At 48.9% G+C, this 57,671-nt stretch carries 44 protein-coding genes and 1 riboswitch (2 of these 45 cut by a window edge); of the genes, 29 read left to right on the forward strand and 15 right to left on the reverse strand.

What is annotated here, in order from left to right; all coding sequences use genetic code 11:
- Both B9Y93_RS12545 and B9Y93_RS12550 read right to left on the reverse strand, forming a co-directional pair.
- Positions 1-3, reverse strand: partial view of a nitrous oxide-stimulated promoter family protein gene (locus B9Y93_RS12545; protein WP_085494762.1) — the 5' portion only. 351 nt of this gene lie to the left of the window's left edge; 3 of the gene's 354 nt are visible here — the first part of the coding sequence; the start codon lies at positions 1-3; its stop codon lies off the left edge, out of view.
- 102 nt (positions 4-105) lie between these two features.
- Entirely contained in the window at positions 106-1,317 is a 1,212-nt protein-coding gene (locus B9Y93_RS12550; protein ID WP_085494763.1) for an MGDG synthase family glycosyltransferase, read from the reverse strand.
- Positions 1,318-2,033: 716 nt separating this feature from the next.
- On the opposite strand from B9Y93_RS12550, the gene B9Y93_RS12555 reads away from it, so the two are divergent.
- Genes B9Y93_RS12555 through B9Y93_RS12570 form a run of 4 tightly spaced genes read left to right on the forward strand, consistent with a single transcriptional unit; the run spans position 2,034 to position 8,317 of the window.
- On the forward strand, positions 2,034-3,434 hold the full coding sequence (locus tag B9Y93_RS12555) for a cytochrome ubiquinol oxidase subunit I (protein WP_085494764.1): 1,401 nt from the start codon (positions 2,034-2,036) through the stop codon (positions 3,432-3,434).
- Complete coding sequence (cydB, locus tag B9Y93_RS12560) at positions 3,427-4,443, forward strand: cytochrome d ubiquinol oxidase subunit II (protein ID WP_085494765.1); 1,017 nt, start codon at positions 3,427-3,429, stop codon at positions 4,441-4,443. Before B9Y93_RS12555 ends, cydB begins: the two co-directional genes overlap by 8 nt.
- Positions 4,443-6,332 (forward strand): thiol reductant ABC exporter subunit CydD, encoded by a 1,890-nt coding sequence (gene cydD, locus B9Y93_RS12565; protein ID WP_085494766.1) that lies wholly within the window; start codon positions 4,443-4,445, stop codon positions 6,330-6,332. The genes cydB and cydD overlap by 1 nt, the downstream gene beginning before the upstream one ends.
- Entirely contained in the window at positions 6,329-8,317 is a 1,989-nt protein-coding gene (locus B9Y93_RS12570; RefSeq protein ID WP_085494767.1) for an amino acid ABC transporter ATP-binding/permease protein, read from the forward strand. Before cydD ends, B9Y93_RS12570 begins: the two co-directional genes overlap by 4 nt.
- Positions 8,318-8,442: 125 nt before the next feature.
- On the opposite strand, the gene B9Y93_RS12575 is transcribed toward B9Y93_RS12570, so the two are convergent.
- The gene (locus tag B9Y93_RS12575) at positions 8,443-9,423 is read right to left on the reverse strand and encodes a hypothetical protein (protein ID WP_085494768.1); all 981 of its coding nucleotides are present in this window, start codon (positions 9,421-9,423) and stop codon (positions 8,443-8,445) included.
- Between the two features lie 172 nt (positions 9,424-9,595).
- On the opposite strand from B9Y93_RS12575, the gene B9Y93_RS25130 reads away from it, so the two are divergent.
- From B9Y93_RS25130 to B9Y93_RS12610, 7 genes are all read left to right on the forward strand, one after another.
- Positions 9,596-9,799: a DUF6199 family natural product biosynthesis protein gene (locus B9Y93_RS25130; RefSeq protein ID WP_085494769.1), complete on the forward strand. Its 204-nt coding sequence runs from the start codon at positions 9,596-9,598 to the stop codon at positions 9,797-9,799.
- Positions 9,800-10,013: 214 nt separating this feature from the next.
- A complete protein-coding gene (locus B9Y93_RS12585) occupies positions 10,014-11,258 on the forward strand; it encodes a multidrug effflux MFS transporter (protein ID WP_085494770.1) in 1,245 nt (414 codons plus the stop codon).
- A gap of 392 nt (positions 11,259-11,650) precedes the next feature.
- Positions 11,651-12,217 (forward strand): RNA polymerase sigma factor, encoded by a 567-nt coding sequence (locus B9Y93_RS12590; RefSeq protein WP_085495132.1) that lies wholly within the window; start codon positions 11,651-11,653, stop codon positions 12,215-12,217.
- Positions 12,214-12,867: a hypothetical protein gene (locus B9Y93_RS12595; protein WP_085494771.1), complete on the forward strand. Its 654-nt coding sequence runs from the start codon at positions 12,214-12,216 to the stop codon at positions 12,865-12,867. The genes B9Y93_RS12590 and B9Y93_RS12595 overlap by 4 nt, the downstream gene beginning before the upstream one ends.
- Before the next feature lie 72 nt (positions 12,868-12,939).
- Positions 12,940-14,481: a hypothetical protein gene (locus B9Y93_RS12600; RefSeq protein ID WP_342351860.1), complete on the forward strand. Its 1,542-nt coding sequence runs from the start codon at positions 12,940-12,942 to the stop codon at positions 14,479-14,481.
- Positions 14,482-15,646: 1,165 nt separating this feature from the next.
- The gene (locus tag B9Y93_RS12605; protein WP_085494772.1) at positions 15,647-17,380 is read left to right on the forward strand and encodes an ABC transporter ATP-binding protein; all 1,734 of its coding nucleotides are present in this window, start codon (positions 15,647-15,649) and stop codon (positions 17,378-17,380) included.
- Positions 17,381-17,489: 109 nt separating this feature from the next.
- A complete protein-coding gene (locus B9Y93_RS12610) occupies positions 17,490-19,220 on the forward strand; it encodes an ABC transporter ATP-binding protein (protein WP_085495134.1) in 1,731 nt (576 codons plus the stop codon).
- Between the two features lie 284 nt (positions 19,221-19,504).
- On the opposite strand, the gene B9Y93_RS12615 is transcribed toward B9Y93_RS12610, so the two are convergent.
- Complete coding sequence (locus B9Y93_RS12615) at positions 19,505-20,071, reverse strand: GNAT family N-acetyltransferase (protein ID WP_085494773.1); 567 nt, start codon at positions 20,069-20,071, stop codon at positions 19,505-19,507.
- A gap of 341 nt (positions 20,072-20,412) precedes the next feature.
- Here B9Y93_RS12615 and B9Y93_RS12620 point away from each other — a divergent pair, with 341 nt between their 5' ends.
- Positions 20,413-21,192 carry an alpha/beta hydrolase gene (locus B9Y93_RS12620; RefSeq protein WP_085494774.1) on the forward strand — a complete coding sequence of 260 codons (780 nt, stop codon included), beginning with the start codon at positions 20,413-20,415 and terminating at the stop codon, positions 21,190-21,192.
- 280 nt (positions 21,193-21,472) lie between these two features.
- Here the strand turns inward: B9Y93_RS12620 and B9Y93_RS12625 are convergent, their stop codons facing one another.
- Entirely contained in the window at positions 21,473-22,528 is a 1,056-nt protein-coding gene (locus tag B9Y93_RS12625; protein WP_085494775.1) for a LacI family DNA-binding transcriptional regulator, read from the reverse strand.
- Between the two features lie 382 nt (positions 22,529-22,910).
- Here B9Y93_RS12625 and B9Y93_RS12630 point away from each other — a divergent pair, with 382 nt between their 5' ends.
- The 3 genes from B9Y93_RS12630 to B9Y93_RS12640 all read left to right on the forward strand — a co-directional run bounded on the left by B9Y93_RS12630 (position 22,911) and on the right by B9Y93_RS12640 (position 27,007).
- Complete coding sequence (locus tag B9Y93_RS12630) at positions 22,911-24,701, forward strand: L-fucose isomerase (RefSeq protein WP_085494776.1); 1,791 nt, start codon at positions 22,911-22,913, stop codon at positions 24,699-24,701.
- Positions 24,702-24,780: 79 nt separating this feature from the next.
- A complete protein-coding gene (locus B9Y93_RS12635) occupies positions 24,781-25,440 on the forward strand; it encodes a class II aldolase/adducin family protein (protein WP_085494777.1) in 660 nt (219 codons plus the stop codon).
- Between the two features lie 40 nt (positions 25,441-25,480).
- The gene (locus tag B9Y93_RS12640) at positions 25,481-27,007 is read left to right on the forward strand and encodes a rhamnulokinase (protein WP_085494778.1); all 1,527 of its coding nucleotides are present in this window, start codon (positions 25,481-25,483) and stop codon (positions 27,005-27,007) included.
- A gap of 480 nt (positions 27,008-27,487) precedes the next feature.
- On the opposite strand, the gene B9Y93_RS12645 is transcribed toward B9Y93_RS12640, so the two are convergent.
- On the reverse strand, positions 27,488-28,222 hold the full coding sequence (locus B9Y93_RS12645) for a polymer-forming cytoskeletal protein (protein WP_085494779.1): 735 nt from the start codon (positions 28,220-28,222) through the stop codon (positions 27,488-27,490).
- A 431-nt stretch (positions 28,223-28,653) separates the two neighbouring features.
- Here B9Y93_RS12645 and B9Y93_RS12650 point away from each other — a divergent pair, with 431 nt between their 5' ends.
- Together B9Y93_RS12650 and B9Y93_RS12655 are read left to right on the forward strand one after the other, a co-directional pair.
- Positions 28,654-29,604: a ring-cleaving dioxygenase gene (locus B9Y93_RS12650; protein WP_085494780.1), complete on the forward strand. Its 951-nt coding sequence runs from the start codon at positions 28,654-28,656 to the stop codon at positions 29,602-29,604.
- A complete protein-coding gene (locus B9Y93_RS12655; RefSeq protein WP_085494781.1) occupies positions 29,601-30,209 on the forward strand; it encodes an alpha/beta hydrolase in 609 nt (202 codons plus the stop codon). The genes B9Y93_RS12650 and B9Y93_RS12655 overlap by 4 nt, the downstream gene beginning before the upstream one ends.
- Positions 30,210-30,405: 196 nt before the next feature.
- Here the strand turns inward: B9Y93_RS12655 and B9Y93_RS12660 are convergent, their stop codons facing one another.
- Positions 30,406-31,272 carry an SDR family oxidoreductase gene (locus B9Y93_RS12660; protein ID WP_085494782.1) on the reverse strand — a complete coding sequence of 289 codons (867 nt, stop codon included), beginning with the start codon at positions 31,270-31,272 and terminating at the stop codon, positions 30,406-30,408.
- A 174-nt stretch (positions 31,273-31,446) separates the two neighbouring features.
- Here B9Y93_RS12660 and B9Y93_RS12665 point away from each other — a divergent pair, with 174 nt between their 5' ends.
- On the forward strand, positions 31,447-31,905 hold the full coding sequence (locus B9Y93_RS12665; protein WP_085494783.1) for a MarR family winged helix-turn-helix transcriptional regulator: 459 nt from the start codon (positions 31,447-31,449) through the stop codon (positions 31,903-31,905).
- 48 nt (positions 31,906-31,953) lie between these two features.
- Here B9Y93_RS12665 and B9Y93_RS12670 read toward each other — a convergent pair whose 3' ends face one another.
- From B9Y93_RS12670 to B9Y93_RS12680, 3 genes are all read right to left on the reverse strand, one after another.
- A complete protein-coding gene (locus B9Y93_RS12670; RefSeq protein WP_240967997.1) occupies positions 31,954-32,982 on the reverse strand; it encodes a substrate-binding domain-containing protein in 1,029 nt (342 codons plus the stop codon).
- 254 nt (positions 32,983-33,236) lie between these two features.
- Positions 33,237-34,433, reverse strand: coding sequence for a glycoside hydrolase family 130 protein (locus tag B9Y93_RS12675; protein WP_085494784.1), 1,197 nt, complete (start codon positions 34,431-34,433; stop codon positions 33,237-33,239).
- The gene (locus tag B9Y93_RS12680; RefSeq protein ID WP_085494785.1) at positions 34,430-35,605 is read right to left on the reverse strand and encodes an AGE family epimerase/isomerase; all 1,176 of its coding nucleotides are present in this window, start codon (positions 35,603-35,605) and stop codon (positions 34,430-34,432) included. Before B9Y93_RS12680 ends, B9Y93_RS12675 begins: the two co-directional genes overlap by 4 nt.
- A 515-nt stretch (positions 35,606-36,120) precedes the next feature.
- Here B9Y93_RS12680 and B9Y93_RS12685 point away from each other — a divergent pair.
- The 4 genes from B9Y93_RS12685 to B9Y93_RS12700 all read left to right on the forward strand — a co-directional run bounded on the left by B9Y93_RS12685 (position 36,121) and on the right by B9Y93_RS12700 (position 38,910).
- Complete coding sequence (locus B9Y93_RS12685; RefSeq protein ID WP_085494786.1) at positions 36,121-36,447, forward strand: antibiotic biosynthesis monooxygenase family protein; 327 nt, start codon at positions 36,121-36,123, stop codon at positions 36,445-36,447.
- Positions 36,448-36,745: 298 nt separating this feature from the next.
- On the forward strand, positions 36,746-37,240 hold the full coding sequence (locus B9Y93_RS12690; RefSeq protein ID WP_085494787.1) for a cation:proton antiporter regulatory subunit: 495 nt from the start codon (positions 36,746-36,748) through the stop codon (positions 37,238-37,240).
- Positions 37,241-37,246: 6 nt separating this feature from the next.
- On the forward strand, positions 37,247-38,476 hold the full coding sequence (locus B9Y93_RS12695) for a cation:proton antiporter (RefSeq protein ID WP_085494788.1): 1,230 nt from the start codon (positions 37,247-37,249) through the stop codon (positions 38,474-38,476).
- A gap of 86 nt (positions 38,477-38,562) precedes the next feature.
- Positions 38,563-38,910: a hypothetical protein gene (locus B9Y93_RS12700; protein WP_139829169.1), complete on the forward strand. Its 348-nt coding sequence runs from the start codon at positions 38,563-38,565 to the stop codon at positions 38,908-38,910.
- A gap of 387 nt (positions 38,911-39,297) precedes the next feature.
- Here the strand turns inward: B9Y93_RS12700 and B9Y93_RS12705 are convergent, their stop codons facing one another.
- Positions 39,298-40,635: a TrkH family potassium uptake protein gene (locus B9Y93_RS12705; protein WP_085495137.1), complete on the reverse strand. Its 1,338-nt coding sequence runs from the start codon at positions 40,633-40,635 to the stop codon at positions 39,298-39,300.
- Between the two features lie 79 nt (positions 40,636-40,714).
- A complete protein-coding gene (locus B9Y93_RS12710) occupies positions 40,715-42,043 on the reverse strand; it encodes an MFS transporter (protein WP_085494790.1) in 1,329 nt (442 codons plus the stop codon).
- 232 nt (positions 42,044-42,275) lie between these two features.
- Between B9Y93_RS12710 and B9Y93_RS12715 the strand changes: the two genes are divergently transcribed.
- The 5 genes from B9Y93_RS12715 (at position 42,276) to B9Y93_RS12735 (ending at position 50,224) form a co-directional block, all read left to right on the forward strand.
- The gene (locus B9Y93_RS12715) at positions 42,276-45,014 is read left to right on the forward strand and encodes a CHASE3 domain-containing protein (RefSeq protein ID WP_176228918.1); all 2,739 of its coding nucleotides are present in this window, start codon (positions 42,276-42,278) and stop codon (positions 45,012-45,014) included.
- A gap of 14 nt (positions 45,015-45,028) precedes the next feature.
- Positions 45,029-45,898 (forward strand): CheR family methyltransferase, encoded by an 870-nt coding sequence (locus tag B9Y93_RS12720; protein ID WP_244903392.1) that lies wholly within the window; start codon positions 45,029-45,031, stop codon positions 45,896-45,898.
- A gap of 245 nt (positions 45,899-46,143) precedes the next feature.
- On the forward strand, positions 46,144-46,632 hold the full coding sequence (locus B9Y93_RS12725; protein WP_085494792.1) for a MarR family winged helix-turn-helix transcriptional regulator: 489 nt from the start codon (positions 46,144-46,146) through the stop codon (positions 46,630-46,632).
- On the forward strand, positions 46,626-48,353 hold the full coding sequence (locus B9Y93_RS12730) for an ABC transporter ATP-binding protein (RefSeq protein WP_085494793.1): 1,728 nt from the start codon (positions 46,626-46,628) through the stop codon (positions 48,351-48,353). The genes B9Y93_RS12725 and B9Y93_RS12730 overlap by 7 nt, the downstream gene beginning before the upstream one ends.
- The gene (locus tag B9Y93_RS12735; RefSeq protein ID WP_085494794.1) at positions 48,350-50,224 is read left to right on the forward strand and encodes an ABC transporter ATP-binding protein; all 1,875 of its coding nucleotides are present in this window, start codon (positions 48,350-48,352) and stop codon (positions 50,222-50,224) included. The genes B9Y93_RS12730 and B9Y93_RS12735 overlap by 4 nt, the downstream gene beginning before the upstream one ends.
- 152 nt (positions 50,225-50,376) lie before the next feature.
- On the opposite strand, the gene B9Y93_RS12740 is transcribed toward B9Y93_RS12735, so the two are convergent.
- Positions 50,377-51,048 (reverse strand): hypothetical protein, encoded by a 672-nt coding sequence (locus tag B9Y93_RS12740; RefSeq protein ID WP_085494795.1) that lies wholly within the window; start codon positions 51,046-51,048, stop codon positions 50,377-50,379.
- Between the two features lie 632 nt (positions 51,049-51,680).
- On the opposite strand from B9Y93_RS12740, the gene B9Y93_RS12750 reads away from it, so the two are divergent.
- Complete coding sequence (locus B9Y93_RS12750; RefSeq protein WP_085494797.1) at positions 51,681-52,520, forward strand: polysaccharide deacetylase family protein; 840 nt, start codon at positions 51,681-51,683, stop codon at positions 52,518-52,520.
- Positions 52,521-52,736: 216 nt separating this feature from the next.
- Here the strand turns inward: B9Y93_RS12750 and B9Y93_RS12755 are convergent, their stop codons facing one another.
- Together B9Y93_RS12755 and ade are read right to left on the reverse strand one after the other, a co-directional pair.
- Complete coding sequence (locus B9Y93_RS12755) at positions 52,737-54,887, reverse strand: YhgE/Pip domain-containing protein (RefSeq protein ID WP_085494798.1); 2,151 nt, start codon at positions 54,885-54,887, stop codon at positions 52,737-52,739.
- Positions 54,888-55,391: 504 nt separating this feature from the next.
- Positions 55,392-57,176: an adenine deaminase gene (gene ade / locus B9Y93_RS12760; protein WP_085494799.1), complete on the reverse strand. Its 1,785-nt coding sequence runs from the start codon at positions 57,174-57,176 to the stop codon at positions 55,392-55,394.
- Between the two features lie 169 nt (positions 57,177-57,345).
- Positions 57,346-57,447: riboswitch (purine riboswitch) on the reverse strand.
- Between the two features lie 148 nt (positions 57,448-57,595).
- On the opposite strand from ade, the gene B9Y93_RS12765 reads away from it, so the two are divergent.
- Positions 57,596-57,671, forward strand: the 5' end (the start) of a protein-coding gene (locus tag B9Y93_RS12765; protein ID WP_085494800.1) for a sulfite exporter TauE/SafE family protein. The gene runs 764 nt beyond the window's last position; the window shows 76 of its 840 coding nt (coding positions 1-76); it begins with the start codon at positions 57,596-57,598; the stop codon falls past the right edge of the window.

The following is a 57,671-nucleotide window of genomic DNA, read 5'->3' on the forward strand; positions in this document are numbered from 1 at the left end:
CATCACACCGCCTCCTTCTCATCTTGGGATCTCTTCATTATACGAGATGATCAAGAAGACGAGAGTGAGCTTGTTAACAGAGCGGCTATTTGCTCAGAACCTTTATTACACGGTCCGGCGAAGCCACTTTTTAACCAATACTGGCGTATGCACAGGCTGCTTGCGAAGCTCCATCATCAATGACAGCGCGTCGCCCTTCATCTTGCTGTGTTCTTCGGCTGCGCGCACACTCATCTTGTGAAGCTGGGCTGGGTGATCAACGAGCTCAGACAGCACGTATGTGAGATGAGCTGCATTGTGTGCGCATTGGGCAAGCCCATTATTTACGAGATAGCGAATATTGTCCTGCTCTTGGCCGGGCAGCGGCTTATACACGATCAGCGGCAGATGAAGCGCCATGGCTTCCGCCGTTGTGACGCCTCCGGACTTTGTAATCATGACATCCGACAAGGCCATCAGCTCGTGAATTTCTTGCACATACCCTTTGACATGAACGGACAGTGATGTTGTAGCGGACCATGCCTCCAGCTGCTGCCGCAGCTTCTCATTGCTGCCGCACACGATGATGAACTGGATATGCTCGGTTAATTCGGGAGCGGATTGCTCCAATTTGTCGAGCATGGAAGGGTCCATTAGACCGCAGCCTCCGCCCATAAGGAGGACAGTCATCTTGGATGGAGATAAGCTGTGCTGTTCTCTAAGCGCAAGCTTATTGTAGTCCTCATAGAATTGAGGGCGCACCGGAATGCCAGTGACCTCAATGGATTTGGGATCGATGCCTTGTGCAATCAGCATGCGGCGGGCACTGTCTGACCCGACCATATACAAATCCGTATACGGATACAGCCAGAAGCTGTGGTCCGTATGATCAGTAATGACTGTAACGGAAGGAACCGATACGACACCTTTTTCCTTTAGCTTGGATACAGCCGCGCTGGCTGCCGGGAAGGTGCTTACGATAACGTCTGGTTTTGATTCTTGAATCAGCTTCGACAGCGGCTTCAAGCTCGTAAACCGAACGCGTTTTATCATTTGAGCGAGCATGCGGTCTTTTCGCGTCATTTCAAACGCCATTCCATACATGCTCGGCAGCATTTTCAAAAATTGAATGAAGCAGTACGAACCCACGCCGTGCAGATGAGGAGCCACTTGCTCCAAATAATCCACAATCTGCACTTCCACCTGACGGCCGAATCGACGAGCAGCAGTATCGCGAATCGCGTTTGCTGTCTGAATATGACCGTGCCCGATAGAGCCGGTTAGGACGAGCACCTTAACAGGCTCCTGTTTGGCTGGTGTCTCCATCCATGAGTACATCCTCAACACTCCTTTTAATCATAGGAACGTGCCCTCTGCACGTTATGACCCCGATATTGTCTATACTCTCATCGTACCCGATCGTACATATTGGATAAACAGTCCGCAGGTTAGTTCTGATCCTAGACCTGCGTCGGGTATAACCAACAGAAGAGGCCTGCAGCCTAGATTATCAGCTTGTGGATGCAAGTGCAATCTAGAAGCAGGCCTTCTCTTCCATTATAGGATGAACCATATGGGGTTAATCACTGATTAATAAATATTTCAAAAAAGGAAGCCGCTATTCCTAGCGATGTATGGATCGAAGGGAAAGCGAGAGCTAGCTGTCGCAGATTATTAGTGAAAGAATGGAATATCAATGCCATTATATCGCAGCTCGGGGAAAATTACAGGATAAATTTAGGTAAATAACCGTTATAGAAAATGCTGGAATGATGGATTATTCAATGCGATTTTGTGACTTTTGGGGAGGCAATTGTCACAATTGCGTGTCTCTTAACAGAAAGTTCAGGAAGTAACCCTTTTCATGAATGTTATTGTGATTTTTATCACACTATGCCAGTGATTTTTTTGACACAATAGCGTTGATTCAATGATAACCATGATAATAGTCAACAAACACAAGAGCATGGACAGCTCTCGGGTGTCAGGAATAGAGAGAGTCAACCCGTCAGTAGGAGCTGTATGATTAAAACGATGAGAAGGGTGGAACAAACATGGATACGGTCATGCTATCGCGGCTTCAATTTGCCTCGACAACGATCTTTCACTTTATTTTTGTCCCGTTGTCGATCGGATTGGCGTTAATCCTTGCTATCATGCAGACAATGTATGTGGTGAAGGGAGATGAGCGGTACAAGACGATGACGAAGTTCTGGGGAAAGCTGTTCCTCATTAACTTTGCAGTCGGTGTCGTTACAGGGATTATTCAGGAATTCCAATTCGGAATGAACTGGTCGGATTATTCGCGCTTCGTAGGTGATGTCTTCGGTGCACCGCTTGCGATTGAGGCGCTTGCTGCCTTCTTCTTGGAATCTACCTTTATCGGTCTTTGGATCTTCGGGTGGGATCGCTTGTCTAAGAAGGTTCATCTCGCTTGTATCTGGCTCGTCGCCTTCGGTACAACGCTGTCTGCCTTCTGGATTCTAGCAGCAAACTCCTTTATGCAGCGTCCTGTTGGATTCGAGGTTGTAAATGGCCGCGCGGAGATGAACGATTTCTTCGCTCTCATTACGAATGGACAGTTGTTGGTGGAATTCCCGCATACGATCTTCTCTGCATTCGCAACAGGCGCTTTCCTGATTGCAGGGATTAGCGCATGGAAGCTCTTGAAGAAGCAAGATACGGACTTTTTCAAAAAGTCGTTCCATGTGAGCATTATTGTGGCTTTGCTCTCCTCCGTTCTTGTTGCACTGTTTGGTCACCAGCAGGCTCAATACTTGGTGCACACACAGCCTATGAAGATGGCAGCAGCAGAAGGCTTGTGGGAGAATAGCGGCGATCCTGCGGCATGGACCGTATGGGCTGCGATTGATCCTGAGAAGCAAGAGAGCACGAAGGAATTCAAGATCCCTTATGCCCTTAGCTTCTTGTCTTATAGTAAGTTCTCAGGTGAAGTTGTCGGCATGAAGCAGCTGCAGTCTGAATATGAAGCAACCTACGGGGAAGGCAATTATATTCCTCCTGTACGTACGACCTTCTGGAGCTTCCGTATCATGGTTGCATGCGGCACGCTGATGATCGTGCTTGCGGCGTACGGATGGTACTTGTCAGCTCGCAAGAAGCTTGATCAGAAGCATACTTGGTTCTACCGTTTGATGGTTGCAGCTATTTTCATGCCGATTGTAGCAAATACAGCGGGCTGGATTATGACAGAGATTGGCCGTCAGCCTTGGACGGTATTTGGGTTGCTGAGAACGGAAGATAGTGTGTCTCCGTCGGTAACATCTGGTGAAGTGTTGTTCTCCTTGATCTCCTTTACAACGATCTATACCATTCTTGCGGTCGTCTTGGTGTACCTGTTCTTGAAGGTCATTAAGAGAGGGCCTAATGCAGTAGTGGAGAAGACGGAGAAGATTACGAGCGATCCGTTTGCGAAGGAGGGTCTCCATGTTTGAGTTAAGTGAACTGTGGTTTGTACTCGTTGGCGTGTTGTTCGTCGGCTTCTTCTTCCTTGAGGGATTTGACTTTGGTGTAGGGATGTCAACAGCGTTCTTGGCTAGATCAGACGGTGAGAGACGTGTCATGATCAACTCCATTGGACCGTTCTGGGACGCGAATGAGGTATGGCTGCTAACAGCCGGCGGCGCGATGTTTGCGGCGTTCCCGCATTGGTATGCTACGATGTTCAGCGGCTTCTACGTACCGCTTGTTGTCGTGCTGCTTGCGCTTATTGGACGCGGGGTGGCCTTTGAGTTCCGAGGCAAGGGCGAGACAGAGGCATGGAAGAAGACGTGGGATATCGTCATCTTGCTTGGCAGCCTGCTGCCGCCGTTCCTGTTCGGTGTCGTATTCGCCAATCTTATGCAGGGCTTGCCGATTGATCAGCAGATGGAGATGCACGCAGGCATCTTTGATGTGGTGAATGTGTATACGGTTCTTGGCGGGGTAGCTGTAACCGTGCTATGCTTAGTGCATGGTCTGATGTTCCTCTCGCTTCGTACGGTAGGAGAGCTTCGTGAACGCGCTCGCGCTCAAGCGAAGATGCTCTTGATTCCACTAGCGGTTCTGTTCGTGGCCTTCGCTGCGATGACCGTGTGGAAGACCGATATGTTCGAAGCTAGAGGCGTAGTGCTCAGCATTATGGGCTTGCTTGGCGTTGTTGCCTTCGTCTTGGCGGGTTACTTCATGTCCAAGAAGAAGGATGGCTGGGCGTTTGGCATGACAGGTACGGTCATCGCTCTTGCGATTGCCGGCGTATTCGTGGGCTTGTTCCCGAATATTATGATCAGTACGATCGACCAGACCTTCAACTTGACGGTATATAATGCCGCTTCTGGGACATACTCCTTGAAGGTTATGACGATTGTCGCCTTATCGCTACTGCCGTTCGTGCTGGCATATCAGATCTGGAGCTACTTTGTCTTCCATAAACGTGTTCATGAAAAGGAGCATTTGGAGTACTAATGGGAAAAGGACTTCGCTTTCACGGGATAAGACAAACACAATTGATTATTGCGCTCTTAACCGTTATTCAGAGCGGGTCGATTCTATATATGGCGATGGGGCTTGCGAAAGTCATTTCGCAGCTCTTCGCCGGATCAAGTCTACAGGAGCAGTCAGGATGGATCTCCATATTCCTGGCTGCTTTTGCTATACGTCAGCTGACGAATGTCCTGATCCAGCGTATTAGTTATCGGTATGCCGAGAAGACGGGCAAGGAGCTTCGCAGAACGCTTATGGAGAAGCTGTTTCGCTTCGGTCCAAGGCTTGCCAAGTCGGAAGGAACCGGCAACCTCGTGACGCTGGTGCTGGATGGCTTCTCGCAATTCCGCACCTTCTTGGAGCTGTTCTTGCCGCGCATGATGTCTACAGCCATCACGCCGATTATCGTGTGGGTGTATATTCTCATGCAGGACTGGATTGCAGCACTCATCCTTGCTGTGACGATGCCGATCCTTATTGCCTTCATGATCCTGCTTGGCTTGGCTGCCAAGAAGCAGATGGATCGGCAGTGGGAGAGCTATCGAGTGCTCTCGAATCACTTTGTCGATTCACTAAGGGGGCTGGAGACGCTCAAGATGCTTGGGCTCAGCAAGCGGCACAGCGAATCAATCGAGCGTGTCAGCGACAGCTATCGCTCGGCAACGATGAAGACACTTAGAGTCGCGTTCCTCTCTTCCTTTGCCCTCGACTTCTTCACGATGCTGTCAGTAGCATCGGTTGCCGTCAGCTTGGGGATTCGTCTGATCGAAGGCACCATGCTGTTGGAGCCGGCGCTCTTGGTGCTTATATTGGCACCTGAGTATTTCCTTCCTGTGCGCATGATGGGAGCTGACTATCATGCAACCTTAAAAGGGAAGGAAGCCGGCAAGGCGATTCAGGACCTGATCGACGAGGCGTCGAAGCAGGATCGTACAGAAGAAGCGGTGCTGGGTACGGGAGAGGAACTGCTCGCTTTGCATTCTGCAGGACGCGGTGCCGCAGGGCTGGCTGCAAGTCAGCAGGCAGCCACAGACGGGCAGTCTGGTATCAGTTCAGGTGCAGCAAAGAGCAATGCGGATCAGCATTGCTCGAATCGCCCTGTGCTCGCCTCAAGCTCATGGACGTGGCAAGAGGACAGTGTGCTGCGGCTGGCGCAGATTGGGGTGAAGCATCAAGAAGAGGGGCCTGCCTCTATTGAGGATATTACTCTCGAACTCACGGGCAAACGAAGAATTGGCGTGATTGGCTCAAGCGGCGCTGGCAAATCAACCTTGATTGATGTGCTGGGCGGCTTCCTTCACCCGACATCTGGCTCAGTAATGACAGCCGGCAGGAAGCTGTCGACGCTTGGGCTTGAAGGCTGGCGGGAGCAGATCACATATATCCCGCAGCAGCCGTATCTATTCAGCAGCACGCTGAGGGAGAACGTAGGATTCTATGATCCGAAGGCCTCCGAAGCGGAGATTAAGGCAGCCATTGCGAAGGCTGGATTGGCTGAAGTGGCGGCGGGCCTGCCAGAAGGGCTTGATACGCCGATCGGCAGCGGTGGACGGCGCTTAAGCGGCGGGCAGGAGCAGCGCGTTGCGCTCGCCAGAGCCTTTCTTGGCAATCGGCCGATCATGCTGCTTGATGAGCCGACGGCTCATCTCGACATTGAGACGGAATATGAGCTCAAGCAAACGATGCTTCCTTTGTTTGATGATAAGCTGGTCATCTTGGCTACCCATCGTCTTCATTGGATGCTTGATATGGATATGATTATCGTCATGGATCATGGCCGCATCGCCGAGATGGGCACTCATGAAGAGCTGCTGGCGAAGAACGGGGTATATACGGAGCTCATTCGTGCACAAGAGGAGGGGTGGACATGAAGCGAGAACAATGGTTCAAGCCTTATATTCGCGCCTATTATGGCCGCTTCGCCTTAACGGTGCTGCTTGGCGTGTTAACTGTCTGCATGGCGGGAGCGCTAATGTTCACCTCTGGCATGCTGATCTCGAAGTCCGCGCTTCGCCCAGAGAATATTCTCATGGTCTATGTGCCGACCGTATTGGTTCGAACATTCGGGATCGGGCGTGCCGTCTCGCACTATGTGGAGCGCCTCATTGGGCATGATGCCATTCTTCGGGTGCTGTCCGACATGCGGGTTAGACTATACCGCGTATTGGAACCGCAGGCGCTGTTTCTTCGTTCGCGCTATCGGACAGGTGATATTCTTGGCACACTCGCTGACGATATTGAATATTTGCAAAATGTTTATATGCGTACCGTATTTCCAAGCATTATCGCGCTGGTCACTTATGGCGCAATCATTGCAGCCCTCGGCTACTTTGACGGCGTATTTGCAGCGCTCATGGGCTTGTACATGTTCGTACTGATTGCAGTTCTGCCGGTTGTCTCGCTCTTGATCACTCGTGTGAAGCATCGTCAGATGAAGCAGCAGCGCAACGGACTTTACCAGCGTCTGACCGATGCGGTGCTCGGGCTTAGCGATTGGATGATCAGCGGGCGTTCTGGGGCTTTTGTGGAGTCCTACGAGGAGGATGAAGCGAGAGTCGCGGCGATTGAACGCTCCATCAATACCTTCAGCCGCTGGAGAATGTTTACGGCCCAATTGGTTGTTGGACTTATGGTCGTATCGATGATTTATTGGGCTGGAGGCCAGTATGCGGAGGGACGCCTGCCAGTCTATTTGATCGCAGCCTTCGTGCTGGTTGTCATCCCGATGATGGATGCGTTTCTCCCCATTTCCGAGGCGATTGAAAAGATTCCGCAATATCAGGATTCGGTGAGCAGGCTTGTGCGCATGGAGCATGATGCTCCAGCATCATTAAGGTTGGGCGGGTCTAAGCAGGCGAAGCAGGGCTTAACACGAGACCGTGCTTCGGCATTGGGCGTGCACAGCACAGACCAAACCGGCAACCGTTCGCCTCAAGTCAGCGATCGTTCAGCCCAAGGCAGCGATTATTCGGTCCAAGGCCCGCAGTCTCATACAGGTGCTTTGGTGCGTACGGAATCGGCTCAAGCTGCATCTAGCGGTCCTTCCTATTCATTGACGGAGCAAGGAAGAATGACGGTGAGATTCTCTGAGAAGGATGGAGTGTCAACAGCAGAGGAAGCCTACACCTATCCTATATCCTTAGAACAGGTATCCTTCAGCTATGAAGGGGAAGCCAGCAAGAGCGTGGACACGCTGACGCTCCAAGTGGAAGCTGGCAAGAAGGTGGCGATCATTGGCCGCAGTGGAGCAGGCAAGTCTACACTGCTTAAGCTTATTCAAGGAGCCGTAGTCCCGTCTGAGGGGCGGGTGCTGGTGCAAGGGCAGGAGGCCGACTCCTATGGAGATGATATTTCGCACGTGATTGGCGTGCTGAACCAAAGCCCGCATCTGTTCGATACGACGGTCAGCAACAATATTCGCCTTGGCCGCCTAGAGGCAACAGACGAAGAGATTCGCGAGGCGTGCGAGCAGGTGAAGCTGGGCCAATTGATGGATGCCCTGCCGCAAGGGCTTAATACGCCGATGCATGAAGCAGGCCAGCGCTTCTCCGGCGGCGAGCGTCAGCGCGTAGCCTTGGCGCGCATTCTGCTGCAGCATACGCCGATTGTGATCATGGATGAGCCGACGGTAGGGCTTGATCCGATCACCGAGCGCGAGCTGCTGCGTACGGTATTCGACGTGATGCGGGAGAAGACATTGATCTGGATCACGCACCATCTGGCATGTGTGGAGCAGATGGATGAGATTATCTTCATGGACCAGGGCCGCATCGTCATGCGCGGCACCCATGCAGAGCTGATGGAGCGCGAGCCGCGCTATCGCAGGCTCTATGAGCTGGATCGTCCAAATATATAATGAACTTTAATTTGAGGTTCTTTATTCATAACACACGCTATATATATAAAATAATCCCTCCATATACTATGGCTATATAGTATATGGGGGGATTGGCTGTATTGGAAATAAAAAATGAAAAGGGTTTAATTTACTTGTCCTGGTGCAGTAGGAGTTAAAACATTATATTTAAGATTTGCTGATTTATCGTGGTTATAAAAAGTATAGGAACTCACAAAAGAAGTCCCTGTTAATGTGGTTGAAATAAAATAATCTACTGCTTTTGAGCTGCTTGCGTAGTTATCCGCATAAACTGTATTCGTTTTATCAGTTGTTTTTGAATATGGTTGTCCATTATTATATCCAGCTAAAGTGTGAGAAGCAGCTAGTGTATACATATTGGATGAATAACTTAAATTCTGATAATAATCGCTTTGGTCAGATCTTTTAACATAGCTGAAACATACAGTCGTAAGGCTGCGGTGTGTTACTACATGGCTGTTATTCGTAACATTATCGTTGTTAGTAAACAGGAGTTCATATGGTAGTAAATTAACTACAGGAATTGCACCAATAGCTTTTTGAGTATATATAGACGCGATATTAATCAAATTTTTAACTAGAATTTGTTTGTTCGTATAGAGAGTTGCTCCATTTGCTCCAACGGCTAGGTTTGTTCCAGAGTTTAACCCTTGGGCATAAAGTTCTTCAATATTGTAGGTGACACCGTTTCTAGTTGAGTCATATCTTAGGACGTACCATTTTACTTTGCTGGTAGATGGAGGAGGAGTAATAAGTGGTTGGGCACTGTACTTAGTATATCTAGCTCTCACTTGCTCACTAGTGAGTTTTTCAACACCAAGTGACTCGAGTTGCGATTCTAGAGAGGCTTCCATTTGATTAGATGTAGAGATAGCCTGTACACTACCTGACTTTGATTCTTGAAGAAGTTGGTTTGCTCTTAGCTGGCTTAGTTGTTCCATGATAAGAAGTACCTTTTGTTTCTGAGTTTCACCATCAATGTTAACGTTTGATTTTTGATGTTGTAAGGAATCGGCAAGTACAGAAGAAGAGAAACAGAAAACCAGTGCAATTGATAAAAATAATGATAACCACTTTTTCCTCATACTAACAAAACCTCCTTTAGATTAGACAATAAAATAGTTGTATGGTTGTCTACATGGGATATGATACCAATGAATAGAATTATTTGGAAATAGATAAAACCTATTGATTTTCTGAAATTTATAGAATATATATATAAAAAGAGTAAATAATATTTAATATTGGAGGTATTGTATGATATTCCTATTTATTATTTTATTTCTTGTATCACTTTTAATGGCCGTAAAACCTTCAATTATTTGGTATATCACAGAAAGCTGGAAAAGCAATCAAGCAACTGAGCCATCAGGTACATATATCATACTTATTAGATGCGCATCAGTTCTATTTGCTTTAGCAGCAATCGGGGGTATTAGCGCACTCTTGTTTTTAGAATAATAAAAACTTGACTTATAACTAAGACTCGGGTGAAATATCAGTATCTTCATAATTTCTTCTGCACATTCCTTAAAAATTGTTTCTAAAAACTCTATCTACTTCTCTCATAACTTCTTAATTACTCCTACTATTATATGTTAAGATGTACTTATTGTGCTTTCCTGACAGACAGGACACTTGAGACATCTAAATATAGAAAGTTGGGGAAAACCGTATGAATCCTGCGACAGAAACGATCGCAACCTCTGCGTCGATATCACGCAAGCAGCGCTTCGGCCTTGCCTGCGTGCTCGGTTCGATGACGGCTATTGGGCCGCTATCGATTGATATGTATTTGCCTTCGCTGCCAATTCTGGCAGCAGATCTGAAGACGACGGCGTCCTTTGCTCAGCTGACGCTGACCGCCTTTATGCTTGGCATTGCCTTAGGCCAGCTGCTTATGGGGCCGTTAAGCGATGCTCATGGACGCAGGAAGCCGCTGATTGCTTCGCTGGTTGTCTATGCGCTCTCTTCCTTCCTGTGTGCTTTTATCCCTTCTATCTGGGGATTGGTATTCCTGCGCTTTGTTCAAGGGGTGGCGGGAGCAGGCGGAATTGTAATTGCTCGCGCAATGGTTAGGGACCTGTATGATGGCCCAGAGCTGACCAAATTCTTCTCGCTGCTTATGCTGATTAATGGTCTGGCACCAATCTTAGCGCCAGTAGCAGGCGGCCAGCTCCTGAAGTTTACGACATGGAATGGCGTATTCGTAGTGCTTGGCGCGCTTGGCATTCTACTGATCGCGGGAGCTGTATTTGGCCTCAAAGAAACGCTGCCGTCATCCATGCGGGCATCAGGTGGGGTGAAGCAGACGGTCTCAACCTTTGGCCTGCTGCTTAAGGACCGCGTATTTGTAGGCTATATGCTGTCCATGGGACTCGTCTCAGCATCCATGTTTGCGTATATTTCCGGTTCGCCTTTTGTGCTGCAGGACATTTACGGCGTGTCTCCACAAGGCTTCAGCATGTTCTTTGCCATCAATGGCCTTGGCTTGATCATTGCAACGCAGATCACGGGAAGATTGGCTGGCCGCTACACGGAGCGCAGTCTGTTCACGGCTGGCTTGATCATTTCTCTAGTCAGCTGCTTGGCGCTGCTCATCGTCGTGCTCTTGCATGCACCGCTTCCAGCGGTTCTGATTCCGTTATTTATCGCGGTGTCCAGTACAGGCGTGGTCAATACAGCAGGCTTCTCTCTCGCAATGGGGAATCAGAAGAAGCGAGCTGGAAGTGCCTCTGCGCTGCTTGGACTGCTGCCTTTCATTTCCGGCTCAATTGTGGCACCGCTGGTAGGCATCGGTGGCGGCACGACTGCTGTACCGATGGGAATCGTCATCGCAAGCTGCAGCCTGCTGGCCTCTCTATTCTATGTCACTCTTGCACGCTTGAGCGCGTCGGGTCAAGAGATAGAGGCTGCTTAACCGTTGTTCCGCAGGCCTTATAGCCATGCAATAACATTCACATTAACATTAGCTTGCTAGTCATTACTTCGTTTTATTTTAATGAATCATGAACGCCTTGCGCCTTTCGTTAACCGATGGCGCGAGGCGTTTTTCTTATGTACAAAATTCACCGCGTGCTGATTACGCCTATTTCTCCAGCGAGGAAATCTAATTTGGCCGAACTGTTTCTTTCCCCTTATATGAGGTCTAATCTTAAAAGTCTAATCTTGTAAAGGATCGAATTCGTCACGCTTATAGTAGGGTTAATCTTGGTTTTTAATATTTTTCAAAAAAGAAGCAGGGGCAAGAGGGAGTATGTGCGTCTATACTTCTGGAAGGAGGGGAGAGCTATTGATGAGGAGCAAGTAGTCATGCGCATACGAGCAGGCGATGCAGATGCATTTCGACTGTTGATGGAAGGCTACCGTCAGCATATCTTTCAAATTGCCTACTCGGTAGTCCGCAATAGAGCAGACGCGGAGGATATCGTTCAAGAAGCCTTTATACAGATTCATCGTGCTCTCCCCCAGTACGAGATGAAAGGCTTAAAGGCATGGATATCCCGCATTACGATCAATAAAGCTATTGATTATAAACGCAAAAAAGCAAGGCGGCCGGAGCTTGTATCCCAGCTTGCGACTCATGATGGAGCGCTGAGAGCAGATCATGAATCTGTAGACAGTGCCTATCCTTATGAACAAAATAGCCGCGACGCGCTGGCTGAGGTACTCGATATCGAGCGAAAAGAGCAGCTTGCCGCTGAGCTTGACCGCATTCCGCCGCTGCATCGAGAAATGGTACAGGCTTTCTATCTGGAAGATAAAAGCTATGATCAGATTGCAAGCGAGCAGCATATCACACCGAAGACGGTTGAGTCGAGATTGTACCGGGCAAGGCAGTGGCTTCGCAATCATTGGAAGGAGGAGGATTGGCGATGACCCTTTATACACAAGAGGATTGGGAGCAATATATTAGGGGCCATGTATCCGACGAGCAGCGGCTCATGATGGAAGATCAGCTGAATCAATCCGATGAGGCGATGACCCTGTATTTGCTTGCGATGGAGCTGGCTTCATCAGAGCTTCCTCTGCTTCATGAGGAGCGAGCCGAAGCTGTGACAAAAGCAGTGCTAAAGGAGCTGTATTCGAATGCGGCTTGGGATGGGGCTTGCGGGGCAGCTACCGTGCGGCATGAGGTAACGGGTGCGCCGCTCACAGAAGAACGGCAGCATCAGCTTGAGCAGCATGCGCCCTATGGAACAGAAGGTATGCCACAATCGGATTGGCAGACACAGGCTTCCGATCATGGCAGCCATGACGAGGCCTACGAGCCGCATCAGCCAGAACAGGGAGTCAATCGGGCTGCTTCTGACCAAGAGGTACCGGCATCTCGCAAGCACAGACGTCATTGGCTGGAACATCCGCTGTTCCATTACACTGTTGCAGCCGCGATTACGCTGTTGTTTATGGCAAGCGGAGTTTTTGAGGCTCTGCTCAGGGAGCCAAGAACGCTAATCGAGCAGCCGAGTGGTTCTATTACGAATGCCGTGCTCGATACCTTCGCCAATTGGTTTGGCACTAAGCCATAAATAAAAACGACTATTATGAATCGTCCATAAATATCACGACACATTTATACAAATGAAAAGGGGAGATAGGAATTGAGTATGTATCGCAGCAAAGGAGTGGCCTTCCTTCTGAACTTCTTGCCTGGACTTGGGCATTACTATGCAGGGAAGAAGAAACGGGCCTTGCTGTATGGTCTATTGTTTTTTGGCTGCCTCGGCATGGCTTTTTTGATTGCAGTGACCTCCTTTGATAAGGAGCCTGCTTTATTTTTCGGATTTGTTGCGCTGTTGATCGGGTTCATCAGCATGGTAGATATGATTGTGTTTTTGATCAACACCCCTCGTATCCTAAGCTCTTATGGAAGGCATGTTATGCAATGGGAAAGTGGAGGACATGGTACGGGGATGGGGCTCCATGATACTAGCATGAATGGAATGGGGATGCATGGGGTCGACATGGGACCGATGCCCATAGGAGCTGCTCCGGTCTCTGGCAGCGAGCGCTTTGCTACGATTCTACTGTCATTTATACCGGGACTTGGCCACTTTTATCTTGGGCTGATGCAGCGAGGCCTGTCCTTCTTGATCGCTTTCTTTGGACTTGGTACGGTATTGATCTTTACTGCTGCGATTACCCGTCAGGAGGGGGTTGCCATCTTCCTTGGCCTGCTGCCGATTATCTGGCTGTACTGCATGTTCGATGCTGTTCAAGCTGTGCATCGAAAGCGCCGCGGCGAGGTAGTGGAGGACCGCACGCTGTTTGATGATTATGAGGCTTTTCGCGAGGATGGGCGCAGAAGCAAGATGCTGGCCATGATGCTGTCTGTGCTGCCTGGCGCGGGACATATGTATTTAGGATTGCAAAAAAGAGGCTTGCAGCTTATGGTCGCGTTCTTAGGCGCCATATATGTGTTTGATTTCTTGCGCTTGTCATTCTTTTTCTTTGTTATTCCGCTGATCTGGTGCTTTAGCTTCTTCGATGCACTGCAGCAAATTAGCCGTCTGGGACGTGAGATGCTGTTTGACATTCCGTTGGTGAAATCTTCGACTCTGCATAAGCGCTGGCTTGGTTCTGTGTTGGTTGGGCTTGGCGGCTACTACCTGTTTGTGCGGCTGGTGCTTCCCATATTAGAATATCAGTTCAATATCTCTGTGCACTTCCGCTATCAGATCGAGGAATACTTGCAGACCATGATTATAGCTGTTGTCTTCATTGCGGGAGGCTTGCGCTTGCTGCGCCGTCCTTCTCCCTATGAGTCTTCATCGCTGACTGATCTGCCTATCGATGAACGGCCATATCCTGGCTCGGACGCTATGATGCGCTCAATGCCCTATACTCCTACAAATACGGTCGCATCTGAGAGCGAACGGCATATGCATGCCCCATCAGGGATGCAAGCAGGTTCGAAACCTCCGCTAAAAGCAGTCTCGACTGATGAGTTGCCGGCAGTTGTGACTACCGAAACGAAGGCAGGCATGAAGAGCGGTACGCAGATCGAGGGGAAGGCCAAGAAGAAGATAGGCATTAATAATGAAATGGAAATGCAGGCCAATGATAATGGGCTACAAGCATCCATGAAGAGCAAGACGAAGACAGATTCGGATGATGCGAATACAAGTGGACGTGAAGAATGAGAAGATAGGGATGAATGATGAGTTCCAAGCAGCTACAAAGGTCGAGATAAAGATAGATGTGAAAATGGAAGATAAGCAGATGCGAATACTGAAATAAATGTGGAATAAATATGGATATGCATACAACAGATCGGAATCGGAATCGTTGTAAATGATGCGCGTTGATTGTTTGCATGCGACAGTAAACACAAGTCTAGCAATAGATGACACTATTGATTGAATATCTACATCTTATCCTTCTGGCTGCTGGCCCTCCCTCCTCAGGGAGGGTTTTGTTTGTGATGGAGAAGTTTGGAAGCTCTTATGTAAACGACATATACAAAGATCATACAAAAAGATCGTACAAATGATACGGATTAATTGAAATGGGATCATTAATGGGTCTTATTCTTCGTACCTTCTCGTTAATTGTGTTCCATCCCGTTGTCCCCCATTTTATTCACAAACTTATTTTCAGCCTATTTAATAGCCTATCTAATTGCCTATTTGAATGATTATTTGAACACTCAAACCATGCTTAGAAACACTAGATAAATATTAATTTGGAGAGACAACTTGAATGCCTATTAGGATTTTATATTCATTTGCATGACTATTTTTATTTTGTATATCTATTTTTTACATCTCATTTATATGTATTTTCATTAATATGTCTATCCCAATGTCTATTATATACGGACAATTCTCAATAAATGTCTTTCAAAGGCGAGACATTAAAATAGAAAATGGCATATCCTCTTCAAATTTTAAAAAACAATATATGGACAAAAAATTAGTTAAATACTATATATTGTGCATGATGATGCGGAAATCAGGAAAATTGGATCCCTCTCTAATGTCCTCCTTTGTATGGACAATTCACATGATATTCCACTGATAGAAGACATGAAGCATTAACTGACCCGGAGCTTCCTTTCTCGTAGAGCAGTGCAAGGAACCTGTCAGTTAATTACACATTTATGTTGAGAATGTTCAAGAAAACTTCGGAATGAAAGCATAAGGGTCAAAATATGTATTTTTTGCAATATCGTTATTTTGACGAACGCAGGTTCTAATGGTTAGATAAGGATGGGTGCATGTCACATTGTTGATCGATAACATAAATTTTTTAAGAAAATTCATACCATTGTAAAAATATAGAGATCAAATTCAACAAGGAGGACGAATGAAGAAAGTACTCTCTTATTTAAAACCGTATTATCTCCCAATGACGGTTGCCCTTGCGTTGATGCTGGTGGAGCTCGTCGTGGAATTGATGCAGCCGTTATTCATTGCCAAGGTCATCAACGAGGGGATCATGACAAAAGACCTTGATGCCGTGATGCTGTGGGGGGCTGTAATGCTCGGTCTTACCGCGATTGGATTTGTCAGCGGGATCATTAACTCCTACTTCGCCGCTTATGTCAGTCAGCATTATGGCTTCGATCTGAGAAAAAGCCTGTTTGCGAAGATTCAATCCTTCTCCTTTGCGAACTTTAATCAGTTCCCAACGGCCACCCTCATTACTCGGGTAACGAGCGATGTCACGACGATGCAGAATCTGATGTTTATGGGCATGAGAATTATGCTGAGGGCGCCACTAATGCTGATTGGCGGCCTTGTGATGTCTCTTTTCGTTAACATGAAGCTTGCTTTTATTCTCGTTATTGTATCTCCTATCCTGTTCTTTTTCCTTGTATGGCTGATGCGTACAGGCTTCCGCCACTTCCATGCTGTTCAAGAGCGGCTTGATCATGCCAACAGTGTGCTGCGTGAGAACCTGCTTGGCATGCGCTTAATCAAATCCTTCGTGCGCGACAAGCATGAGGAAGGACGGTTTCTGGATTCTAACCAGCAGCTGATGGACCGAACGGTGAAGGCGCTTCGACTCGTGGAGACCGCCGTCCCTACGCTGACGTTTGTCATGAATGCAAGTATTCTGCTCATCTTATGGTTTGGGCATGAACAGATTGTGGGGCAGGCTGGGACAAATGTGGGCGATGTGGTGGCCATTGTGAACTACACGGCTCGCATGACTGGTGCGCTGTCCATGATCTCTATGATCGTGACCAACATCTCACGAGCTCGGGCATCCGCTCTTCGCATCGAAGAAGTGCTGAACGCCGAGGCGGATATAGTGGAGAAGGAACAGCTTGATCCCAATCAGCTGGTGGCCACAGGCAGTGTTGTGTTTGAAGGCGTGTCATTTCATTATCCCGATCATGCGGTAGCAGTGCTGGAGAATCTGAATTTCGAGATCAAGCAGGGAGAGCGTGTTGCCTTCTTAGGGGCGACCGGCTCTGGCAAAACATCTATGTTCCAGCTCATTCCCCGCTTATATGATGTAAGCGAGGGAAGAGTTCTTGTGGATGGGCAGGATGTGCGCGACCTGTCTCTCGATCGGTTAAGAGGGGCAATTGGCTACGTGCCGCAAGAAGCCCTGCTGTTCTCCGGGACGATAGCGGACAATATCCGCTGGGGGCGGACACAAGCGAGTGATGAGGAGGTTGTGGACGCGGCGAAGCGGGCACAGATCCATGACACGATTATGAAGCTTCCGAAGCAGTATGACACCATTATTGGTCAAAAAGGAGTGAATCTGTCTGGCGGGCAGAAGCAGCGCCTGTCTATTGCAAGAGCGCTTGTCAGACAGCCGAAGGTGCTGCTGCTGGATGACAGCACAAGCGCATTGGATGTGAAGACAGAGGGGCGCCTTCTTCGCTCCTTGCCTACTGATACATGTACGACTCTGCTCATTACTCAGAAGATCAGCACCGCGATGCGTGCAGATCGCGTCGTGCTGCTGGATGATGGCAAGCTGCTTGGCATCGGAACACACGACGAGCTCATGAAGCAGTCGGAGCTGTATCGCCGCATCGCAGAGTCCCAGTTCGGAGAGGAGGCGGTATCCCTTGTCTAGACTGCAAACACAATCAGCGGCGCCTTCTAATGCCGCTTCGGTATCTGCCAGCGGCAAAGGCCATCCTGGAGGCCATCCTCAGGGCAAGAAGAAGCAGAAGCCAAAAGATATGTTCGGCACCTTATTCAAGGTTTGGCGATACTTGTCAGCTTATAAGAGCTCTCTTGCTCTTATTCTGCTGATGGTCATTCTAAGCTCGGGTCTCGGTCTTTTGGGACCATATCTGCTCGGCTACACGATTGACCGGATTGATTATCCAGGTCATTACTCGCTTATTTTCCTGTTGGGCCTGCTCGGTCTCGTCTATCTGCTCGGGTCCATTACCCAGTGGCTGCAAAATATATGGATGATTCGCATTGCGCAAAGCGCAGTATACCGAATGCGCAACGATCTATTCAACAGCATGCATCGTCTGCCTGTTGCTTACTTCTCCAAGCGTCAGCACGGCGAGCTGATGAGCAGACTGACCAATGATATTGATAATGTCAGCCAAACGCTGAACAGCTCCTTTATCCAGCTCTCGTCCAGTATCCTGACCTTTGTCGGCATGCTTGGGCTCATGCTGTGGCTCTCTCCTTTGCTGACTTTGATCACACTGACGATCGTCCCAGCTATGTTCTTTGGCATGAAGTGGATTACGAATCGGACAGGGAAGTACTTCAAGGAGCAGCAGCGCCATCTGGGTGACTTGAACGGATTCATTGAGGAAACCTTTTCTGGACAGAAGATGGTAAAGGCATTCTCACAAGAGCGTCGGGTAACCGAGATGTTCGAGGAGAAGGGAGCGCGTCTGCGCGAGGCTGGCTACTGGGCACAGACGTATTCAGGATTCATCCCGAAGCTGATGAACATGCTCAATAATGCAAGCTTTGCCATCATCGCGGGTGCAGGCGGGGTGATGGCTGTGCATGAGATGATCACGGTTGGTGTCATCGTGACTTTTGCTGAGTATGCGAGACAATTTACCCGACCGCTGAATGATCTTGCCAACCAGTTCAATACATTTCTATCGGCGGTGGCTGGAGCAGAGCGCGTCTTCGAGATTATCGAGGAGGAGCCGGAGGCGAAGGATGAGGCGAATGCTAAGGCCGCATCTATGGTTCGGGGAGAGATTGAGTTCCGGAATGTATCCTTTGCGTATGAAAACGATATTCAGACCGTCTCCGATGTGAGCTTCCATCTGAAGCCTGGCCAGACCGCAGCGCTGGTAGGGCCGACGGGGGCCGGCAAGTCGACGATTATTAATCTCTTGTCGAGATTCTATGACCCTGCAGAAGGCGAGATTCTGCTCGATGGGCTGAATACAAGGGACCTAACACGGGCAAGCCTGCGCCAGCAGATGGCCTTCGTTCAGCAGGACACGTTCTTGTTTCAGCTCTCCATTCGGGAAAATATCCGCTATGGGCGACTGGATGCAACAGATGAAGAGGTGGAGCGGGCGGCGGAGCTCGCCAATGCGCATTCCTTTATTCGCAAGCTTCCGGATGGATACGATACGGTGCTTGATCAAGACGGCAGTGGCATAAGCCAAGGGCAGAAGCAGCTTATTACGATCGCAAGAGCCATTCTGGCCGATCCTGCCATTCTCATTCTCGATGAAGCGACAAGCAGCATCGATACGGTAACGGAGCTTAGAATTCAAGATGCGCTTTACCGACTGATGGAAGGGCGGACGAATATCGTCATCGCTCATCGCTTGAATACCGTTCGCCAGGCAGATGTGATTATTGTATTGGTGGAAGGACAGATTATCGAGAGCGGTTCACATGAGGAGCTCATGGAGCATAAGGGCTTCTATTATGAACTGGTTCAGAGCCAATTCGAACGGGTATCGAGCTAGCTGGCATAAACGCTAACACAAGCACGTGAATGTTGATACATTTAAAAAAGGATCGTTATCAAGAGTTGAAGCAAAGAAAGGGGGCTCTTCGCTGCAAAAATGGCGAAGGAGCCCCTTATTTGTTCGATAGCCTTGCCGCTCTCAATAACCAAGATCTGAAGCTCATGGTCTACATGAATACTTGATGGAAGAAGTTGAAAAGATAAACTGAGACGCGGAATTATATGTAAATTGCGCTCACAAGGCAACCTGAGCCGGAGAGGTAGTTATATGTCTCTCGCGCTTCATGGCTGCTGCAGATACATCTCCCGATATTCATCCTCCAGCATGCTCATGAGGATGGAATCATAGTAGCGATGATTGTAGAAGAGGGCATCGCGTTGAACCCCTTCCTGCTTAAATCCGATCTTCTTGTACACATGGATGGCACGTTCGTTGTAGGCAAATACGTTTAGCTCCACGCGGTGGAGATTGGCGATGCCAAAGGCATAGTCCAGCATGAGGCGAAGGGCTTCACTGCCGTGGCCCTTTCCTTGGTGAGCGTGGTCATGAATGGCAATTCGAATCCCTGCGCTGCGATTCATGCCATTGATGTCCTGCAGTTCAATATCGCCAATGGGTTCATTCGTATCCTTGCGAATAATCCACAGCAGGATGCTGCTTGAATCCAGCCCCTTAGCTTCAAGATGGTGCGTGACCTGATGCTTGGAAAATGCTTCCTTCGTACCTGTAAGGCGGCGAACGTCAGCATTGTAAAGAGTGCCATAATAGGCTTCGCTATCTTCTACTTCGACAGGCCTTAAATATACGTTGTCTCCCTCCAGCCAGCTGTAAGTGTTCTTGGTCGTCATGATGTCTCCTCCTTGGATTGCTTTTATATTGAGCCTGTAGAATGGAATGACATCATGGTAACATGATGCTCCACTCTTTACGATCTGGATGGACGAGAAAAAATGACTATAGCTCTTTTCTACATCTTCTATGACTTGGAGTCTTTCCTGATAGCAGAAGCCGCTGTCTAGTGAATGTTTTGCACCTAGCAGGATAACGGTTCTCTGAAAGGGAAGTATGTGTTTAGGAAATGAGTGTTATCCGTTACATAGATTACCCCGATCGCGCAAGAATAAGAGTATTCTATATCTTATTCCATTGTCAGCGACCAAACCTATCGATGAGGAGGAGAGAATCAACAATGGCTCTCATGACATGCAGTTTCTTTTCCGAGGTCCTCGGGTTCAACACAGAAATAGTAGCGATTATTCCACAGGCTACCCACACACAGGTTGGCCTGCAAGGCAAAGCGAGCAGTGATCGTCATCCGACACTGTTCTTGCTTCATGGACTATCAGATGATCATACGATCTGGCTGCGCCGCACATCGATTGAACGTTATGCAGCTGAGCTTGGGCTTGCGGTCATTATGCCAAATGTACAACGCAGCTTCTATACTGACATGGCATATGGGCCTGATTACTGGTCCTATCTGTCCTTGGAGCTGCCGAGGATTGTAAGAGGCTTCTTTCCACTCTCCGACAAGCGCGAAGACAACTTTGTTGCCGGCTTGTCCATGGGCGGATATGGCGCCTTCAAGTGGGCGCTGTCCTGCCCTGATCAGTTTGCTGCAGCGGCGAGCTTATCGGGTGCGCTCAATATGAATAACGATGAGCACATAGCAAGGTACCCTAAGGATATGCAGCTGATCTTCGGCGGCGAGCCGCTTGCCGGCACGAAGCATGACCTGCTTCATCTGCTGGACGCAGGTGCTGAGCTCAATGGGCCTAAGCCGCTCTTGTATCAATGCTGCGGCACAGAGGATTTCCTATATCAGGACAATCTTGTCTTTCGTGATCATGCTGAGCAATGCTCCTTTGACCTGACTTATCAGGAAGGCCCGGGCAACCATACTTGGGATTACTGGGATGCAAGAATTCAAGATGTGCTGGCATGGCTTCCGCTACAGAATCGGAAATAACGAAGTAATTGGCCATAAGAATTGAGCTGTGCCAGTCTACTTATTACTAGACGGCCATATCGTTTAGGTTAGGTTAGGAATGCGGGTTGGCCCTGTGGGTCGGCTTTATAAGGAATGGCAGTCGTCAAAATGGCTAGGGGTAGAATCGAGATGTATGTTGAGAATGAAAGTGGTAAAGAATCAGCTGCTTCCCTCTTAGCGAGGGAGGCAGCCTTTTCGTATGATCAGGCCAACCACCGGGCTGGCTTATTTTTGTAGTGAAGTCCGAGGGTGTGAAATGCTATTGACTCTGCTCATCCTTGGCTGGCGCAACAGAATCACGAACAATGAGCTCTGCAGGCAGTACCACCTTGCGCCATGGCTGTGCCTCGTGGTCCTTGTTCTGAATGCGCTCGATGAGCGTCTGCATGCCCATATAACCGAATTGATAAGCCTGCTGTGCGGCTACCGTCATGAATGGGGCAATTTCGGAGTACAAGCCGAAGTCATCAAAGCACACAACCGAGATCTGCTCGGGCACTTGAATTTCCTTCTTGCGAAGCATGCGGATAATCTCGATAGCAATCACATTGTTGCCGGCTACGATGGCTGTTGGGCGCGGCTCAAGCTGATCAAACCATGCTTCAAGGGAAGGCAGCACTGGCATATCATTGCCTGTCACCTGCTGGTGCAGCTTGTAGCTGGTTTCAAATACATAATTGTCAGGCATGTGAAGACTGTGCAGAAGCAAGGCTTCTTGATACCCCTGCAGACGCAAGCGCGCACTGGATGCTGTAGACAGACCGTTCACCATCGCAATGTGACGGTGGCCATTGTCGATCAAATGCTCCACCAAGGTGCGGGCACCGCCCTTGCTGTCTCCTAACACAACGTCGCAGTCCATGCCCGGAACCTCGCGGTCGATCAGTACAAAGGGTACCTTATGTCTGCGAAGCTGCTCCAGATGCGGCAGGGATGCATCTCCCGTCGGTGCGACGAGCAGGCCGTCAACGCGTGTGGACAAAATCGTATGAATATAGTCATTTTCCTTCTGCAGGTTCTCATCACTGTTGCCAAACAGCAAGCGGTAGCCGCTGCGGTTGGCGGCGTCTTCTGCTCCCCGGGACAAGGTCGTGTAGAACGGGTTCGTAATATCCGTAATCAGGAGAAACAAAATCTTCGTCTGCTGCAGCACGAGGCTTCTTGCCATCTGGTTCGGCACATAGTTCATTTCTTCCATGATCTTGCGAACCTTGGCCTCGGTCTTTTTGCTGATTTTTCCGGTGTTATTGATAACTCTTGATACAGTCATGGCGGACACATTTGCTTTCTTCGCAATGTCGTATATCGTAACCATAGCGCGGTAGCTCCTTCTATACATGATATAAGTACAAGAGCAGGATGGAAAACGTATAACGACGACCCACCCCGAGTTAAAGCGGTATAATCTCAAAAAAACGAAGTCTATTCTAGCAGCAGCGAGCGTATAAAAATAGAGGGGAATTGGTACTTTCTGGACCCCTTTCCTCTCTGCCGATGCCGATTGCTGCAATACCGATGTTAGAATGGAAACCATTCTATGATTCTCTTATTTTACCCAAGAAAAGATTTGACAGCAAGAGAGGAGATTGGTAGGATGAAGTTATCGGTAACATCTTTTCACATTTTCTCTTTTTTTATACCTTTAATAAAGCGCTTTAATTGTAATGATCTAACATTCCTAAATTGGAGGTATCGTCATGACTTTGGAACAATTCCGCTGGAAAGGCGAATTCCCTAAGATCGGTATTCGCCCAACAATCGATGGTCGCCGCAAAGGCGTCCGTGAATCCCTTGAGGCTCAAACGATGGGGATGGCAACAGCTGTAGCGGAGCTCTTGTCTTCTACGCTTCGTTATCCAAATGGGAAGCCCGTGCAATGCGTGATTGCGGACTCGACAATCGGTGGTGTAGCTGAATCTGCAGCGTGCGCGGAGAAATTTGCACGTGAGGGTGTAGGCGTTTCCATTACGGTAACCCCTTGCTGGTGCTATGGTTCTGAGACTATGGATATGGACCCGTCTATTCCTAAGGCCGTATGGGGATTCAACGGAACAGAGCGTCCAGGCGCGGTATATCTGGCTGCAGTGCTTGCAGCGCATGCGCAGAAGGGCTTGCCAGCATTCGGCATCTACGGCGAGGACGTTCAGGATGCTGCTGATACGTCCATCCCTGAAGATGTAAAGGCGAAGCTGATCGCATTTGCCAAGGCGGGCCTTGCGGTTGCTTACATGAAGGGCAAGTCTTATCTCTCCATGGGTTCTGTGTCAATGGGGATTGCGGGCTCCATCGTTAACGATAACTTCCTTCAAGAGTATCTTGGAATGCGTACCGAATATATTGATATGAGTGAATTCGTTCGCCGCATGGACGAAGGCATCTACGATCCTGAGGAGTTCGAGAAGGCGCTTGCTTGGGTGAAGGATAACTGCAAGGAAGGCGTAGACAACAACCCTGAGGAGATCCAGCAGCCACGAGAGTTGAAGGATCAGAACTGGGAAACGGTTGTCAAAATGACGATGATTGCTCGCGACCTGATGGTGGGCAACCCTCGCTTGGATGAGCTTGGCTTCGGCGAAGAAGCGCAAGGGCACAACGCTGTCGTATCCGGATTCCAAGGACAGCGCCAATGGACAGATCACTTCCCGAATGGCGACTTCATGGAAGCGATGCTGAACTCCTCCTTCGATTGGAACGGCATCCGTGCGCCTTACCTGGTAGCGACAGAGAATGACTTCCTGAATGGCGTCGTCATGCTGTTTGGCAACCTGCTTACCAATACCGCTCAGATCTTTGCTGATGTTCGCACATACTGGAGCAAGGAATCCGTGAAGCGCGTAACAGGCTATGATCTGGAAGGCTATGCGAAGGAAGGCATGCTTCACTTGATCAATTCCGGTTCCGCTACGCTGGACGGCACAGGCGTACAGTCCAAGGATGGCCAGCCTGTCATGAAGCCGTTCTGGGAGATCAGTGAAGAAGAAGCGCAGAAGTGCCTTGATGCCACTTCTTGGCGTCCAGCTTCTGTAGAGTACTTCCGTGGAGGCGGCTATTCCTCCAACTTCTTGACACGCGGTGGCATGCCGATGACGATGGCTCGCTTGAACCTTGTGAAGGGCATTGGTCCTGTTCTGCAAATCGCAGAGGGCTACTCTGTCGATCTGCCGGATGATGTGCATCAAACGCTGAATGACCGCACAGACCCTACATGGCCAACAACATGGTTTGCACCGATCCTGACTGGCGAAGGCGCCTTTACTTCCGTGTACGAAGTCATGAACAACTGGGGAGCGAACCATGGTGCTATCAGCTACGGCCATATCGGTGCCGATCTGATCACGCTTGCTTCGATGCTTCGCATTCCAGTCAACATGCACAATGTGGCGAAGGAGCGCATCTTCCGTCCGAAGGCATGGAGCTTGTTTGGCACGGAGAATCTAGAGGGTGTCGATTATCGCGCTTGCGAGAACTTCGGCCCGCTTTATAAATAAGAAGATGATGTGGCCGCTTGTGCATTGTGCAGAACAAACAAGCGGCCATCTCCCATTTTTCATAAACGGAGGATGTCAGATGAAATCAATGGCTATTCGTAAAGAGCTGTGCAAATACGCAGACAAGATTGTAAAAAATCGTTTGGTTGTAGGACCGGGCGGCAATATCAGCGCGCGTTTTGAAGGAAAAATGTATTTGTCTCCAAGCGGCTTCGCTTTGGATGAAATTGAGCCTGAGCAATGGGTTGAGGTAGATATTAAGACCGGTGAAGTTACGGACAATGGCCTTCGTCCGTCTTCAGAAGTATTAATGCATCTGTACGCTTATCAAGCCAATGATGAAATTCAGGCCATTGTGCACACACATCCGCCGAATTGCATTGCGTTTACTTTGTTGGATGAGGACCTTCCGATCATGTTCCCAGACCAAGCGGCGCTTGTCGGCAGAACGGCTCGTATTCCTTATGTCATGCCAACCGATGAGAAGCTTGCCAATGCTCTTCTTCCTAAGGTGAACGAAGCAAGCTCAATTCTGCTTATGAACCATGGCTTGGTTACAACAGGACGCAACCTTCGTGAAGCGTACTATCGCACGGAAGTCGTCGAAGAGAGCGCAAAGATTTATATTATTGCAAGCTCGATCAAGGAGCCTAAGATTCTGACGGAAGAGGAGTTCCAAGAGATTGCGAACCTCGAAAGTGAGAAATACCGCATCAAGCTGCTGCAGGAGCAGAAGTAATCCTTGTCATTCGTAAGCTTCAATGAAAGGGTGTGAAGGGATGAACGTTATTTCGACGGTACTCGCCTTTGACCTTGGAGCAAGCAGCGGCAGAGCGCTAATCGGCCAGCTCATCGAGGATCAAGGCACACGCAAGCTTCGTGTAGAAGAAATACATCGCTTTCCGAATCAGGCGATTCAGGTGGGCAAGCATCTGCATTGGGACACCCTAAGGCTGTTCCAAGAGATGAAGGAAGGCATCCGCAAGGCTTTCCAAGCGGGATATCGTCCGGAGACGCTGGGCATTGATACCTGGGGGGTCGACTTTGGCCTTCTGGATGCGAATGGAGAAATGATCGGCAACCCTTATCATTATCGGGACCCTCATACGGAAGGTCTGATTGAGGAGCTTAATGAACGGTTCGGTACAGAACGCCTCTACGCAGAAGGCGGCCTGCAATTCATGCCGTTCAACACCATCTATCAATTGACTGCTATGCTGAAGGCGAACTCGCCTAAGCTGGATATGGCGAAGACGCTGCTGCTTACCCCAGACCTTCTCGCTTATTTCTTGACAGGCGAGAAGGTGTGCGAATTCACCATGGCAACCACAACACAGCTGTATCATCCGCTCAAGCAGGAGTGGAATACGGAGCTGATGGATGCGCTTGGCATTCCATCACACCTGTTCCTTGATCCGATTCATCCAGGAACCCGTGTAGGGACCCTGACTGAGGATATTCAGAAGGAGCTGGATGTTCCAGCGATGGACGTCATCGCTGTCGGGACGCATGATACGGAATCTGCGATAGCTGCTGTGCCAGCGAAGTCCGATTCCTTCGCGTACTTAGTGTGCGGCACTTGGTCGCTGCTTGGCACGGAGCAGCAAAAGCCGATTGTCAGCCGCGAGGCGATGGAGCTGTCCTTCTCCAATGAAGGCGGAGTCGGCAATCGCTATCAGCTGCTGAAGAACATTATGGGGCTGTGGATTGTGCAGGAGTGTAAGCGCGACTGGGATGCACAGGGCAAAGTGTTCTCCTTTGCGGAGCTCGCGAAGCTCGCAGAGTCAGCTGCTGGTCTGCAAAGCATCATCAATGCAGATGATGCGCGCTTCTTTGCGCCTGGCGATATGCCGCAGAAGGTACAGAGCTTCTGCCGCGAGACCGGACAGCCGGTGCCGGAGACGGAAGGGGCGATCATTCGCGTCGTGCTCGACAGCTTGGCCCTCTGTTATCGCCATGAGCTGACGCGTACGGAGCGGCTGACGGGACAGTCGTACGAGGGGCTGCATATGGTTGGCGGCGGCATTCAGAATACGCTTCTGTGCCAACTGACGGCCAATGCGCTGCAGCGACCTGTATGGACAGGACCGATCGAAGGCAGTGCCATCGGCAATATGACCGTCCAATGGATGGCGCAAGGCCACTGCAGCAGTCTGGAGGAAGCAAGACAGCTTGTGCTGGACTCGTTCCCGATTGATACGCTTCATCCAGAGGAAGGCGAGCAGTCGAGCTGGGATGCAGCTTATGAGCGCTTCACAGGGCTGCTGCATGCGAAAAGCCAAGTAGCATGCGATGCTTCAAGCTAGCATCAGCTTGAGCTTATAAGGAGCGGTGCAGCTTCGGCACCATCGCATGGTTCGTTGTATAGCTACAGCCTGACGGAGCGCTATTATGACAACCTTGGCCAATCAGGTCGAGCTTCTCTACTTAGGCAGCTAGGTAGCTGGTCAAGCTTAATCCTGTCCGGAAAACGATAAACACCTTCAAGAGCATGCTTCCCTATCGTTAGATCGGAAGGCAGTCTTGAAGGTGTTTTTGCGTGTTAGCCTATGCTCGAAAGCGTCTATGATAAGGGAGTGTTTATTGTCAGGGGAGTACGTATTCATACTGTATGAATACTGTATGGTTGCTGTATGAGCATCGTACGAGAACTGCATAAGCACTGCATGAGCATCGCATGAGCGCTGTGGAGGGACAGGGACCTGTAGGCCCAAGAGCTGTGTGCAGCGTGTCGTAAAGAACTTCACGATGCGCCAGCAGTGTGTGGACCGTCCACTGTCATAAGGCTAGATTTGTACGCATTCATCAACAATTGCGGTCGGGTCAATATCGATTTCCTGGCTGTATTCCACTCGGCTGATCTGAGAGCCTGGACCGATGCTGACTTGTCTTCCTCTTACGAGGGAGGCATGCGTCTGCTCCAGCTTGATGGAATCTCCCTCGATCAACTGTGCTTCAAGCAGCGGCTGCTGGCCAAAGGCTTGGAACATAGCGCCTAGGAAGGAATTCTTTTTCACATAGCCACGAACAGCCTCGATCTGCTTCGCTCTAAGCTCACGCGCTTCGCAGTGACCGTTTAACTCGATACGAACGGATTCAGCCAATACTTGATTGCCTGCTCGGAAGGAGCCGTTGGTGTTGAACCTAGTCGCACGAATGTCTCGGTCTACACTAAGGCGGCCATGGACATCAATGCTGTGCATCTCGCAGTTCGTTGACACGGATACACTCCCATCGACACGAAGCTCTTCACCAAGCAGATCTCCATCAATATTGGCCTTGCCGCATACCTTGATCTGTTGAGCTTGGACGTGGCTCCCAAATGAGGCGAGACCATTCACATCCATGGAATGAGCAGATACCGATCCGTTCAGCTTGCCGCTGCCATTGCAGATAAAGCGGTCGCATTGGACGTCTCCTTTGACGAAGGCAACCCCGTCAATTCTTACCTTGTCATACACGCCGCCATCAAAAGTTCCTAAGCCAGCTACCACCATATCTGAATACATGCCTTGTGCCATTGTATTTCCTCCTCCATGTGTTTGCTTTCTATAATCAAGCTCTAGCTATGCATTTGTTGGTTAATATGAAGTCTTACTAGAACGTTTATAGCTTTATTGTACGGTCTTTCCTTGCATCCATCATTCGGCTGTAGAGGGATTATGACTCCGCCTCTAGGATGAGATTGCATCATCGCTTGTTGAAAATGGCATGTGCAGGGTCTGCATGGTTTGGGTGGAGGAAGGAGTATTTTTTGTAATTTGCTTGAATTCAAGATAAACGAGTTGACAATAATTAAACACCATGTTACTATTATCTCGAATTCAAGATAAATAAAAATTGAACTTCTTGAGGTTTATATCAACCTTGAAGTTGGATTATGGATTGCTTTTTACAATCCGCATTCTTTTATATAAATAAGACAATAGATAAAGTGGAGGAGGCAGCCATCATGAGCAAACAAACGACAGGCATTCACCATATTACCGCGATTGCAAAGGATCCTCAGCAGAACATTGATTTTTACGCTGGCGTGCTGGGCCTGAGACTTGTAAAAAAGACCGTGAATTTCGACGCGCCGGAGGTGTACCATTTCTACTTTGGCAATGAAGCGGGACATCCGGGCACGATTATGACCTTTTTCCCTTGGCCGGATGCGGTTCCGGGCCGTATTGGAGGCGGACAGGTGGGATATACCACCTTTGTGGTCCCGCATGGCTCTCTTGGCTTCTGGGAGGCGCGGCTTGAGAAGTTCTCCATTGCGATAGAACGCATTGAGCGCTTTGGCGAGCAATATCTGCGCTTTAAGGATGCCGCAGGGCTTCAGCTTGAGCTCGTCGAGCGGGAAGAAGGAGCAAGGAGCGGGTGGGCCTTTGGCGGCGTTCCCGTGGAGCACGCGATTAAGGGCTTTGGAGGAGGCATTCTATTCAGTACAGCGCCGAAGAAGACGGAGGCTGTCTTGGAGCAGGTGCTTGGGCTTCAGAGCATGGAGGAGAATGAGGAGTATATTCGGTTCCGTGGAACCGCTGAGCTTGGCAGCATTGTCGACTTGAAGCGTGAGGCGGTGCCCCGCGGCAATATGGGGGCGGGAACCGTGCATCATATCGCATGGCGCGCGAAGGATGATCAGGACCAAGCCGAATGGAGCCAATGGGTTCGTTCCCAAGGTCAAGCGCCAACGCCGGTCCAAGATCGCAACTATTTTAATGCGATCTACTTTAGAGAGGCAGGCTCGATTTTATTTGAAATTGCGACGGACCCGCCGGGCTTTGCGGTCGATGAACCCTATGAGCAATTGGGAGAGGCACTGAAGCTGCCTGCTCAATATGAGAAGTATCGCGCACAGATCGAGGATATCGTGCAGCCGGTTGCCGTACGTGTGCTAGAGGAGGATCAATCATGAAGCATATATTTGAACAAGGAACATCCAGTGAAGCCCCTGTGCTGCTGCTTCTGCATGGAACAGGAGGCAATGAGCGAGATCTTCTGCCGCTGGCCAAGATGCTGTCCCCTGAGTCCTCTGTCCTTAGTGTAAGAGGCAGTGTGCTGGAGAATGGCATGCCGCGCTTCTTTCGCCGGCTGCGTGAAGGCGTGTTTGATGAAGATGACCTTGTCTTTCGGACTTCAGAATTGAATGCTTTTTTGAATGAGGCGGCTCAAGAGCATGGATTCGATCGCAGCCAGATCGTAGCTGTGGGTTATTCCAATGGCGCTAATATTGCTGGCAGTCTTTTGTTCCATTACAAGGATGCGCTTGCGGGAGCGATTCTTTATCACCCAATGGTGCCGCTGCGGCATGTGAATCTTCCCGATATGACGAAGCTCCCTGTATTTATCGGGGCAGGGACGAATGATCCGATCTGTACGGTATCGGAGACGGAGGAGCTTGCCCAGCTATTGAAGGGCGCCAAAGCAGAAGTTGAGCTGCATTGGGACAGCTATGGCCATCAATTGAGTGCTTCTGAGGTAGAGGCGTCGAGGAAGTGGCTGCAAGAGCATTTCAAATGATCAAGGAATGATTCTGATCCGTTTTCACTGGATCCGAATCGAAGTAGATGTCGGGCTTTTATGTATAAGAATCTCAGTAAACAAATGAAGGGACCTCAAAATCCACAGGAAAGTGGAGAGCGGGGTCCCTTTTTATGAAGATACTCCAATCGACGGTAGAAATAAAAATACGAATAGAGTGTTGATGAGGCTTGGATTAAAAAGGAGAGCTTTCTTCCTCCGTCCAGCCGGTCTGCTCTTGGCTCCATGCCCACAGCTTATCTGCAAGTTGGTCATCCTGTGCAAGCTTGGACGAGGATGCAGGCTTTCTGCGGTAGTAATACTCTCCGCTGATTGATGCGACCTCCTCGCTTGATGCCAAATAGACGGCTGTATCCGCCCCCTGCTCAGAGGTCAAGAAGAAGGGTCGTAATAAGCGGTGGACGCTCTTGCCAAAGCCGCTGCCGCGATTGACGCCAATATCGGTTGACACAGCACCGGGGTGCAGGCAGTTCGCGGTCACTTTTGTCCCTTTAAGTCGCGTGGCCAGCTTCTTTGTAAAGAGGATATTGGCGAGCTTCGAATTTGCGTAGCCCTGCCACACCGTAAAGCCCTTCTTCAAAAAAGGGTCCTCCAGCTTGAAACGGCCAATCTTATGGGCGCCAGACGAAACGGTTACGACACGCCCCTGTTCAGCAAGCATGAGGGAGGGCAGCAGGAGATTGGTCAGAAGGAAGTGTCCAAGATGGTTAACCCCCATCATAGCTTCGAAGCCATCTGTGGTTTCTGTGCGTTTCAAAGAGACGACACCGGCGTTGTTCAAAAGCACATCGAGCCTATGATGCCTTCGTCTGACGGCTTCAGCACATTGGTGGATGCTGGCGAGATCCCCAAGATCGCAGAGAACCAGCTCAAAGGCCTGTGAACCGCTTCGCTCTTTGGCTGTCTCCAGCGCTTGCATGCCTCGTGCTTCATTTCTACAGGCCATAATAATGTGCGCTCCTTGCTTGGCCAAGGCAATGGCAGCAGCGTGCCCCATACCGGTATTTGCCCCCGTAATCAAAACGGTTTTGTGACGAAGCATAGAAATCCCTCCATAAGGTAGAGAATATATTGGCTCAGCAATTACGTTCATTGGCTTACTGGCTTCTTGGTTTATTGGTGTAAGTGTTAAGTATGGGTACACATGGACGTGTGCACTATCCTCATTTTATAATGAATGCGGCATGAATCCAATTAAAAGCAATAGAGGGATAAGATGAAATATAATTTTAAACAATATATCGGCATTTCACTGCACCGAACAGACCTTGTTCTGCTTGGGCAGGCGAAGCAGGCTGTTGAACCGCTAGGGGTAACACCTGAGCAAAATCTGATTATGATGCTGCTGTGGAGCGGGGTGGAAGGCATTACGCAGAAGGAGATTGCGGCACGCATTGGCCGCGATCAGACGAATGTGGCACGCATGCTGCTTCAATTGGAGAAGAAGGGATTCATCACCCGCACTCAAGCCAAGAATGATCGGCGTGCGCAGATGGTACGGCTTACGGACACTGGAAGAGCGCTAGAGCAAGAGGTCATTGAGGCGACGAACCGATATCATGCAAGGCTTCTACAGGGGTTAACAGAAGAAGAGGTGGAGAGCTTCATGCGGGTGCTTGCGAAGCTTGAACATAACGCAACGACAGAGAGTGCCGAGGAACAATCTGGTCTGTAAAAAGGAAAGCGAAGAGCTGAGCAGGACCAGCATCATAGCCGCATGCTGCTAGTCCGTGCTCTGTGCTTGTGTCAACGACTTGACCGAATCACGATAAATAATTCTGCCTTGAACGACTGTGCGCCCTGTGGAGGCTTCTCCCCGGCTGATCTTTTTCATCATGGTCTTGACCGCAGCGCCTGCAAGCATCTCCATATCCACTTCTACAGTCGTCAACTGAGGTTCTGATACGGTAGCGAAGATATCATTATCATAGCCGACTACAGAGCAGTCAGCAGGCACTTGAATGCCTTCTTTTTTGAGCTTCTCAATAAGAGCTCTTGCCACCTGATCGCAATTGCATACGAAGGCGGTGGGCATGCGCGTGGGGAGTTCAAGATCGATCAGTATCCCCTGTTCATCGCGATCCTTGATGATCCAATCGGGATCAAGAGGGATCCGATGCTCGAGCAGCGATTTGTAATAGCCGAGGAAGCGGTCCTGAATGCTGCTGGTCGCATGAATATTGCCCACAAAGGCAAGCTGCCTGTGCCCTTCGCGAATCAGATAGCTGACGAGCTCATAGGAGCCGTAGAAATTGTCCGTAACAATGGAGTCTACCTGCGCGCCCTCTTGATAAAAGTCCAAGAACAGCTTTGGAATCGTCATCTGCTGTACGGCTTCGATGTAAGCTGGCTTAATTTGACCCAGAATGATGATTCCATCTGCTTTTTTCTCATAATAAATGCGAGGAAGATTCAAGGCTTCTTCGTCCTCGATTGTCAAGATATGCAGGATGCTGGAGTATCCGTATGCTTCAAGCCTGCTTGCAATATGCTGATATACCCTCAGGTAGAAGGCATGATTAACATTCGTAAACTGCTCTGGAATGATGACGCCAATATTGTAGGATAGCCCATCCTTCATCGCGCGCGCGGCAAGGTTAAGGCGATATCCCATCTCTTTGGCGGTTTCTTTGATGCGTGCCTTCAGTTCCTCGCTGACGCCTTCCTTATCGTTTAACGCTTTGGATACGGTAACGGTGCTTATTCCTAATCGACCGGCGATATCCCGCATCGTAACCTGCTCCTTCTTCATTCTGTTCACCTCCTGCTGGAATGCGCGAATAGACAACTATTAGACAGTATACATGCTTCCGCCCAAACATGAAATGGAAGCCCTGCAGGCATGTGAGAGAGCATGCAGGGCAGGTGTGGATGCTGGCGGCTAATCAAGCATGAGATAAAAAGGAGCAAGGGGAAGGCTCACTGTTCATCCAAACGTTCAGTGGGGCATGATTGCAAGATGCTGCTGCACATGCCCAGCTATGCTCAGCTTCCCTGCGCGTATTCCTATACCGAAGCAGGAGCAGCCGCCTTGGCGAGCAGTTCCATATTGCGATCAATCAGCTCCCCGCGCTGCTTGGCATTATCGAGAGAGCGCAAGCGATCCTCAGGGGTGTTGAACGTGTAATCCACAAGGCGTGAAAGCGTCGTTGTCGCAACATGAATGCGTGTATCGCTTGATGCATAGTAGAGATGCACCTCGCCTTGCTCATTCACGACGGCGCCATTGCAGAAGATGACGTTGGACACGTCCCCGACGCGTTCTTCGTCGTAAGGCGCCATAAAGTGGCCGCCCGGCTTGGCGATGACCCTGGATGGATCATCGAGGGCTGTGGCAAATACATACAGGACGTAGCGAAGCCCTGCTGCCGTATTGCGCACGCCATGTCCAATGTGAATCCAGCCCATGTCCGTCTTGATTGGGGCGGGGCCCTGCCCATTTTTGACCTCATAGACGGTATGGTAGACCCGTTCATCGATGACGATCTCCTGATCGATGACAGGGTTCATGATGTCCTTGCAGCGGCCGAAGGCGATGCCGCCTCCTGTTCCCGTGGAGATGAAGCCATCCTGCGGCCTTGTGTAGAAGGCATACTGGCCGTCAACGAATGCTGGATGAAGCACGACATTGCGCTGCTGCGGCGACTTCGTCTTAATATTAGGAAGCCGTTCCCAAGTCGCCAGATCACGCGTGCGCACCAGCCCTGCTTGCGCTGTGGCGCTTGAAGTGTCATGGGGTGGCGCATCGGGATCCTTGCGCTCCGAGCAGTAAATGCCATAGATCCAGCCGTCCTCATGCTTCACGAGCCGCATATCGTACATGTTTGTCTCATCAGGATCGCAATCATCCCAGACGAGCGGCTTGTCGACAAAGCGGAAGTTGTCAATGCCGTTATCAGACACGGCAAGAGCAAAAAATGATTTGCGATCAACGCCCTCGGCACGTACAACAAGATAGTAACGGCCTTCATGATAGATCGCGCCAGGATTGAAGGTTGCATTCATCCCGAGCCGCTCCATGAAGTAGGGGTTGCTGTCCTTGCTGAGATCGAACCGCCAATGAAGCGGGACATGGTGTCTTGTGATGACCGGGTTGTCATAGCGGTCATAGATGCCGTTATAGAAGCTGTCCTTCTTGGTGTTCGGCTTCGTAATCAGCGCCTCTTGCTTCGCTAGCATTGCATAGTATTGTTCATGAATCATGATTGAGCCACCCTTTCCATGATTTCTAAGCAGAAGCGCCCATTATGGTATGGACACTTCCATGGTCCGCTAATGCCTTGCTTGGTGGGCTGTCCCAGATCATCAACAGCCCAGAACCATTCTCCACCCTCGCGAGCATCGATGAGATGCCGCTTCGTATAGCTCCACAGCCCTTCAAGGATCGTTAGGAAGCGAGGGTCCTTCGTCCGCTCATAAGCATTGTAGAAGCCTACCATGGCTTCTGCCTGCACCCACCAGATGCGGGTCGTGTCGATGAGCGATCCTCTCTGCTCATTCATAAGAGAGCCATCTGCTTGCAGCGCATGGTCAGCTATGTTGTAGGCAATATCGATCACCATCTGCACGTGTTCAGGCTTCTCAGCGCCTATGGTCTTCATGGCCCGATCGATCAGCCAGCTCGCTTCGATATCATGGCCGAAGGAGCGAAGGTCGAGAAGCGGCTGCCAGGCTTTATCGAAGAATACGCCGAGAAAGCCTGTGCGGTGATCATAGATCCGATCATGCAGCTGATCGAGCAAACGAACAATGGCTTGCTTGACTCGCTCCTCTTGTGAAGCGGCGTACAGATTCGTATAAGCCTCCAGCACATGAATATGGGTATTCATGGTGATATCGGCCAATAGCCCATGCTCACTAAGCAGCACATTGGGCTGCTCCAGCCAGGCTTCGTTGAATTCCTCTTTATAAGCGGCAAGATGGGCATCGTAACCCTTGTCTTCAATGAGCTCGAACAAGGAACACGCCAGCCGCAGCGCCTCTTCTGTGCCAGTTGCCCGGTAATACTCGCTTAGCGCATAGACGCCGAAGGCTTGGGCGTAAATATGCTTCCTAGTATCAAGCGGACGTCCTGCAGCATCAACCATCCAATAGAGACCGCCATAATGGGGGTCCAGCACATGATCTCTTAGAAAATGGTAGGCGTGGTCCGCATGCTCTTGGTAGCCTGCTTCCCCAAGCACCCTATAGGCAGCAGAGAATGTCCAGAGGATCCGGCAGGCGGCAATTCCACCTTTGCTGGCATCTTGGTGTACATTCAGCGATACATCGACAGCGCCGTAATAGCCTCCATGAACTGTATCTTGTAATCGACTCCAATAAGGAAGAATATGCTCCGTCAGCTCTTGCCCCACCTCTAACGCCCATTGCTTCATATAAACACCTCCTTTTTTTAGTTAAGTAATCGATAACCTAACAATAATGTATAAGGCAACATCGGTAATTGTCAATGAGAAAGAAGACAAAACAGAAATGATATTGGCAAGGCGGCGACTTCTCTTTATTATGCACTAGTTCATTGCAGCGATGAGCTTTAAAGAAGGCGTACTTTTTAGAGTGAAAAGGCCATTTGACGTGCGATAAGACTTCGTGGATCGGTGTTGGTGCAGATATTTTTTGGAACTTTTTATTCAAAGAAAAGAGCAGTAATTGCGAATAAATTACTTAATCGATTAATTATATGGGTGAAGGATGAAATAAAACGCAGAAACATAAATATGCAGCCTACAGTTCAGCAACCCTCTGGTTTGCGAAGTGCCCTAAAATGGTTCTATTAAAAGAAGAAACAAAATCAAAAGCTGAAGGTCATCTGCTGCTGTTCGTTGACAATGATAATCCTTATCAATAAACTAGAGGTAATTGACATCATCCTAATTAAGGAAGTGAACCCATGTTTATTGAAACTAAGACATTCACGGTTAAGGAAGGCACCTCACAGCTTGTTGTCGATCGTTTTAGCGGACCGGGAATTATTGAGCAGTCAGAAGGATTTATCGATCTAAGCGTATTGGTCAAAAAAGTTCGCCGCGGTGACGAAGAGGTCGTCGTCATGATTCGCTGGGAATCTGAGGAAGCATGGAAAGGATGGGAGACAAGCGAGGCGCATATTGCAGGACATCGTGCTAGCCGCGGCAAGCCGAAGCCAGAGCATATTATCGAGGTCACCCACGCCAATTATGAAGTAAAGAGCACGAAGTCAGCACCTGTTCAATCCTAAAGATCAAGGACCCATATCACCCCAATTTAGACCAAATGGTTTGAAATGGGGTGATTTTGTGTAAAAAATAGTACATTTTCGCAGACTAGGAGGTGAATTCTCAGGGTGCCCCGATTTTATGCTATAATATTTCAGTGGAGTAAACCTTCTGTAACAGCCATGCGGAGAGAAGGATGAACGTCTTTTGCTGCCGCAGACAAGGTTTGTTTCAACAAGAGGAATGCGCTGGCGCTGGCGTTATCGCTAAAGTCGCACGAAGCAATCCTAAGTGCAAAAAAATGTTGTGGAGGTAGATGTAATGACTCAAATCAAGGAAACGGATCTGCCGGGAATCGGCCGAAAGTTTCAAATCATCACGAAAAGCGGAGACAAGCTGGTTGTCATCATCCATGACGACGGTCGCAGGGAACTGTTCCACTTCGACTATGACGATCTGGATGAGAGCGTGTCCATGGTGTCCTTGGACGACGATGAAGCCAGACAGATTGCGGGTATTGTAGGCGGGTTGTCCTATAAGCCAAAGGCGCTGGAAAACATTGAGGTTGCCCTTGATGACCTGATCATTGAATGGTTCAAGATTGAGACAGGCTCAAAATGTGCAAACTGCACGATTGGCGGCCTAGATGTACGTCGCAAGACGGGAGCTGCGATCATCGCGGTGATCGAGCAGGACGGCAGCAAGACCATCAATCCAGGACCAGACTATGCCTTCAAGGAAGGAACGATGCTTGTCGTTGCTGGTGAGAGACAACAACTGAAGACGCTCAAAAACATTCTGACAACTGGAGGTTAATTGCATATGGATCATGTTGTACTTGAGCTTGGGCTGGCTGTAGGCCTTGTCGCCCTAGCCGGTCTCTTATCCACGAAGCTTCGTTTCTCAGTCATTCCATTTTATATCCTTGTCGGAATGATTGTTGGACCTCATGCGCCTAAGTTCGGGAATTTTGATTTCCGCTTTATCGAGAGCGCAGAGCTGATCGAGCTTCTTGGAAGAATGGGGGTTCTGTTCCTGCTCTTCTACTTAGGATTGGAATTCTCGGTAGGACGACTTATCAAAGCAGGTAAATCCATTGCCGTAGGCGGCACGATTTACATTGCCATCAACTTTACACTGGGAATGCTGTACGGGTTCCTAGCGGGATTGCCTTTTCAAGAAGTGCTCGTGCTAGCAGGGATTACAAGTATCTCTTCTAGTGCAATTGTCGCCAAAGTGCTGATCGATCTGAAGCGAACAGCCAATGCGGAGACAGAGATGATCCTTGGCATTATCATGTTCGAGGATATCTTCTTGGCCGTGTACATCTCGGTTCTATCGGGTCTTGTGCTGAGTGGAGCAAGCTCGGTTGGGGGAGTAATCTTGTCTGCGGGTATTGCGCTTGGCTTTATGCTTGGCTTTATCATTCTTGGCCGCTTGGCAACTCCGCTATTGAACAAGGTATTCAATATTCGTTCGAATGAGCTGTTCTTGCTTGCTGTATTTGCAACCTTGTTTATCGTAGCGGGCTTCTCGGAGACGATTCACGTTGCAGAGGCCATCGGTGCCTTGCTGGTCGGTCTCGTGCTTGCGGAGACGGATCATATGAAGCGAATTGAGCATTTGATTCTGCCCTTCCGTGATTTCTTCGGTGCCTTATTCTTCTTCAGCTTCGGATTGACCATTAATCCATTTGAGCTGTTGGATGCCTTCTGGCTGTCGATTGGCGCTGTCGCGATTACATTGTTCGGCAACTTCCTAGCTGGCATGCTGGCAGGACGAAGTGCAGGGCTGTCTCACAAAGCCTCATCGAACATTGGTCTTACGATTGTATCACGGGGAGAGTTCTCCATTATCTTGGCTAACCTAGGAAAAGCAGGCGGCCTTATGCAGCTGCTTCAGCCATTCGCAGCCCTGTACGTTCTCATTCTGGCGATCTTAGGGCCAATCTTAACGAAGGAATCGAAGCATGTGTACCGATTCTTGAATGCCATCTTCCGCTGGGAACAGCGCTCGAAGAAGAGAACAGAAGCCAAAGCCTCCTCTTCTTAAGAACGAACTTACAATCATAAGGAACACGCACACAGTGGAATTGTACACCTAACGAACATACAAGGGGTGATAGGATGACGAGCGTCATGAACAAACGCAATCAAATATGGATTAGTTTAATTCTCGTCATGGCCTTTTTGTATACCGTATTCGTGCCTATAGCTAGAGTGAATCAAGGGCCGATTCCCTCTAATCATTCTGTATATCAGCTTCTGAACGATCAGATGCAGCCAAACTATTCACCATTGCATCGCAAAGTGGCTGTAAAGCATGGTGTTGTACCGCCGAAGCTGTCTACGCCACCGATTGGGTCAGTGCCAAAGAATACCGCTTGGTTCGAGCTTCATACCTTGTTCCAGCCGGTCATTGCAGAGACGATCTGCCTGCGATTGCTGAAGCTGAAGCCGCTGAAGTGCACCTCGGTATACTACTAGCTCGACGGACGTTTAACTTGCTTTCCATCTATTTTTTAGATAAAACTGCCGCTATGGATCATGATCCTAGTCTTATGACGAGCGGAACCACAGCAGTTGTTTTATGTAAAAAATAGCGAGAGCGCCATCTCACGCTCCCAAGGGAATGACAAGGATATATGCCGCCGAATCACACGTAGCACCGCAGCACCATACATGCTCTATCATTGCATGAGGTCAGGAAGACAATACCTCTAGCTAGAAGAAGGGTTTGAAAAGAGCTTGAAAAGGTCAGCTAAGCCTAGAGGGAACAAAAAAACGTAAGCCGTATAGGCTTACGTTTTTATCATGATCGTTCACTTGCCACACAACAGCTGAAGCCTCTATAAAGCGAACACATGCCTTGTGTTATCCGATCATAATCTTGCCCTCAGGGTAACGGAAGCGTCCCTTGGCATGGCGCTTATTCATGGCATAGGCAAGCGTCAGCGGGCCGACACGCCCAATGAACATGGCGAGGCAGAAGACCAGCTTGCCGAATTCTGAGAGCTCGGCGGTCATGCCCATTGTCAGACCAACGGTTGCGACTGCCGAGGTGGTGTCGAACAGGATGTTCAAAAATGGCTGATCTTCGGTCATGGCTAGCAGCATGGACACCGACAGCACCATAATCAGCGCGAGAAAGATAATGGTCAGCGCCTTTAGAATCTGGTCCTTGGACAAGCGTGTACGGAACAATACAGCATCCTCTTGTCCCCGCAGCATCGTGATAACCGCGCAGATCAAAATGGCAAAGGTCGTCGTCTTGATGCCCCCGCCGGCTGAACCGGGCGAACCTCCGATAAACATCAGGATAATCATAAAGAACTGTGTGACCTGACGAAGCTCGGCAATCTCGACCGTGCTGGTTCCTGATGATCTAGAGGAGATCGACTGAAAGACAGATGCATATACTTTGCCATTGAAGCTGAGCGGCTGCATCGTGTTCGGGTTCGTATATTCGAAGATGAAGATGCAAAACGTGCCGACTGCGATCAATATGCCAGTCATGGACAGGACAACCTTAGAGTGCAGCGACAGCTTGCGTGTTCTGCGATAATCATACAATTCCGCTAAGACAATAAAGCCTAAACCCCCAGATATAACGAGAAAGAAAGCAATAAAATTAAACAGCGTATCATCGGCGTAAGCCTGGAAGCTGTTGCCGAACAGATCAAAGCCTCCGTTGTTGAATAGCGAGACACTATGGAACAATCCATAATAGACCGCTTTTTTAAATGACATTTCAGGCAGCCAGTGAACCGTTAGCAGGACGGCAGCGGTGAGCTGAATAATTACGACAAAGTAGATGACTCTTCGAATGGTGCGAACAATGCCTTCCATGCTGTTCGTATTCATGGATTCCTGCAGGATCAGACGCTCTCTAAGCGAGATGCGCTTGCCGATCATTAAGTAGAACATGGTCGCGACAGTCATAAAGCCGATTCCACCGATCTGAACCATAGTGATAATAACAATTTCTCCAAATAAAGTAAATGTAAGTTGTGTATCGACGACCGTTAGGCCCGTCACGCAAAGCGCTGTGGTAGACGTAAACAACGCATCAATCCAGCTTAATTCGATGCCGTCATGTACCGCTACTGGCAGCTTCAACAGCAGCATCCCGATGACAATAAGTGAAAGGAAGCCAGTGGCAAGCACACGTGAGGGCGTCCACTTGGCAATATGCTTTTTCCAGAAGCTCACTGCTTCACCTCCCATTAAACCAAAACCCTCTTAGCATATCGTGTCCAAAATGGTTTTGTAAATGACAACTTATCAAACGTTACGAAATGGAAGGTGATTTTTGATTTGCCTTCTCCTTATGTTGTACGTCGCGGAACATAAAATAGTAGCAAGTAGCTGCCGTCACGTAGAGAATGCCGGTAATCGTGAAGGTAAACGCATAACCCCAATAGGTGCCGTAGCTGGTAATCAGCCCCGATTGAACCTTGCCCATGCTGGCCCAGCCAAGCATGAAGGCAGTTTGTGTGCAGGAATTGGCAATGCCCCTTCGCCGGTCTGATACGCGCTCCACCATCAGCGCAGACTGAATGGGATTGGCGGCATTCATTAGCGCCTGCCGGAACAAGAAGCTGATGGCTGCGACGACGAACAGTGTCGTAAAGCCGGTAAGCAGCAGAAAAGGCAAGGACAGCAGCTGAAAATAAAACACAGCTCGAACTTGTCCGACTTTCTGCGCAAGAGATGGACCGATGAGCATTGAGATGATGGTCATAATCTGTCCTAATGAGACCAATAGTCCAACGCCGGTCAGCGACACGGCAAAGCGGTCTGTAAAGTATAGGTTCAAGTAAGGGACAACAAGTCCGGAACCTAAGCCGATCAGGATCTGAGCGAAGGTAAACTTGGCGATCAGCACCGTATCCTGGCGCTTGACCCTTTTCTCTTCTTGATCGTCCAATGCAGCGCTATCATGAAGCTGTGCACCTTGCTGGGGCTTCATACGACTAGACGATGCTGCTGTGGAGCTTGCTGAGGCCGGTCTTGGCTCCTTTACGAATAGCAGCGGAATGAAGGAAACCAGCGTAGCCAGACCGCCAATCATGAGAGAGGTTTGCAGGCTTATAATCTTTTCAAAGCCCCATCGCTGCATCCAATCGGCCCACATGCCTCCGCCGATGCTCCCGAGCACTTGAGCGGCCAGCACCATGGAGGCGTGATAGCTGAATAGGCGAAGGCGCTGATCGATGCGTGTATTTGCAGCGAGAAACGGAATTGCGATAACCTGATAGAAGGAGATAAATAATCCGGAGCCGATTGCAAACAGCTGCAAGGAGCCTTCAGTCGTCACAAAGGATCTGCCTGTGAAAAATATACCGGTTAACATGGCACCGGCAATTAAGATATGCTTGCGACTGAAACGATCTCCCATCAGCCCAATCGGAATGAACATGAGTGCGGTTGCAAGTGATTGAATGCTGACGATCGTTCCGTTCATTTCTTGGCTGTAGCCAAGTGACTGAATATATAAATTGTACAAGACGGTGAACATTCCGCTGCCGAACTGGTACAACAGATTTGAGATAAAAAACAATCGTATATTTGGATGCCAGTCTTGAAGCTCAGCTTGAAATCGATGCCATAAGTGCATGATAGGGACCCTCCGTATGTCATAGATGCCATACAGTATTGTACCAAGGGAACCTTTGGAAAGGAAGGATGATCTCTTATGGGATAGGAGTTACAAGAGAGGTTCTTTAGGGGTATGTATGTAAGTAGGCTTCTTCGGAACTATTCAAAGCCTGTACAAGTAACTTATAATAACAATTATTGACTGGAATAATATTCAGCTAACATACAAGCACATAGAAATGAGGGGAAGCATGAATCGGCTGAGCATACGCATGAAAATTATAATTGGATATATGCTCCTGCTGGCATGTTTGCTCCTGTCCATGGTGGGAATTACGACTCAAATCGATACGATTGAACGGGAAGTTCGTTTTGTTGCGAACCGTGTAGTTGGAGCGAGCGACCTTGCCAATTCGCTGGAGACCCATCTGTTGGATATGGAGACAGGCCAGAGAGGATATGTCATTACGGGCAATCCTACGTATTTGGAGCCTTACCAATCGGGTCGATCCTCTTATGAAGAGGATTACATGAAGCTGATGGAGCTTGTGAAGGATAGTCCCGTTGAGGTTAGCCGGCTTGAGCGCATTTATACGTATACCACCAACTGGATCCAAGAAGCTGGCGACCCTGTTATTGAAATGAAACGATCTGGAGATACTCTTGAAATTGTAAAATTTTTTAATGATGATGTGGGCAAGCAGTACATGGACAAGATACGCAGTGAATTAAGCAGCTTCCGAGAATTCGAACAGGAGCTGGCTAACTCTCGTGTGCTGGAGATGGAGAAGCAAGGCACCATTCTGAAGGTTGTATTGTATGCCCAATTTGTGCTGCTGGCTGGGCTTGCCGTACTGTTAGCGTGGCTCATCTCACGGTCGGTAGTCCGTACGCTTAGAGATGTTACATGGATGATTCACTCGATTGCCGCTGAGAGCGGCGATTATTCAAAGCGGGTTGTCGTTCAATCCAAGGATGAGATATCCGAGCTTGCCATGGCCACGAATCAGCTGATCGACATGCATGCAGAGGACTATTGGATCAAATCAGCAGCCTCAGAGGTGCTTCGCAACTGTCAGGATATTGATACATCCAAAGAATTGTCGCAGCGCTTTATCACTTCGCTTGCCAGAGCGCTCGATGCCTCTTATGGCATTCTATATGTACTGGAAAGGCAGGGAGGCAATCCAGTACTGTCGCGCTTTGCTTCTTATGCAGCAGAGGGCGGCACGGCGGGAGAAGAGCGTATTGCCTTAGGCGAGGGCCTCGTTGGACAATGCGCCCTTGATGGCATTGTCATGGAGCTTAAGGAAATACCAGCCGAGCATGTAAGCATTGTCTCCAGTGTGAGCAAGATTAGGCCAAGAAGTGTGCTTGTTGCACCAATCAAATACAAGAATCGTGTTATTGCAGTGATTGAGCTCGCGGGCCTTGGCGTATTCGAGCAGCAGCATCGCACTATGATTCGCGATGTGACCGAACCTTTCGGAACTATGCTCAATACGGTGGAGAATCGGATGGAGATTGAGCGTCTGCTGCATGAATCGCAGACGATGACCGAGGAGCTTCAGGCGCAATCAGAAGAACTGCAAATGCAGCAAGAAGAGCTTCGAATGACCAACGAACAGTTGGAGGAACAAAATCGAAATGCTTTGCAGAAGACGAATGAGCTGAACCAGATTCGGATTGAGCTGGAGCAGTATGCGCTGAAGCTGGAGCAAAGCTCGCAGTACAAGTCGGAGTTTCTGGCCAACATGTCGCATGAGCTTCGTACACCACTGAACAGCATGCTGATCTTATCACAGATGCTGGCAGAGAATGCAGAGGAACATCTCTCGCATGAGGAAGAAGAGTATGCGAGAGTCATATACACTGCAGGGAAGGATCTGTTGAACCTGATCAATGATATCCTTGACCTGTCCAAGGTGGAGGCAGGCAAGCTTGATATCGTAATCGATGCGATGAATACGGCTGAGCTGCCGCTTCAAATGCGGCTTCAATTCGATCAGGTTGCAGAGCAGAAGGACCTTGAATTTGTTGTTGAATATGAGGACTCGCTGCCGGATATCTTCTATACAGACGAGCAGCGGCTGCATCAGATTGTCCGCAACCTGCTGTCCAATGCTTTCAAGTTCACGGAGCAAGGTTCCGTTACGATGCGTCTAGCCAAGCCGAGCGAGGAGCAGCTGCGCTCGCTTTCCTTGCACCAGTACGCCTCTGATGAGGCATGGCTTGCTTTGTCGGTACAGGATACCGGCATTGGCATTGCAGAAGACAAGCGTGCGATCATCTTCGAGGCGTTCCAGCAGGCGGATGGCCGCACCAGCAGAAAGTATGGCGGTACGGGATTGGGATTGTCGATCTGCCGAGAGCTGTCGCGCTTGCTTGGGGGGAAAGTGTTCGTCGATAGCGAGGAAGGCGTAGGCAGCACCTTTACGGTTATCATCCCGTCTTTGCCGCCAAAAGGCGATACAGCAGCTGAAGAAGATCATGTCCTGCTGCAGGCTGCGGCTGCTTCGGAAGCAGCTGAGATCGAGCGACCGGAAGTGTTAATGAGGGATGCTGAGCAGTTGGCGATGCTGGAACTAGTCGAGGATGCGGGAGTCCATAGGCCGTTTGCAGGCAAGAGGGTGCTGGTTGTGGATGACGATATTCGCAATGTCTTTGCGCTGATGAATATTTTGGAGAAAGAAGGCGTGGAAGTCATTGCAGCCCATGATGGGGAGGAAGGCCTTGCTGAGCTTTCCAAGCACCCGGATATTGATCTTGTGCTGATGGATATCATGATGCCGGTCATGGATGGGTATGATACGATTCAAGAGATTCGTAACATATCCGCTTACAGCGATCTGCCGATTATCGCGTTAACGGCCAAGGCAATGAAGCAGGATCGGGAGCGATGCCTTGAGGTCGGAGCTTCCGATTATATTAGCAAGCCGATTAACTTGGACCAGTTGTTCTCTCTCATGAGAGTATGGCTGAGTAAATAGGAAAAGGAACACATATGGAATTAAACAACGCGGAACATGGGTATGATGCGATGAATCCGGCTGAACAAGATGAGATGATGGAACTGGAGATCGATCTGCTGTTGGAGGGACTTTATCGAAGATATGGCTATGATTTTCGCCATTATGCCCGCTCATCAATAAAGAGACGATTGATCTATCGCATGAATCGAGAGAAGGTTCCTTCGATGACGGCTCTTTTGGAAAGGATCTTGTTTGATCCTCAAGCAGCAGAACGGCTGCTGCAGGATCTCTCGATTCGTGTTACCGAGATGTTCAGGGACCCTTCCTTCTTTCTCGCGTTAAGACAAAGAATCATCCCCAAGCTTCGGACATTGCCTGAGATCAGGATATGGCATGCAGGCTGCTCTACAGGCGAAGAGCCGATATCTATGGCCATTCTGCTGGAGGAGGAGGGTCTAGGCGACAAAGTAAAGATCTATGCGACGGATATGAATGAGGAGGCGCTGCGTGTTGCTCGCAAGGGGGCGTATCGCCTGTCATCTATGCAGAACTACACGAAAAATTATTTGCAAGCAGGCGGCACGATGGAGTTTTCCAAGTACTATACAACGACTGAGAGCGAGGCCATCTTTGATCGCGAGCTGATGCAGCGCATTTTATTTTTTCAGCATAATCTAGTCATGGATCGGTCCTTCAATGAATTTCATCTGATCATTTGCCGGAATGTAATGATCTACTTTGATGAACGATTGCAGCAGGAGGTGCTTCACCTCTTCTATGAGAGCTTGAGCATCGGCGGATTTTTGGGGCTTGGCAGCAATGAATCCATGCTGTATGCGGAGGAAGGCAATAAATACAGAACCATTGATGCATCGGAAAAATGGTATCAAAAACTGCGCTAGACAGGCAGTATGCGCTGACCAGAGGCAGCTGCGGTTAAATATAGGAGTCCCAGAGCCATGTAGGCTGCTGGGACTTTTTGTGCTGCAAATAACAACAGATTAAAAGGTGAAAAATGGGCGTCTACATGTGTTTGACATGAGGTTTTTTAGAGGTATATAATTAGATCTCCTAAATAATATATTGTTTAATTATTAGAAAAACTATTTAATAAATTGGTTACGAAATGGAGTTGAGGTGAGGTGTAATGGCAGAATTGAAACAGACAGCCAGTGAGCTTATCGATTCCCTCGTGCTCATTCACAAGTCCAGCTGGTTTCGCCGAATACTGAATGGACACAAGAAGAACGACCTGATGCTCATGCTGCATCTTCGCCGCCAGGAGGACCTTGGCGAGCAGGATATGCGGGTATCGGATATCAGTGCGCTTCTGAACGTGACGTCTCCTACCGTGACGCAAATGCTGAATCCAATGGAGAAAAAACGATACTTGGATCGTTATGTCGATCCTAAGGATCGGCGGGTCATTCGGGTGAAATTGACACCTGCGGGAAGGGAAGTGACGGATGAGACGGTGCTTGTCATTGTCAAGCATCTTAATCAGCTAGTCGAATATCTAGGTGAAGCGGACAGCCTGCAATTGGCTCAATTAATGCGCAAGATTTCTGACTATAGTGATGAGATGAATTCCATACTAGCAATGAATGATCAGACAGGAGATGAAAAGGAATGTTGAAGTTATTCCGCTACCTGAAGCCTTTCCGAATGCCGATCGTGTTCGTGCTTCTACTCGTATTTTTCCAATCCCTATCCGATCTGTATCTGCCGAACTTGATGTCCAAGATTGTCGATACAGGGATTGTACAGGGAGATGTGCCTTATATTTGGCGTGTCGGCCTTATTATGCTTGGTGTAGCCTTAATCGGTACAGTATGTATGATCGGAGCAAGCTATCTCTCAGCCAAGGTGGCAACTGGCTATGGGAAGCAGCTGCGTTCAAGAGTGTTTAATCATGTGCAGCACTTCTCGCTGCAGGAGTTTGATGAAGTCGGCACCGCGTCCTTAATTACGCGTACAACCAATGATATTACGCAAGTCCAGCAGGTGCTTGTCATGATTCTTCGCATGATGGTCATGGCTCCGATTATGTGCATCGGCGGAATCATTATGGCGCTCCAAAAGGATGCGAAGCTGACGCTGATTCTATTGGTCATTATTCCGCTCTTGGCGCTGGCTGTATTTTTGGTCGCTAGAAAAGGAATCCCGTTGTTCAAAGCGATGCAGAAGAAGCTCGATAAGCTGAATCTTGTGCTTCGTGAGAACTTGATCGGTATTCGAGTGATTCGCTCCTTCAACCGAGTGGAAGATGAGAAGGAACGCTTTCAGGCAGCCAATAAGGATCTGACGGATACCGCAGTGCGTGTCAATCGGATCATGGCTTCTCTTATGCCGATTATGATGTTTGCGATGAACTTTGCCACAATCTCGATCGTGTTCTTTGGTGCGAAGCAGATTAATGCTGGTGAGCTTCAGGTTGGGGATATGATGGCCTTCATTCAATATGCCATGCAGATTATGTTCTCTTTGATTATGGTTTCGATGATGTTTGTCATGATTCCTCGTGCTTCTGCTTCGGCCGCTCGTATCAATGAAGTGCTGGATATGAGCCCAGTTATTGTTGACAAGGCGGAGGTAAAAGCAACGAAGGGCTTGCGCGGCCTGGTGGAATTCGATCGTGTGACCTTCAGTTATCCGGGAGCAGAGGAGCCTGCGCTGTCTGACATTACCTTTACTGCCCGTCCAGGGGAGACGACAGCGATCATTGGCGGTACTGGCGCAGGGAAATCGACCCTGCTGAATCTGATCCCGCGCTTCTATGACATTTCCAAGGGCAGCATTAAGGTGGACGGCATCGATATTCGTGATATGGGGCAGGATCAGCTGCGTGAAAGAATCGGGCTTGTTCCTCAGAAGGCGGTATTGTTCACGGGAACGATTCGAGACAATATTCGCTACGGCAAGGAAGATGCAACAGAAGAAGAGATTGTTCATGCGGCTTCCATTGCTCAAGCCACGGACTTTATCACCTCGATGAAGGATGGATTCGATTCGCCGATTGCACAAGGCGGTACAAACGTATCCGGCGGCCAGAAGCAGCGCTTGTCCATTGCCCGTGCGCTCATTCGTCGTCCAGAGATCTATATCTTCGATGACAGCTTCTCGGCGCTTGACTTCAAGACCGATGCGAACCTTCGCAAGGCCTTAAAATCGGAGACGACAGAAGCCACGGTCATTATTGTGGCCCAGCGCGTCAGCACAGTTATGGATGCGGATCAGATCATCGTCATGGATGAGGGACGAATTGCAGCTGTTGGCACGCATCAGCAATTGCTTGAGAGCAGTGAGGTATATCGTGAGATTGTATCCTCGCAGCTGTCTGAGGAGGAGATCGCATGAGTGACAAGCATAGAGCACCGAAGCGCGGCGGCGGTCCTATGGGGGGAGGCCCAATGGGCGGCATGTCCATGCCGGGAGACAAGGCGAAGGACTTCAAGGGAACCTTCAAGCGCCTGCTTGGTTATTTGAAGCCCAAAAGAATCACATTGTTTGTAGTATTTTTGATGGCCATATTAAGTACGGTGTTTTCGATTGTCAGTCCTAAGATTATGGGTAAGGCAACCACTCGCTTATTCGAAGGCTTAATGGCTATGATGAACAGGGTGCCGGGGGCTGGCATTGATTTTGATTATATTAATGGCATCTTGCTGCTGCTCGTAGGATTGTATTTATTCAGTGCTTTCTTTGCCTATATTCAGCAGTATCTGATGGCAGGTGTTGCCCAAAAGATCGTATATGACATGCGTCAGCAGGTAAATGACAAGCTCAATCGGCTGCCGCTGAAGTACTTTGACAATCGTACGCATGGGGAGATTCTTAGCCGGGTGACGAATGATATTGATAATATCAGTACAACGCTTCAACAGAGCTTGACGCAAATTATTACCTCAGTCGTTACGCTTGTCGGTATTATTATTATGATGCTGTCGATCAGTCCTTGGCTGACATTAATCTGCATGGTCACGTTGCCGCTTAGCGGTGTTGTTGTGAAAATGGTTGCTTCTCGCTCGCAGAAGCACTTTATGGGACAGCAGAAATCCCTTGGCGAACTGAATGGCCATGTAGAAGAAATGTATACGGGGCATCAGATTATCAAGGCCTTCAATCATGAGCAGAAGTCATTGGATGAGTTCGAGACAATCAATGACCGCTTGTATGATTCAGGCTGGAAAGCGCAGTTTATATCTGGTGTTATTATGCCGCTGATCAATTTTATTGGAAATCTAGGCTATGTGCTGATCTGTGTGGTCGGCGGTATCTTTGTAACAAACAAGACGATTACGATTGGTGATGTGCAGGCCTTTATCCAATATGCGCGTCAATTCACTCAGCCGATTGCGCAGACAGCGAATATCGCCAATATCATTCAATCCACAATTGCTTCGGCAGAGCGTGTATTTGAAGTGTTGGATGAGGAAGAGGAAGTGCCCGAATCCACGAAGCCTGCTGTGATTGAGGAAGCGAAAGGCCATGTTGTATTCGATCATGTACAGTTCGGATATAAGGAAGGCGAGCTGCTCATGACAGATATGAATATTGAGGCGAAGCCGGGACAGACGGTTGCCATTGTTGGACCAACTGGAGCGGGCAAGACGACGCTGATCAACCTGCTGATGCGCTTCTATGAGCTGAATGGCGGCGCCATTCGCATTGATGGAACCAACATCATGGATCTGAAGCGCAGTGATCTTCGCACGATGTTCGGCATGGTGCTGCAGGATACATGGCTGTTTAATGGCACGATTCGAGACAATATTGCCTACGGACGCAAGGGTGCTTCAGAGGCGGATATCATTCGGGCGGCCAAGGCTGCTCATGCTGACCACTTTATTCGTACGCTGCCGAAGGGCTATGATACCGTGCTGAACGAAGAGGCCTCGAATATATCCCAAGGCCAAAAGCAATTGCTGACCATTGCAAGGGCCATTCTAGCTGATCCAGCGATTCTTATTCTGGATGAAGCCACCAGCAGCGTTGATACGCGGACAGAGGTGTTCATTCAGAAGGCGATGAATCAGCTGATGCAAGGGCGAACAAGCTTCGTCATTGCCCATCGCTTGTCTACGATTAAGAATGCGGATCTGATCCTTGTGATGAACAAGGGGACGGTTATTGAGCAGGGCACCCATCAAGAGCTGATGGATCAGGGCGGCTTCTATAGCGACTTGTACAACAGCCAGTTCTCAGATGATGCGGTGGAGGCTGTGTAGATTAACACAACGCAAAAAAATGTGATTTTTAAATAATTCCGGTTACTTCATTTCCTGTTCAACAGATTCTATAAAAACAAGTGAAACCCTGTGTTGTACATAAACACAGGGCTTCATAATAATCGAAAAAGCGCCCAAAAGGCGTTTTTTTATCATTCCCGATATAACATATAATCTCCGGTGTCATAAAAGTATTTATAGTGATTCTCTGAGTGAGATATACTAAAATTTACATTTCCTGCAAATCCTGCTTTTAACGGAAATTCAGCACCGAGAGTATAAGTGGTTGTCCCATTATCATAAAAGTCTCCCTCTACAATCCAGTGGATTTTATTTGCGCTTTCAAGATGAACGAATATAGTTCCACCGAAATGTTTCGAGGTGCCTAAATACTGTCTGTTCATTGTGGTGTTTAAGACTTTCACAATTCCTCTGTAGTTACCCCACTCACTTGTTTCACAGTAAAAATTTAAAGTTGGTTTATAGAAGGTGGCTACAGTCAAGGTAGTAGTATAAGTCCGATATGTAGCAGCAAGTGGAGATACTTCAGAACTTGAAATGCTATTCTGGTTACGATTTCCTAAAAGAATCTTTTCAGCTTCTGTAAGTGAGATATTCTCATTCTCGGCCATATGGGCTGCCATTTCATCAAATGTCATTACTTCACTTTCTACTACATTTTCATTGATATTGAGTACATCTAAGGATCCTGAAGTTTGAGGGATAAAAGACTCAGACGGAGCTGCTGATACAGGTACTGCAGTTATTGAAGAAGCTATAAAAGCAATTAACAATCCTTTTTTTAACATATTACATTTTTTCATATAATACCTCCTAAAATTTGGGATTAACAATAATCTATCATGAATACCAAAATAGTACAATGAATTATTTTACATTTATGATAATATATTTATAAAGACTAGTTGCACACTAAAATTGAAAATAAAGGGAGGTCTTACTTTGCTAGAGAACCTTTTCATGTTTTTAGCAGTAACTAATTCACTACTAGTTTCATTTTTTAAGAATGGAGTATGGGTTATTGGATTTTTTTATCTATTAAATAAAACTTTTAGAAATGAAAAGCTGAAAAAGGCATCACTATTCACTTTTATTATTGTCATAATTATTATGCTACTGTATGTAGTTGTAGATAATTTAAGTAAATTAGACTTTTCATAAAAAGAATTAGATTTAGGATGTAAGGCATAGTATTTTCTCTTTAACCACAAAACAGGGCCAATCCAGCGACAGCACTTTTTCAAAATATTTCGGCTTATAAATCAGGGTTTGCGCGCCCTTTCAATTCTCAACAGTGGAGACCGTTACGGTCTCCTTTTTCCGTTTCTATAAAGGGCGATATCGTTTTTAAAAAGCTTAGAGAGGAAGGATAATTTATAGATGGTGTACGCAAGCTAACCTTACCAAATGACTACAAGGAGTGTGCACATCAAACATGTTCAAGAAAGCAATGCTGATTCTGCTTCTTGCCGTATTTGCAGCAGGCTGCGGATCACAATCTTCAAGTCATAAGGAAGGACAAGGCCCAACCTCAAGCAGCGACAATGCGTCCCCAGTTCGAATTTTCTCCACCGGAGCTCCTGATCTGGCAGGTGGACCGGAAGGAGCCAACAGAGAACCCAACAAGCTGACATTGGCGCAATTACGTGAAAAATACAAATCCCACTTTATCCTTCAAGGACCGTCGTCTCCTCCTAGAGTAGCGCTGACCTTTGATGATGTGCCGGATAAATACTTTACGATCCAAGTGCTGAATGTGCTTAAGGAGCATAATGTCAAAGCCACCTTTTTTGTGGTGGGCAACCGCGCAGAGGCGCATCCGGATGTCGTGAAGAGAATGGTGGATGAAGGCCATGTTTTGGGCAACCATTCTTATACCCATGCGAATCTGCCTAAGGTGAACGATAAGAAGTTCCAGCAGGAAGTCAATATGACGCAAGACGCTGTACAGAAGATTACAGGCAAGACGATGACGATGATTCGTCCGCCTTATGGCAATGTTAGCGAGGAGCAGGTGAAGTGGCTAGCCAGTCAAGGTCTGTTGATCGTGAACTGGAATGTGGATTCCCTTGACTGGAAAGGCCTTAATGCTGACCAGGTCGTATCGAATGTCATGAGCCATATCGGCTCGGGGGCGATTGTGCTTCAGCATGCTGCAGGCGGAACAGGAGAGGATCTGACAGGAACAGTAGAAGCCCTGCCGCGCATTATCAAGCAGCTCCGAGACCAAGGCATTGAACTGGTTACTGTGCCTGTGCTGCTGGGCAGAGAATAGTTTGATTTGGCGTCCTAGTCGAAGATAAGATATGCAGGTGATGAAGGAGACGCTTCCTCGATCTAATCTGTGATAGATACGAATCATAAATACGCAAGGGCAGAGCGGAAGATCATTCAAAGATGATTTCTCACTCTGCCCTTTTTTTATCGGAGGGAGGAACGTGCCAGTGTCTGGTCTAAGTCATGCAGCTGCAGCTTGCTTGGTAGTGACTGATTAGTGAATGATACGACTGTCTTTTGCTTTCTTAACGAGTTCGGCGGAACCGCGATTGATAGGCGACTTCAGCACCAGACCAAGCAGGAGCGCAAGACCAGCGAAGATAAGCAGCATCCATAGGTCCCGATAGACGATATCCCACAGAATGCCTCCCGTCGCTTCTCGAATGAGGCTGATGGAGTAGCTGAACGGCAGAAAGGGATACAAGCGCTGGAAAAATTGTGGCAGCATCTGAATAGGGAAGGTGCCCCCAGAGCCTGCGACCTGCAGGACCAGCATTACAATCGCCATCGCTTTGCCTACATTGCCAAAAACCGATACTAAGGAATAGACAATAAGCATAAATATTGCACTGCTGTATAATCCGAACAAGACAAACCACAGCTTGTCAACAGCATAGGTATGCAGGACATATAGATCCCCCAAGGTGCAAATGAGCGTCTGAAGCAGCGCACAAGTTAGAAAGGTGAGGTAGCGCCCGGCATATACTTCATGGTTCTTATAGCGGATCCCCTCTTCATGCACATCTACAGACAGCAGGGAAACAAGCAGCAATGCACCTACCCACAAGGACAGGATCGTATAAAAAGGTGTCATCGCTGATCCGTAGTTCGGAATCGGATACAGCTTCTGTTCTTTGAGCTCAACAGGTTGGGCGAAGAACTGGCTTTCCTTCTGCACATCATGCAGCAGCAAATCAATGACCTCTTGAATATTGCCTTTGCTCTCTAAGTCTCGAATATCGTCGGCAATGCGATGCACCTTCTGCTCAAGGCTAGGCAGTTCATGCTGGATGTTGTGGAGCTCCTGTGTAGCAACAGGTGCAGCCTTGGAAGCGTCTTGCAGCAGCTTAGCCACATCGGGCAGATCCTGCAGCCCGGTATTCAGTACTTGGGTTACCTGATTGGCGGTGTGCGCAGTCTCCTGCAGCTTGCTCTCTATGGCTGGAATCAGCTCTGTATCGAACTGATCCACAAGCGTGTTCGTGATGGAGGCGGTCTCCACCGCAGAGGCATCCAAGCGCCCAAGCAAGTCCTTTGCCGCTCCTTCGCCGGCTTCTAGAGCTGATCGAAGCGACTGGACAAGTGCTGTCTGAGCTGCGAATCGATCTTCTATAGCGTGCAGCCGCTCCAGCTTGCGCTGCACAAGTCCAACAGGCAGCAGGGTCTGAAGCTTATCGTGCCAAGCAATCAAGCGCTTGACGATGGAGGAGGCGATTGACAGCTTCGCTTCCGTACGATTCAGTAGTGCGATACCGACAGAAGGGTCCTCTTCAGCCATTTGCAGGGCGACGGCTGTCTCGTGCACCGAATCTGCGATGTCGGCGATCGACTGCATGTCCTGCTTTACGAGCGGAGCAATGCTTATTAATCCGCTTTCGCCATGCTCCATCACGTTTGCCACCTTGGATGATAGCAGCTTGCCCTTCTGGGCGACATCCTGCACAACAGGAAGACTGTCCTTGGCATCCGTTATGATCTTATTCGCCTTCTCGACATCAACCAAAGCAAGCTTTACGGTCTCGTTCAGTTCTGGGAGGTGCTTATCCAGCTTCAGAATCAAGTCGCGGGCTTTTAATATGGATGGAAGCTCATGCTCAATCTCAAGTCCGATGGCATGAAAGATCTTGAAGATCGTGCCGTTCGCCGTTTCTACAAAGTTGGAGCTTACCTGTTGAATGATGGTCGAAGCGCCTTTGTCTGTAATTTTGGGTGCAATGGCGTTGATCTTCTCATTAACCACATAGAGAATGATCGCCTTCTCAGGGTTGTTGGTTAGAATGGTGCCGATTCGCGCAGACATGTCCTGCGGAATGATGATGCTGGCGTAGTAGCTGCCATGCTTGACACCGTGCAAAGCCTCTTCTTGGTCCACGAAGGTCCAGCCCAAATCATGATTCTCTTTAAGTGCAGCGACGATCTCTTTGCCGACATTAATCGGCTGATCGATTAGCGTGGTTCCCGCATCCTGATTCACAACCGCGATCTGAATGCCTTTTGTATTGGAATAAGGGTCCCAGGAGGCGACAATATTAAACCATGCATATAAGGATGGCAGCACAATCAAGCCGCCAATAATGATGGCTGCCGGCCAGTTGGTTACCATTCTCCTGATGTCCGTGCGATAGATCGTCCAAATGTTCTTCATGCTGCGCTCTCCTCCATGCTCCACTCGTCAGACAAGGTATGTGTATGAATGTATGCTCCGCTTAGCATGCGTGATTGGAGATGATTTCATACGACAGCACATAGAGTACCTTTGTTCCTTCTCTCTGTTAATCGTCTGGAACAAGTTCAAGGGGATGAAATGTGGATAAAGCAGCTTAAAAACACTTAATTTATAATTATCCACATGTGAATAATGCGTTTTTTGGTTCATATGATGGCAAGGGAGGCTCACTTGCTGTTTATAATGAGGATAACTCTGTGAATAGTGGATAGATCGTGTATAAGCAATAATGATGGATTCATACGCAAAAGTATGATGCACAAGCGAAGGTCGGAAGAGTGTCTATCCTCAGGGGGAGCCGTAGCTCCTGTACATGATGTTGTCCTAATCGTAAATAGCCGTAAAGCAATGGAAAAGGACGATCTTCACGCTTTACGGCAATGATTACAGCTAGTTTATGGATAAGAGGGAAGTTGTCTGCTCTTAACAGACAACCTCCTCTTTGATTTCGACCTGAAACGGAACCGTTGAGAAAGTATGAAAGTCGAATAGTCCCATGTCCGTCAGCTTCAGCTCTGGGATGACAGGCAGGCATAGGAAGGACAACGTGACAAAGGGATGGAAGTCATCTGAAGCGCCAATCTCCTTCAAGGCTTGATGAAGCTTCTCCAGCTGCTCTAGTACATGCTCATAACGCTCCGCAGACAGGAGTCCGGAGATCGTAAGCTCCACGACCGCATGCACCTTGCCATCACAAGCAATGGCTAGTCCGCCTCCTGCTTGTTGAAGCGCCTCTATAGCCAAGAGCATATCCTCGTCACAGGTTCCCGCCACGACCAGATTATGAGAATCATGAGCAACAGTGGAGGCAATCGCTCCGCGCTGAATCCCGAAGCCGTGAACAACGCCAAGACCGACATTGCCTGTCTTCTTGTGCCGTTCCAGAACGGCAATCTTGAGCTGGTCTTTGTCAATAGAAGGGACAAACTGTCCATTCTCCACCTTCACAAGAGCCTGCATATGATTGGTGATCAGTTGATTCGGAATGATGCCAATCAGCCGACATAGCGCTTCTTGCTTGTGATCGTCGCCATGAACTTTGAGTGGAATATGCAGAGCTGAGGGCTCAGGCCGATCAAGACGCACGGACTTAAGCAAATCAGCGGGCGGCGGAAGAATAGGAAGCGCTGCCCCTACATATTGGCCACCCTCCGCAATAAGCTCCCCCTTGCGATATACCTGGTGAATATGGAGTTTCTCCAGATCATCGACGATGAGGAGATCGGCATCGTAGCCTGGCGCTATGGCTCCTTTATGCTCCAGCTGAAAGCATTCTGCCGCATTCAATGAAGCCATCTGAATGGCCATTAACGGGTTCAGTCCCTCTTGGATGGCAAGACGCACGTTATGGTCAATGCTGCCTTCATGCACAAGCTCGTCCAAGTGCTTGTCATCCGTACAGAACATGCAGCGTCTTACGTTGAATGGCGTGACAGCTGGCAGCAGGGCCTTGACATCCTTGGCGACAGAGCCTTCTCGAAGCATAAGGTACATGCCTCTTCTAAGCCGTTCTTTGGCTTCTCCCGCATTAACGCATTCATGGTCGGTTACAATGCCAGCCGCCGCATAGACGTTGATCGCATCTCCATGCAGACCAGCACCGTGACCGTCTATGTGTCCCCGATAATGGTCAGCATCGAGCAGCTTATTCAGCATATCGTCGCTGCCGTTGGCCACCGAAGGGTAATCCATGACTTCAGCCAAGCCAAGCACCCGTGGATGGCTGTAGAAGGGCTTGAGCTGATCTGCGCCAAGCACAGCACCTGCATGTTCAAAAGGAGTAGCCGGTACACAAGATGGCAGCATAACACGCACGTCGAGCGGAAGCTCCTCTGAAGCATCCAGCATGTACTGAATGCCTGCTTCGCCACTTACATTGGCAATCTCATGGGGGTCTGTGATCACTGTGGTCACGCCGTGCGGCAGGATAGCCCGTGCGAATTCCGCAGGTGTGACCATTGACGACTCGATATGAACATGAGCATCGATAAAGGCTGGAACAAGGTATTTGCCGTCTGCATTGATCACCTGCTCCCCCTCGTAGTCGCCAATGCCAACAATACGCCCATTCGTTATGGCGACATCCCCTTTCATAATCTCCAGATTGAAGACATCAACAATGTTGGCGTTTCGAATAACCAGCTCAGCGCGCTCCTGCTTGCCGGCCGCTCGAATGCTGCGTGCCAATTGTTCCTTATTCGATCTCATGATAGGTGTTCCTCTCCCTTGTTTTTATCGTAATGTGTCGCTAGCAAATTCTCAAAGCCATGGCTATGCTGCTTAAAGAACACGAAAAGCTCTGGCAATAGGCCAGAGCTTGACTGAGCAGGATGTTAGGGTATAGGAAATGAGGCGCACATGATTGGCGCCCTCATCTATAGTACGAATCCTTGCTCGTAGTCAAGCCTTTTACGGTGGCCTGGTAGAGACGTTCGGACCTTATTTCCGAGTTTATACGAGACGGTATGCGATTTGTTGTTTTACACATCTTAACGATGGGGCTGGAGCAAGTCAATGGGATTAATAACCACCTGATGATGAACGCTCCAGCATCCCAGCATAATTGTGAATGAACGAGGCATCTTAAGGGACATAACAAGTCCAAAGACAAGGGAGAGTTCGCGCACATGGTTACATTTACAGTGCTGATTCTATGCATCGCGATCCTAGCAGGGATAGTAGGAGCGATATTGGGCCTTGGAG

The organism is Paenibacillus aquistagni, assembly GCF_900177815.1.
Lineage (GTDB): Bacteria > Bacillota > Bacilli > Paenibacillales > Paenibacillaceae > Paenibacillus_B > Paenibacillus_B aquistagni.

Excerpts from the sequence above, each read along its gene's own strand:
- B9Y93_RS12550 (WP_085494763.1), bottom strand. The coding sequence starts at position 1,317 with ATGTACTCATGGATGGAGACACCAGCCAAACAGGAGCCTGTTAAGGTG.
- B9Y93_RS12555 (WP_085494764.1), top strand. The coding sequence starts at position 2,034 with ATGGATACGGTCATGCTATCGCGGCTTCAATTTGCCTCGACAACGATC.
- cydB (WP_085494765.1), top strand. The coding sequence starts at position 3,427 with ATGTTTGAGTTAAGTGAACTGTGGTTTGTACTCGTTGGCGTGTTGTTC.
- cydD (WP_085494766.1), top strand. The coding sequence starts at position 4,443 with ATGGGAAAAGGACTTCGCTTTCACGGGATAAGACAAACACAATTGATT.
- B9Y93_RS12570 (WP_085494767.1), top strand. The coding sequence starts at position 6,329 with ATGAAGCGAGAACAATGGTTCAAGCCTTATATTCGCGCCTATTATGGC.
- B9Y93_RS12575 (WP_085494768.1), bottom strand. The coding sequence starts at position 9,423 with ATGAGGAAAAAGTGGTTATCATTATTTTTATCAATTGCACTGGTTTTC.
- B9Y93_RS25130 (WP_085494769.1), top strand. The coding sequence starts at position 9,596 with ATGATATTCCTATTTATTATTTTATTTCTTGTATCACTTTTAATGGCC.
- B9Y93_RS12585 (WP_085494770.1), top strand. The coding sequence starts at position 10,014 with ATGAATCCTGCGACAGAAACGATCGCAACCTCTGCGTCGATATCACGC.
- B9Y93_RS12590 (WP_085495132.1), top strand. The coding sequence starts at position 11,651 with ATGCGCATACGAGCAGGCGATGCAGATGCATTTCGACTGTTGATGGAA.
- B9Y93_RS12595 (WP_085494771.1), top strand. The coding sequence starts at position 12,214 with ATGACCCTTTATACACAAGAGGATTGGGAGCAATATATTAGGGGCCAT.
- B9Y93_RS12605 (WP_085494772.1), top strand. The coding sequence starts at position 15,647 with ATGAAGAAAGTACTCTCTTATTTAAAACCGTATTATCTCCCAATGACG.
- B9Y93_RS12610 (WP_085495134.1), top strand. The coding sequence starts at position 17,490 with ATGTTCGGCACCTTATTCAAGGTTTGGCGATACTTGTCAGCTTATAAG.
- B9Y93_RS12615 (WP_085494773.1), bottom strand. The coding sequence starts at position 20,071 with ATGACGACCAAGAACACTTACAGCTGGCTGGAGGGAGACAACGTATAT.
- B9Y93_RS12620 (WP_085494774.1), top strand. The coding sequence starts at position 20,413 with ATGGCTCTCATGACATGCAGTTTCTTTTCCGAGGTCCTCGGGTTCAAC.
- B9Y93_RS12625 (WP_085494775.1), bottom strand. The coding sequence starts at position 22,528 with ATGGTTACGATATACGACATTGCGAAGAAAGCAAATGTGTCCGCCATG.
- B9Y93_RS12630 (WP_085494776.1), top strand. The coding sequence starts at position 22,911 with ATGACTTTGGAACAATTCCGCTGGAAAGGCGAATTCCCTAAGATCGGT.
- B9Y93_RS12635 (WP_085494777.1), top strand. The coding sequence starts at position 24,781 with ATGAAATCAATGGCTATTCGTAAAGAGCTGTGCAAATACGCAGACAAG.
- B9Y93_RS12640 (WP_085494778.1), top strand. The coding sequence starts at position 25,481 with ATGAACGTTATTTCGACGGTACTCGCCTTTGACCTTGGAGCAAGCAGC.
- B9Y93_RS12645 (WP_085494779.1), bottom strand. The coding sequence starts at position 28,222 with ATGGCACAAGGCATGTATTCAGATATGGTGGTAGCTGGCTTAGGAACT.
- B9Y93_RS12650 (WP_085494780.1), top strand. The coding sequence starts at position 28,654 with ATGAGCAAACAAACGACAGGCATTCACCATATTACCGCGATTGCAAAG.
- B9Y93_RS12655 (WP_085494781.1), top strand. The coding sequence starts at position 29,601 with ATGAAGCATATATTTGAACAAGGAACATCCAGTGAAGCCCCTGTGCTG.
- B9Y93_RS12660 (WP_085494782.1), bottom strand. The coding sequence starts at position 31,272 with ATGCTTCGTCACAAAACCGTTTTGATTACGGGGGCAAATACCGGTATG.
- B9Y93_RS12665 (WP_085494783.1), top strand. The coding sequence starts at position 31,447 with ATGAAATATAATTTTAAACAATATATCGGCATTTCACTGCACCGAACA.
- B9Y93_RS12670 (WP_240967997.1), bottom strand. The coding sequence starts at position 32,982 with ATGAAGAAGGAGCAGGTTACGATGCGGGATATCGCCGGTCGATTAGGA.
- B9Y93_RS12675 (WP_085494784.1), bottom strand. The coding sequence starts at position 34,433 with ATGATTCATGAACAATACTATGCAATGCTAGCGAAGCAAGAGGCGCTG.
- B9Y93_RS12680 (WP_085494785.1), bottom strand. The coding sequence starts at position 35,605 with ATGAAGCAATGGGCGTTAGAGGTGGGGCAAGAGCTGACGGAGCATATT.
- B9Y93_RS12685 (WP_085494786.1), top strand. The coding sequence starts at position 36,121 with ATGTTTATTGAAACTAAGACATTCACGGTTAAGGAAGGCACCTCACAG.
- B9Y93_RS12690 (WP_085494787.1), top strand. The coding sequence starts at position 36,746 with ATGACTCAAATCAAGGAAACGGATCTGCCGGGAATCGGCCGAAAGTTT.
- B9Y93_RS12695 (WP_085494788.1), top strand. The coding sequence starts at position 37,247 with ATGGATCATGTTGTACTTGAGCTTGGGCTGGCTGTAGGCCTTGTCGCC.
- B9Y93_RS12700 (WP_139829169.1), top strand. The coding sequence starts at position 38,563 with ATGAACAAACGCAATCAAATATGGATTAGTTTAATTCTCGTCATGGCC.
- B9Y93_RS12710 (WP_085494790.1), bottom strand. The coding sequence starts at position 42,043 with ATGCACTTATGGCATCGATTTCAAGCTGAGCTTCAAGACTGGCATCCA.
- B9Y93_RS12715 (WP_176228918.1), top strand. The coding sequence starts at position 42,276 with ATGAATCGGCTGAGCATACGCATGAAAATTATAATTGGATATATGCTC.
- B9Y93_RS12720 (WP_244903392.1), top strand. The coding sequence starts at position 45,029 with ATGGAATTAAACAACGCGGAACATGGGTATGATGCGATGAATCCGGCT.
- B9Y93_RS12725 (WP_085494792.1), top strand. The coding sequence starts at position 46,144 with ATGGCAGAATTGAAACAGACAGCCAGTGAGCTTATCGATTCCCTCGTG.
- B9Y93_RS12730 (WP_085494793.1), top strand. The coding sequence starts at position 46,626 with ATGTTGAAGTTATTCCGCTACCTGAAGCCTTTCCGAATGCCGATCGTG.
- B9Y93_RS12735 (WP_085494794.1), top strand. The coding sequence starts at position 48,350 with ATGAGTGACAAGCATAGAGCACCGAAGCGCGGCGGCGGTCCTATGGGG.
- B9Y93_RS12740 (WP_085494795.1), bottom strand. The coding sequence starts at position 51,048 with ATGAAAAAATGTAATATGTTAAAAAAAGGATTGTTAATTGCTTTTATA.
- B9Y93_RS12750 (WP_085494797.1), top strand. The coding sequence starts at position 51,681 with ATGTTCAAGAAAGCAATGCTGATTCTGCTTCTTGCCGTATTTGCAGCA.
- B9Y93_RS12755 (WP_085494798.1), bottom strand. The coding sequence starts at position 54,887 with ATGAAGAACATTTGGACGATCTATCGCACGGACATCAGGAGAATGGTA.
- ade (WP_085494799.1), bottom strand. The coding sequence starts at position 57,176 with ATGAGATCGAATAAGGAACAATTGGCACGCAGCATTCGAGCGGCCGGC.